General features: G+C 71.4%; 4 protein-coding genes (1 of these 4 running past the window's edge). All 4 read right to left on the bottom strand.

Translation table 11 applies throughout. The features are described 5' to 3' along the window. Positions 1-8,794, bottom strand: partial view of an SDR family NAD(P)-dependent oxidoreductase gene (locus ACZ4QV_RS30050; protein ID WP_467763648.1) — the 5' portion only. Its footprint begins 6,287 nt before the window's first position; 8,794 of the gene's 15,081 nt are visible here — the first part of the coding sequence; the start codon lies at positions 8,792-8,794; the stop codon falls past the left edge of the window. 79 nt (positions 8,795-8,873) lie between these two features. After that, positions 8,874-25,739, bottom strand: coding sequence for a type I polyketide synthase (locus ACZ4QV_RS30045; RefSeq protein WP_467763647.1), 16,866 nt, complete (start codon positions 25,737-25,739; stop codon positions 8,874-8,876). A 42-nt stretch (positions 25,740-25,781) separates the two neighbouring features. Further along, positions 25,782-49,634 carry a type I polyketide synthase gene (locus ACZ4QV_RS30040; RefSeq protein ID WP_467763646.1) on the bottom strand — a complete coding sequence of 7,951 codons (23,853 nt, stop codon included), beginning with the start codon at positions 49,632-49,634 and terminating at the stop codon, positions 25,782-25,784. Between the two features lie 105 nt (positions 49,635-49,739). Next, on the bottom strand, positions 49,740-57,671 hold a 7,932-nt coding region (locus tag ACZ4QV_RS30035), incomplete at its 5' end, for a type I polyketide synthase (protein ID WP_467763645.1).

Raw genomic sequence — 57,671 nt, 5'->3', positions numbered from 1 at the left:
ACAGCGTCTCGCCAGTCATCGCCGAGACCATCGGGACCCGGCCCCGGCGCGGGGAAATCCCGGCCAGGACGGTGGTGATCTCCTCCTCCAGCCGGTCCACCTGCGCCGAATGCGAGGCGTAATCCACCGCGACCAAACGGGCCCTAGCGCCCTCCGCTTCGAACTCCGCCCTCAGCTCCTCAAGGGCCTCCGGTTCACCCGAGACGACCGTGGCCGACGGCCCGTTGACCGCCGCCAGAGACAGCCGGTCCCCGAAACGGACCAGGCGCTCCTGGACCTCCGCCGCCGGACGGCTGACCGACAGCATGCCGCCCGCACCCGCCAGCACCTTCAGCGCACGCGACCGCAACGCCACCACACGCGCACCGTCCTCAAGCGACAGCATCCCCGCCACCGTCGCCGCAGCGATCTCACCCTGAGAGTGGCCCACCACGGCTTCCGGGACGACACCCGCGGCCTCCCAGACAGCGGCCAGCGACACCATCACCGCCCACAACGCAGGCTGGACGACATCCGCCGACTCCAACGCCGGAGCACCCTCCACACCCGCCAGAACATCGCTGAGCGACCAGTCCACGTACGGCGCCAACGCCGCCGCACACTCATCAAGACGCGCCGCGAACACCGGCGAAACCCCCGCCAGCTCCCGCCCCATCCCCACCCACTGCGAACCCTGACCAGCAAAAGCAAACACCGGACGAGCATCCGGTCGGGCCGTGCCCGCGACCAGCGAACCCGAGGGCGCACCGGACGCCAGGCCCGCAAGCCCCGCCAGCACCTGCTCACGGCATCCGCCCACGACCACCGCACGGTGCTCGAAGACCGACCGCGTGACCGCCAGCGACCAGGCCACATCAACCGGTTCCAACTCCGGACGGGCCGTCAGCCAGTCCCGCAGCCGGTCCGCCTGCGCGGCCAGACCCGCAGCCGAGCGGCCGGACACCAGCCAGGCGCTCACCGTCTCGGCAGCCTCGTCCGCCCCGGCCCTGGAGAGCACCGGTGCCGAAGTCGCTGTGCCGGCGTCGGCGGGGTCTCCGTTCCCGTGCGCGGGTTCCTCGGCGGGGGCCTCCTCCAAGAGCACGTGGGCGTTGGTGCCGCTGATGCCGAAGGAGGAGATGCCGGCGATGCGCGGCCGGTCGTTCGTCTGCCACGGCACCGGCTCGGTGAGCAGCCGCACCTCTCCCTCGGTCCAGTCGACGTGCGGGGAGGGCTCGTCCGCGTGCAGGGTGCGCGGCAGTTGTCCGTTCTGGAGGGCCAGCACCATCTTGATGACACCCGCAACACCGGCAGCAGCTTGGGTGTGCCCGATGTTGGACTTCACCGACCCCAGCCACAACGGCCGACCTTCGGGACGCTCCTGACCGTAAGTGGCCAGCAGCGCCTGCGCCTCGATCGGGTCACCCAACTTCGTACCGGTACCGTGCGCCTCCACCACGTCCACCTCGGACGCCGTCAGATGCGCACCGGCCAAGGCAGCCCGGATCACCCGCTGCTGCGACGGCCCGTTCGGCGCGGTCAGACCGTTGGACGCACCGTCCTGGTTGACCGCACTGCCCCGTACCACCGCCAACACCTTGTGCCCGTTGCGCCGGGCGTCCGAGAGGCGTTCCACGACCAGGACGCCGGTGCCCTCGGCGAAGCCCATGCCGTCCGCGTCGGCGGAGAACGCCTTGCAGCGGCCGTCCGGGGCCAGGCCACGCTGTCGGCTGAAGCCGACGATCCCGTCCGGGGTCGAGATGATCGTGGAACCTCCGGCGAGCGCCATGGAGCACTCCCCCGCTCGGATCGCCTGGCAAGCCAGGTGCAGAGCGACCAGGGACGAGGAGCACGCCGTGTCCACCGTCACGGCCGGGCCTTCCAGGCCGAGGGTGTAGGACACCCGACCGGACAGCACGCTGGTGGCGAAGCCGGTGGTCAGGTTCCCCTCCGCGCCCTCGTCGCCGGTCGCCACGCCGATGCCGTACGCCGAGGCGAAGCCGCCGACGAAGACACCGGTCTGGCTGCCGCGCAGCGCGGAAGGGTCGATGCCGGCCCGCTCCAGTGCCTCCCAGGAGGTCTCCAGGACCTGTCGCTGCTGCGGGTCCATGGCCAGCGCCTCGCGCGGGCTGATCCCGAAGAAGTCCGCGTCGAAACCGCCGGCGTCGCCGACGAAGCCGCCTTCCCTGGTGTAGGAGGTGCCGACGCTGTCGGGGTCCGGGTCGTAGAGCGCCTCCACGTCCCAGCCGCGGTCGTCCGGGAAGCGGGAGACCGCGTCGGTGCCGTCGGCGAGCAGCCGCCAGAACTCCTCGGGGTCGTTCACCCCGCCGGGGAATCGGCAGGCCAGGCCGACGATCGCGATCGGTTCCCCGGAGGTCTGCTGCGTCGTACCGGTCGGCAGTGGGTTCGCGTCCGGCCCGTCGCCGTTGCCGATGATCCTGGTCTTGAGGTGGCCGGCGAGCGCGGCCGGGTTGGGGTAGTCGAAGACCAGGGTGGCGGGCAGCCGCAGCCCGGTCGCGGTGCTCAGCCGGTTACGCAGTTCGACGGCCGTGAGCGAGTCGAAGCCCAGGTCGGTGAAGGCCCGGCCCGGCTCGACGGCCTCCGCCGAGGCATGCCCCAGGACGGCCGCCGCATGCGTACGGACCAGGTCGGTCAGCAGCCTGGTCCGCTCCTGCCCGGAGAGCCCGGACAGCCGCTGATGCAGCGAATCCGCACCCGCGTCACCGGCCCCGGCAGCGCTGCGCCGCCCGCTACCGGCACCGACCAGAGCCCGCCACAGCGGCGGAATCTCCGCACTCCGCGCCGCCTGGGCCCGCAGCCCGGCCAGGTCCAGCCGGGACGGCACCAGCAGCGCCTCATCACGGGCCAGACACAGGTCAAGCAGCGCCAAGCCCTCGTCGGCGCTGAGCGCCAACGCACCACCACGCGACAACCGAGAGCGGTCGGACTCGGCCAGCTGCCCGGTCAGCCCGGACACCTCGGCCCACAGCCCCCACCCCAACGAAACACCCGGAAGCCCCGACGCCCGCCGCTCAGCGGCCAGTGCGTCCAGGAAGGCGTTGGCCGCCACGTAATTGCCCTGGCCCGGCACCCCGAACGCCGCCGCCGAGGACGAGAACAGTACAAAGTCCTCCAGATCCGGAACCAGGCCCCGGGTCAGTTCGTGGAGGTTCCAGGCACCGTCCGCCTTCGGCCGCAGCACCCCGGCCACCCGCTGCACGGTCAGCGAACCAACCGTACCGTCATCCAACACACCAGCGGTATGCACCACAGTCCGCAACGGCGCCTGCGCCGGGATCGCCGCCATCACGACGGCCAGCTCCCGGCGGTCCGCGGCATCACACGCCGCCACCCGCACCGAAGCACCTGCCTGTGCCAACCGCGCGGCCAACGCCGCCGCACCGGCCGCACCAGGACCCGAACGACTGGTCAGCACCACATGCTCCGCCCGACCCGACACCACCAAATGCCCGGCCACCAGACCACCCAGCGTGCCCGTACCGCCCGTGATCAACGCCGAACGGGCACCGGACCGGGCCGATTCGGGCTGCTGCGTTGCGGAGAGGTGCGCGGGGATCGTCAGGACGATCTTGCCGGTGTGCCGGGCCTGCTGCATGAACCGGAACGCGTCCCGCGCCCGGCGCACCTCCCAGGCCCGCATCGGCAGCCGCCGCAGTTCGCCGGCGGACAGCAGTTCCACGATCCTGCCGAGCATGGTGCCCAACCCCTCGGGGCCTGCCTCGCCGAGGTCGAACGAGCGGTAGGTGACACCGGGTCGGTCCGCGGCCACTGCCTGGGCGTCGCGGACGTCGGTACGGCCCATCTCCACAAATGCCCCGCCCCGCGGCAGCAACCGCAGCGAAGCATCGGTCAACTCACCCGCCAGCGAATTCACCACGACGTCCACACCCGCGCCATCCGTGGCGGCCAGGAAATCCGCCTCGAATGCGGCAGTACGGGAGGACGAGACGTGCTCCGCATCCAGGCCCATCGACGCCAGCACCGGCCACTTCCCCGGACTGGCGGTCGCGAAGACCTCCAGCCCCAGGTACCGGGCGATCTGCACCGCCGCCATCCCAACCCCACCGGTCGCAGCGTGCACCAACACCCGCTGCCCCGGCTTCGCCCCGGCCAACTCCACCAACGCGTACCAAGCAGTCATGAACGCCGTCGGCACCGAGGCCGCCTCGGCGAACGACCAGCCGTCCGGAATCCGCACCAACTGCCGGGCGTCGGTGACAACCACCGGGCCGAACCCGCCCTCACCGATTCCCGTCACCCGGTCGCCCGGGACGAGGTGGTCCACCCCCGGCCCGGCTTCGAGCACCGTTCCGGCAATCTCGCTGCCCAGCACCCCGCCGCCCGGGTACATGCCCAACGCGATCAGTACGTCGCGGAAGTTCAGCCCGGCGGCACCAACGGCGATACGGACCCGCCCAGCCGCCAACGGTACATCCGCCTCCGGCGACGGCAGCAGCGACAGCCCCTCCAGCGAACCGCCCGCATCCGGTACCAGACGCCACCGGCCCTCCGGAACCGACAGCTCCCCAGAGGGCCGCACCAGCCGTCGTGCATGCACTCCACCATTCCGGAGCGCCAGCTCCGGCTCCCCGGTGGCAACGGCAACCGGCAGCTCGGTGACCTGCTCCGCAGTGCCGGTGGCCGGCAGGTCTACGAGGAGCAGCCGGTCCGGGTTCTCGGACTGGGCCGAGCGCACCAGGCCAGCGAGAGCTGCTGCCGACAGGTCAGCCACGCCCTCACCGGCTGAGACCGCTACCGCGCCCCGCGTGAGAACCACCAGACGGCTCTCCGCCAGCCGCTCCTCACCCAGCCAGCCCTGCACCAGAACCAGGGTCTCGCCAGTCACCCGGGCAGCGGCCCGCGCCGGGTCTTCCTCGCCCCGGGCGTCGCCACCGGCACAGACCAGGACGAACGCGGGCGTGCACTGCCGCGCCTCCACGGCAGCAGCGGCCTCTTCCAGCCCCGGGAAGCACTGAACCGTGATGCCGGACCTGCCCAGGGCCTCGGCGACACCGAAACGATCGGCGCCGACCAGCGCCCACACCCCGGCTACGGGGGCTATGGACTCAGTGCCGCTGACTGGCATCCAGGCGACGGTGAACAAGGCATCCGCAACCGGCGACACGGCACTGCCGAGCTGGCCGGTGTCCACCGGGCGGGTGATCAGCGAGGCCACGGAAATCACCGGCTGACCTGCGGCATCGGCGGCCGTCACCGTCAGCGTGCCCTGCGCGTCACGGCACAACCGGGCGCGCAGCACCGACGCACCACTGGCATGCAACTCCACACCCGTCCAGGCAAACGGCAACCGGATCTCGCCCGGCTCCCCCTCAGCATCGAGCAAGGCACTGGCATGCAGTACGGCGTCCAGCAGCGCCGGGTGCAGGCCGAAGGCGGCAGCGTCCTGCGCCACTTCCTCGGGCAGCGCCACCTCGGTGAAGACCTCCTCGCCACGGCGCCATACCGCCCGCAGCCCCTGGAACGCCGGACCGTAGCCGTAGGGGCCTTCGGCAGCGGACTGGTAGAGGCCGGAGACGTCCACTGTGGTGGCGTTACGGGGCGGCCACACCGCGAAGTCATCGTCGGCCTCGGCTGCCGGGCCGGCGGGGGCGAGCGTGCCGCGGGCGTGCTGCGTCCATCCTTGCGACTGACCAGCCGCATCGGACCGGGAGAAGACCTCGACGCTACGGCGGCCTTCGGCGTCCGCACCGGCCAGCACCACCTGGATCTGCACCGCAGCGCCGTCCTCGGGGAAGACCAGCGGGGCATGCAGCATCAGTTCTTCCAGGAGCCCGCAGCCGGCCTGATCCCCCGCGCACACCGCCAGCTCCACGAAGCCGGTACCCGGCAGCAGCACCACACCGCCCACAGCGTGATCGGCCAGCCACGGATGCGTACGCACCGACAACCGGCCCGTACACACCAGACCCGCACCACCCGCCAGCTCAACCGCCGCACCCAACAACGGATGACCCACCGCACCCAGGCCCAGCGATACCGGATCACCACCGGATACCGTGGCCGTCGCCTTCGGCCAGAACCGCTCGTGCTGGAAGGCATACGTAGGCAGCTCCACCCGCTTACCTACGGGGAGCAGCGCCTGCCAGTCCACCGACGCCCCACTGACGAAGGCTTCCGCCAGCGACGCCACCAGACGATCCGCACCGTCCTCGTCGCGGCGGAGCGTCCCGCAGACGGCCGCCGGCATGACGCCCGGGCCCGCTTCCTGAGCGAGGTCCTGGAGGGTGTCGTGCATGGCGCCGACCAGCACCGGATGCGGCGTGACCTCGACGAACATCTGATGGCCCTGACCGGCCAGCACGCGCACCGCACGGTCGTAATCCACCGTCGCCCGCAGGCTACGGAACCAGTACCCGGCGTCCAGCTCCGCGCCCGTCAGCGTCTCGCCAGTCATCGCCGACACCATCGGGACCCGGCCCCGGCGCGGGGAAATCCCAGCCAGAACAGAGGTGATCTCCACCTCCAGCCGGTCCACCTGCGCCGAATGCGAGGCGTAATCCACCGCCACCATGCGGGCCCGGGCGCCCTCCGCCTCGAACTCCGCCCTCAGCTCCTCCAACGCCTCCGGCTCACCGGACACCACCGTCGCCGACGGCCCGTTGACAGCCGCCAGAGACAGCCGCTCCCCGAACCGGGCCAGACGCTCCTCAACCTCCGCCGCCGGACGACTGACCGACAGCATGCCACCGGCACCCGCCAGCACCTTCAACGCACGCGACCGCAACGCCACCACGCGCGCGCCGTCTTCAAGCGACAGCATCCCGGCGACTGTCGCAGCGGCGATCTCCCCCTGCGAGTGACCGACCACGGCCTCCGGAGCGACACCCGCCGCCTCCCACACAGCGGCGAGCGACACCATCACTGCCCACAGCGCGGGTTGGACGACATCCGCCGCCTCCAGCGCAGGAGCCCCCTCCGCACCCGCCAGGACGTCGCTCAGCGACCAGTCCACATACGGCGCCAACGCCGCCGCGCACTCCGCCAACCGCCCCGCGAACACCGGTGATACCACCGCCAGCTCCCGGCCCATCCCGACCCACTGCGACCCCTGCCCGGCGAAGGCGAACACCGGGCGGGCATCCGGGCGGGCCATGCCCGCGACCAGCGCACCCGAGGGCGCGCCGGACACCAGGCCCCCAAGGCCCGCGCGTAGTTGCTCCCCGTCCCCGCCAACCACCACCGCCCGATGCTCGAAGACCGACCGAGTCGCCGCCAACGACCACGCCACATCAACCGGCCGGAGGGCCGGACGGGCCGACACCCACTCCCCCAGCCGCCCGGCCTGCGCCGACAACGCCCCAGCAGTCCGCCCAGACAACACCCAAGCACCAGCACCGGTCACCACCGGAACCACCGGCTCCCCGGACTCCTCAACAGCTTCAACGCCCTGCGCTGCGGGAGCCTCCTCCAGGATGACGTGCGCGTTGGTGCCGCTGAGGCCGAAGGAGGAGACACCGGCCCGCCGCACCCGGTCTCCGCTGGGCCACGGCACCGGCTCGGTCAGCAGCTTCACCTCGCCGGATGCCCAGTCGATGTGCGGGGAGGGCTCGTCCGCGTGCAGAGTGCGCGGCAGCTGTCCGTGCTGGAGGGCCAGCGCCATCTTGATGACACCCGCGACACCGGCAGCCTGCTGGGCGTGGCCAATGTTGGACTTCACCGAGCCCAGCCACAGCGGCCGCCCTTCGGGACGCTCCTGACCGTAAGTGGCCAGCAGCGCCTGCGCCTCGATCGGGTCACCCAACTTCGTACCAGTACCGTGCGCCTCCACCACATCCACGTCACCGGGCGTCATACGCGAGTTGGCCAGCGCGGCCCGGATCACCCGCTGCTGCGACGGCCCGTTCGGCGCGGTCAGACCATTGGACGCACCGTCCTGATTGACCGCACTGCCCCGCAGCACCGCCAACACCTTGTGTCCGTTGCGCCGGGCATCGGACAGCCGCTCCACCACGACCATGCCGGCACCCTCGCCCATACCCATGCCGTCCGCGTCGGCGGAGAACGCCTTGCAGCGGCCGTCCGCAGCCAGGCCGTCCTGCCGGGAGAACCCGCGGATCCCGATGGCCGAGGCCATCACCGTGGCACCGCCGGCCAGCGCCAGCGAGCACTCCCCCGCGCGCACGGCCTGCGCCGCCAGGTGGAGCGCCACCAGCGAGGAGGAACAGGCGGTGTCCACCGACACCGCCGGCCCCTGCAGGCCGAGCAGGTAGGAGATGCGCCCGGACATCACGCTGGTCGCGCCGCCGGTGATCAGGTGCCACTGCAGGTCGTCGGTGTGCAGGGCGGGGTTGGCGCCGTAGTCGGAGGGGCCGACGCCGACGAACACACCGGTCTGCGAGCCGCGGAGAGAGGCGGGTGCCACCCCGGCCCGCTCCAGCGCCTCCCAGGAGGTCTCCAGCAGCAGCCGCTGCTGAGGGTCCATGGCCAGCGCCTCGCGCGGGCTGATGCCGAAGAAGTCCGCGTCGAAGGCGGCCGCGTCCCGCAGGAATCCGCCCTCGGCCGCGGAGGAGCTGCCCGGCCGGCCGGGGTCGTCCAGGCCCTCGGTGTCCCAGCCACGGTCCGCGGGGACACCGGAGATGGCGTCGCCGCCGGTGGAGACCAGCTCCCACAACTGCTCCGGGGTGGTCACACCACCCGGGTACCGGCAGCTCATGCCCACGATCGCCAGCGGTTCCGAGGCCGCCGAGACGAGCTGCCGGTTCTGCTGCCGCAGCCGCTCGGTCTCCTTCACGGAGGCACGCAGCGCTTCAAGGAGCTTGTCGGCCTGTCCTGTCATCGCTGCCTCCACACATCGAGCATCACCATCGCCGTTCGCGGCACTGTCAGCACCGTCGTTCCGGGCGTCTTCCGGGGTGTCATTCCTTCTCGCCGCCCAGTGCGAGACGGATCAGGCTGTCGGCGTCCAGTTCGTCGATGTCTTCGCCCTGTTCGCCCTCTTCGGCGAGCAGGGCGTCGTCCTGGACGCCGGCGAGCCGCAGCAGCGCCTCCATCAGCCCGGCTTCCCGGAACCTGGACAGCGGTACGGTCGCGAGTGCCGTGCGGAGTTTCTCCTCCGCAGCGTCCGGCTCGCCATGTTCAACGATCTGAGGCAGCAGCTTTTCCTTCAGGAAGGAGGCCAGTTCGAGGGTGTTGGGGTAGTCGAAGACCAGGGTGGCGGGCAGCCGCAGCCCGGTCGCGGTGCTCAGCCGGTTACGCAGTTCGACGGCCGTGAGCGAGTCGAAGCCCAGGTCGGTGAAGGCCCGGCCCGGCTCGACGGCCTCCGCCGAGGCATGCCCCAGGACGGCCGCCGCATGCGTACGGACCAGGTCGGTCAGCAGCCTGGTCCGCTCCTGCCCGGAGAGCCCGGACAGCCGCTGATGCAGCGAATCCGCACCCGCGTCACCGGCCCCGGCAGCGCTGCGCCGCCCGCTACCGGCCGAGACCAAGGCCCGGAACAGCGGCGGGACCTCCGTGCTTCCGATGCTCTGCGCCCGCATCCCGGCCAGGTCGAGCTTGGCCGGCATCAGCAGCGCCTCGTCCCGGGCCAGCGCCAGGTCCAGCAACGCCAGGCCTTCGTCGGCGCTGAGCGCCATGACTCCGCCACGGTTGATGCGGGCCCGTTCGGACTCGCTGAGCTGCCCGGTCAGCGCGCTGGCGTCGGCCCACATGCCCCAGGCCAGCGAGGTGGCGGGCAGTCCGGCCGCCCGCCGCTTCGCGGCCAGTGCGTCCAGGAAGGCGTTGGCCGCCACGTAATTGCCCTGGCCAGGGCTGGAGAAGGTGGCTGCCGCGGAGGAGAACAGCACGAAGTGGTCCAGGTCCAGTCCCTGGGTCAGCTCGTGCAGGTTCCAGGCACCGTCCGCCTTCGGACGCAGCACCCCCGCCACCCGCTGCGCGGTCAGCGAACCGACCGTACCGTCATCCAGCACACCCGCGGTATGTACCACGGTTCGCAACGGCGCTTGCGCCGGGGCCGCCGCCAGTACGGCAGCCAGCTCCCTACGGTCGGCGGCGTCACACGCCACCACCGTCACCGAAGCACCCGAGTGCGCCACCCGCGCGGCCAACGCCGCCACACCGGCCGCACCAGGACCCGAACGACTGGTGAGCACCACATGCTCCGCCCGACCCGACACCACCAGATGCCCGGCCACCAAGCCACCCAACGTGCCCGTACCACCCGTGATCAACGCCGAGCCGACACCGGACGGTTCGGTGGACCGGGGTTCGGCGAGGTTCGACGGCAGGGTCAGGACGATTTTGCCGGTGTGCCGGGCCTGCTGCATGAACCGGAACGCGTCCCGCGCCCGGCGCACCTCCCACGCCCGCATCGGCAGCCGCCGCAGCTCGCCGACGGACAGCAGCTCCACGACCCGCTCCAGGATCGTGCCCAGTGCTGCCGGTCCCGCCTCACCGAGTTCGAACGGGCGGTAGGTGACACCGGGTTGCTCCGCCGCCACCGCCTGGGCGTCGCGGACATCGGTACGGCCCATCTCCACGAACGCCCCGCCCCGCGGCAGCAACCGCAGCGACGCATCGGTCAGCTCACCCGCCAACGAGTTCACCACGACGTCCACACCGGCACCGTCCGTGGCGGCCAGGAAATCCGCCTCGAACCCAGCAGTACGGGAAGACGAGATGTGCGCCCCATCCAGACCCATCGCCGCCAGCACCGGCCACTTCCCCGGACTGGCGGTCGCGAAGACCTCCAGCCCCAGGTACCGGGCAATCTGCACCGCCGCCATCCCAACCCCACCCGTGGCAGCATGCACCAGCACCCGCTGCCCCGGCTTCGCCCCCGCCAACTCCACCAGCGCATACCAAGCAGTCATGAACGCACTGGGGACGGAGGCGGCTTCGGCGTAGGACCAGTCGTCCGGAATCCGCACCAGCTGCCGGGCGTCGGTGACAACCACCGGGCCGAACCCGCCCTCACACAGCCCCATCACCCGGTCACCCGGGACGAGATGGTCCGCCCCCGGTCCGGCTTCGAGCACCGTCCCGGCAACCTCGCTGCCCAGCACTCCGCCACCCGGATACATACCCAACGCGATCAGTACGTCGCGGAAGTTCAAGCCGGTCGCCCGGACCGCCACCCGCACCTGCCCGGCCGTGAGGGGCTGGTCCACCTCCGGCGACGGGAGCAGTGACAATCCCTCCAGCGAACCACCCGCGTCCGGCTCCAGCCGCCACCGGCCCTCCGGAACCGGCAGCCCCCCGGAGGGCCGCACCAGGCGTCGTGCGTGCACTGCGCCGTTTCGGAGCGCCAGCTCCGGCTCCCCGGTGGCAACGGCAAGTGGGAGAACGTCAGTCTCACCGGCTGTGTTGGTGGCCGGCAGGTCCACCAGGAGGAGCCGGTCGGGGTTCTCCGACTGAGCCGAGCGCACCAGGCCCGCGAGGGCCGCTGCCGGCAGATCGGCCACCCCCTCACCGGCCGAGACCGCCACCGCACCCCGCGTGAGAACCACCAGCCGACTCTCCGCCAGCCGCTCCTCACCCAACCACTCCTGCACCAGGCCGAGCATCTCACCAGTCACCCGGGCCGCAGCCCGCGCCGGGTCGTTTGCGTCTTGGCTCTCGCCACCGGCACAGACCAGGACGAAAGCCGGGTCGATCTCCCGGTCCGCTGCGGCAGCGGCCAGCTCCTCCAGCCCCGGGAAACAGCGCACCGGCGTCCCAGCAGCCGCCAGTTGCCCGGCGACATCGAAACGGTCGGCACCGATCAGCGCCCACTCACCGACGGCCGCCTCGGCCTCGGCGACCACCGCCCATTCCACTCCGAACAGCGCATCGGCCATTCCGGTGTCGGCGGTGCGAAGCTGGCCGGTGTCCACCGGGCGAGTGACCAGCGAGGCCACCGAAATCACCGGCTGGCCCGCCGCATCAGCAGCCGACACCGTCAACGTGCCCTGCACATCACGACGCAACCGGGCGCGCAGCACCAACGCGCCACTGGCATGAAGCTCCACACCAGCCCAGGCGAACGGCAACCGGATCTCACCCGGCTCCCCCTCAACACCGAGCAAGGCACTGGCATGCAGTACGGCATCCAGCAGCGCCGGATGCACACCGAAGGCCGCAGCGTCCTCCGCCACCTCCTCCGGCAACGCCACCTCGGCGAAAACCTCCTCGCCCCGGCGCCACACCGCCCGCAACCCCTGAAACGCCGGACCATAGCCGTACGAATTCGCGCCCGCCGCCTGGTACAGGCCAGAGACGTCCACCGTCGTGGCGTCACGGGGCGGCCACACCGCGAAGTCCTCCTCAGCCGCAGCCGCCGGACCGGCGGGGGCGAGCACACCGCCGGCGTGCTGCGTCCACCCCTGCGACTGACCAGCCGCATCCAGCCGGGAGAAGACCTCAACGGCACGCCGCCCCTCGGCATCCGCCCCGGCCAGCACCACCTGGACCTGCACAGCAGCGCCGTCCTCAGGCAAGACCAGCGGCGCCTGAAGCGTCAGCTCCTCCAGCACACCACACTCCGCCTGATCCCCCGCACACACCGCCAGCTCCACAAAACCGGTACCCGGCAGCAGCACCACGCCACCCACAGCATGATCAGCCAGCCACGGATGCGTACGCACCGACAACCGGCCCGTACACACCACACCCGCACCACCGGCCAGCTCAACCGCCGCACCCAACAACGGATGACCCACCGCACCCAACCCCAACGACACCGCATCACCACCGAAAGCCACAGCGCTCACCTTCGGCCAGAACCGCTCATGCCGGAACGCATACGTCGGCAACTCCACCCGCTTCCCCCCGGGCAGCACCACCTGCCAGTCCACCGGCGCCCCGTTGACGAACGCCTCTGCCAACGAGGTCAGCAGGCGCTCGGCGCCGCCGTCATCGCGCCGCAGGGTTCCACACACCGCGGCGGGCTCCGTCCCCGGGCCTGTCTCCTGGGCAACCTCTTCCAGGGTGTCGTTCATCGCCCCCATCAGCACCGGATGCGGCGTCACCTCGATGAACACCTGATGGCCGTGACCCGCCAGCACGCGTACAGCGCGGTCGTAATGCACCGTCGCGCGCAGGCTGCGATACCAGTACCCGGCGTCCAGCTCCTCACCGGTGAGGGTTTCGCCGGTCATCGCGGAGACCATCGGAACCCGGCCCCGGCGCGGAGAGACCCTGGCCAGAACGGTGGTGATCTCCTCCTCCAACCGGTCCACCTGCGCCGAATGCGAGGCATAGTCCACCGCGACCATGCGGGCCCTAGCGCCCTCCGCTTCGAACTCCGCCCTCAGCTCCTCAAGGGCCTCCGGCTCGCCAGAGACAACCGTGGCCGACGGCCCGTTGACCGCCGCCAGAGACACCCGCTCCCCGAACCGGACCAGACGCTCCTCAACCTCCGGCGCCGGACGGCTGACCGACAGCATCCCACCCGCACCCGCCAGCACCTTCAGCGCACGCGACCGCAACGCCACCACACGCGCACCGTCCTCAAGCGACAGCATCCCCGCCACCGTCGCCGCAGCAATCTCCCCCTGCGAATGACCCACCACAGCATCCGGCACCACACCCGCCGCCTCCCACACAGCAGCAAGAGAGACCATCACCGCCCACAAAGCAGGCTGAACGACATCCGCCGACTCCAGAGCGGGGGCATCCCCCGTTCCCGCCAGGACATCGGTCAGCGACCAGTCCACGTACGGCGCCAACGCCGCCGCACACTCATCAAAACGCGCCGCGAACACCGGCGAAACCCCCGCCAGCTCCCGACCCATCCCCGCCCACTGCGAACCCTGCCCCGCGAAAGCGAACACCGGACGAGCATTGGAACGGGCCACACCGGACACCACCGAACCAGCCGGAACACCCGACGCCACGCTTTCCACGCCACCGAGCAACTCGGCACGCCCCGTACCCACCACGACAGCCCGGTGCTCAAAGACCGAACGCGTCGCCGCCAACGACCACGCCACATCAGCCGGCTCCAGCTCCGGGCGAGCCGTCAGCCAGTCCCGCAGCCGGTCCGCCTGCGCGGCCAGACCCGCAGCCGAGCGGCCGGACACCAGCCAAGCGGGTGCCACGCCGGGAACGAGTACCGTGCTCACGGCCCCGGTCCCCTCGGGGGCTCCGACCAGGCTGTCACCGTCCTGTGTGACGGCGGGTGCCGGGGCCTCCTCCAGGATCACGTGTGCGTTGGTACCGCTGAGGCCGAAGGAGGAGACGCCGGCCCGCCGCACCCGGCCCCCGCTGGGCCACGGCACCGGTTCCGTCAGCAGCTTCACCTCGCCAGCGGTCCAGTCCACGTGTGAGGACAGTTCGTCGACGTGCAGGGTGCGCGGCAGTTGTCCGTGCTGGAGGGCCAGCACCATCTTGATGACACCCGCAACACCGGCAGCAGCTTGGGTGTGCCCGATGTTGGACTTCACCGACCCCAGCCACAACGGCCGACCTTCGGGACGCTCCTGACCGTAAGTGGCCAGCAGCGCCTGCGCCTCGATCGGGTCACCCAACTTCGTACCGGTACCGTGCGCCTCCACCACATCCACGTCACCGGGCGCCAGACGGGCGTTGGCCAGCGCGGCCCGGATCACCCGCTGCTGCGACGGCCCGTTGGGCGCGGTCAACCCGTTGGACGCACCGTCCTGGTTGGTCGCACTGCCCCGCAGCACCGCCAGCACCGGGTGCCCGTTGCGCCGCGCATCCGAAAGCCGTTCGATGACGAGCACGCCGGCGCCCTCAGCCATGCCCATGCCGTCGGCCTGGTCGGAGAACGCCTTGCAGCGGCCGTCCTTGGCGAGGCCGCTCTGCTCGCTGAAGCCGATGAAGCCTTCGGGCGTCACCATCAGGGTGACGCCGCCGGCCAGTGCCATCGAGCACTCCCCGGAGCGCAGAGCCTGGGCCGCCATGTGCAGGGCCACCAGTGAGGACGAGCAGGCGGTGTCCACCGTCACGGCCGGGCCTTCCAGGCCGAGGGTGTAGGACACCCGGCCGGAGAGCACGCTGGTCGCGGTGCCGGTGATGAGGTGGGCCGCGCCCTCGAAGTCGGCGCCGTAACCGTAGCCGGACGCGTAACCGCCGATGAACAGGCCGGTCGCGGTGGACCGCAGGGAGGTCGGGGCGATGCCGCTGCGCTCCAGTGCCTCCCAGGAGGTCTCCAGCAGCAGTCGCTGCTGGGGATCCATGGCCAGGGCCTCGCGCGGGCTGATCCCGAAGAAGCCGGCGTCGAAGCCGCCGATGTCCTCGATGAAGCCGCCGTGCCGGACGTACGAGGGGCCGTCCAGCGCCTCCAGGTCCCAGCCACGGTCGTCGGGGAACCCGGAGATGCCGTCGCCTGCGGAGGTGAGCAGTTGCCACAGGTCGTCGGGTCCGGCCACGCCTCCGGCGTAGCGGCAGGCCATGCCGATGATCGCGATCGGTTCGTCCGTCACGAGGGTGGCCGGCAGCGCGGCCGGTGTGGCGGGTGTCTGCGGCCCGGTGCCCAGGAGTTCGGTCTCCAGGTAGCCGGTGAGAGCGGCCGGGGTGGGGTGGTCGAACAGCAGGGTCGCGGGGAGCCTGAGACCCGTTGCGGCACTGAGGTCGTTCCGGAGTTCGACGGAGGTCAGCGAGTCGAAGCCGAGGTCGCTGAAGGCGCTCCGGTCCTGGACCGCGTCGGGCGAGGTATGGCCGAGCACCCGGGCGGCCCCGGCCCGCACCAGGTCGCTCAGCACCCGGCGCTGTGCGGGGCGGCCCAGTCCGGCCAGCCGTTCCGCCAGGGCCGGCTCGGCCGGTGCCTGCGGGGTCTCGGCCAGCAGCGCGGCCAGCCGGTGGACCTCCGGCAGGTCCCGCATCACGGCGGCTCGCAGCAGACCGGCCGAGGACTGCGGCTGGGCGAGGATCGCCGACCAGTCGATGTTCATCACTGTCAGTACGGTGTCGCCGCCGTCCAGCGCCTCGCCCAGGGCCCGTACCGCCAGGTCCGGGTCCATCACCTCTTCCCACTGGTTGCGGGCCAGCCGCTGCCGTGCCGCTGCGGAGCCCTGTGCCACGCCGACCGCCCACGGTCCCCAGGCCACGGCGAGTGCGGGCAGGCCGCGACTGCGTCGGTGCTGGGCTAGGGCGTCCAGGTAGGCGTTGGCCGCACCGTAGTTGGCTTGTCCGGGGGCTCCGGTGGTGGCGACCACGGAGGAGAACAGGACGAAAGCGTCCAGGTCCAGGTCGGCGGTCAGCTCGTCCAGGTGGGCGGCGCCGGCGGCCTTGGCGGCGAGCGCGGTCTCCAGCCGGGCCGGCGAGAGGGCGTCCACCACGCCGTCGTCCAGTACCGCCGCGGTGTGCACGACGGTGGTGAGCCGGGGGCCGTCGGTGCCGATCCGGCCGATCACCGCGCCCAGTTGGGAACGCTCGGCCGTGTCGCAGGCCAGTACGTCCACACGGGTGCCGCGCGCGGCCAGTGCGGCGGCCTGCGCTGCGGCTCCGGCGGCTGCGGGGCCGGAGCGGCTGGTCAGTACCAGCCGCTCGGTGTCGCGTGCGGCCAGCCAGGTTGCCACGTGGCCGCCGAGTGCGCCGGTGCCGCCGGTGATCAGCGCGGTTCCCGTCGCCGACTGCGAGGTAGCGGCCGCCGGGGACTGCGGAGCGTGGGCGAGTCTGCGACCCAGGGCCCCGGACGGCCGAAGGGCGACCTGGTTCTCCACGGAGCCGGCGAGTGCGGTCGCCAACTGCCAGCCGGTGCGTTCGTCCAGGACGGTGGGAAGGTCGATCAGCCCGCCCCAACGGTCAGGGTGTTCCAGCCCGGCGATCCGGCCGAAACCCCAGACCTGGGCCTGCAGCGGGCTGGTCGGCGCCTCGTCGGGGCCGGTGGCGACGGCGCCGCGGGTGGCCACCCACAACGGCGCTGTGATGCCGGTGTCGCCGAGCGCCTGCACCAGTGCGAGGGTGGCGGCCAGGCCCGCCGTCACCACCGGGTGGTCCGGCAGTGGCGTCTCGTCCAGCGCCAGCAGCGAGAGCACTCCGGATGCCGGCTCGGCGTCCTGCTGTGTCCGGTCGAGCAGCGCGGCGATCGCGTCCCGCTGAACGGTGCCTTCCGGCACCTGGACCGGCACGGTCTCGGCACCGCGGGCGGTGAGCGCCGCACGGCACTGCCGGGCCGCCTCGCCGTCGGCTTCCTGGGCCGGTACGAGCAGCAGCCAGCGGCCGGCCAGCCGGGCCGGTACCGGGTCGGCCACCGGCGCCCAGATGATCCGATAGCGCCAGCTCTCGGTGGCCGAACGTTCCTGCTCGCGGCGCCGCCAGGATGCCAGCGCGGGCAGCAGACCGTCGAGTTGGTGCTCGTTCTCGATGGCCAGTGCCCGGGCGAGCCCGGTACGGTCGCCGCCTTCGACGGCGGCCCAGAACCGCGCCTCGGCGGCCGAGGACCCGCCAGCGGCGACCGCGGCGGCGGCTGCTGTGGCGGTGGCGGAGGGCTCCAGCCAGTAACGGCGGTGCTGGAAGGCGTAGGTGGGAAGCTCCACCACCTCACCGGCCGGCAGGACCTTGCGCCAGTCCACCGGCAGCCCCGCCACGTGGGCGTGTGCGAGGGCGCGCAGCAGACCGGCCGCGCCCGCATCGGTCTGCGACAGGGTGCCGATGCTCAGCACCGGGGTGGTGCCCGCGTCCGTGTCCTGGGCGGTTTCGGTCACCGCAGCCGTCAGCACCGGATGCGGCGAGATTTCGACGAACGCCCCGTAACCGGATTCCAGCAGCGTGCGCACGGCGTCCTCGAAGCGCACCATCTGCCGCAGGTTCGCGAACCAGTACCCGGCATCCACCTCCTGCCCGGCCAGCCACTCCCCCGTAACGGTCGAGACCAACGGAACGCGGCCCGCCTGCGGGGCAATACCCGACAGCTCCACTTCAAGCTGGGCGGCAAGCGGCTCCACCGCCGCCGAATGCGCCACGAAGTCCGTCGCCGGGATACGCCAGCGCAGCACCTTACGCGCCGCCAGCTCCCGCTCGAAGACGGCCAGCGCCTCCGCTTCTCCGGAGACCACCACCGACGCCGGGCCGTTGACCGCAGCCACCGACAACCGGCCGTCGAAGCCAGCCACCAACTCACGCACCGCGTCAGCCGGCATCACCACCGACACCATCGCCCCGGCCACATCCAGCGACGACAACGCACGCGAACGCACCGCCACCACCCGCGCCGCATCCTCCAGCGACAGCATCCCCGCCACCGTCGCCGCAGCAATCTCCCCCTGCGAATGCCCCACCACCGCATCCGGCACCACACCCGCCGCCTCCCACACCGCGGCCAACGACACCATCACCGCCCACAACGCAGGCTGAACAATCTCAGCCGCCTCCAGCGCGGGAGCACCCTCCACACCCGCCAGGACATCGCCGAGCGACCAGTCCACATACGGCGCCAGCGCCGCCTCGCACTCCGCCAACCGCGCCGCGAACAACGGCGACGAGACCAACAGCTCCCGGCCCATACCGACCCACTGCGCACCCTGCCCGGCGAACACGAACACCGTACGACCCGTGGCCCGAGCAACCCCCGACACCACACCCGGCGACAACTCACCGGCCGCCAGACCCCGCACCCCGTCCAACAGCCCCGTCCGGTCACCAGCCACGACCACACCCCGGTGCTCCAACACCGCCCGCGTAGCCGCCAACGACCACGCCACATCAACCGGACGCAACGCAGCACGCCCAGCCGCCCACTCCCCCAACCGACCCGCCTGCGCAGCAAGACCCTCCGCAGACCGACCCGACACCAACCACGCCGACGCCCCACCCGCCGCAAGAACGGCAGGCGCGGCCTCAGTCGGTTCGGGCGTTTCGCCAGTGTCGGCCGGATCGGCCGGGGCCTCCTCCAGAATCACGTGTACGTTGGTGCCGCTCATCCCGAAACCGGAGACACCCGCCCTGCGCACCCGCTCGCCACTGGGCCACGGCACCGGCTCGGACAGCAGCCTGACCTCACCCGCCGACCAGTCCACGTGCGGCGTCGGCTCATCCACATGCAGCGTGCGCGGCAACCGCTCATGCTGAAGAGCCAGCACCGTCTTGATGACACCGGCGACGCCGGCGGCTGCCTGCGTGTGACCGATGTTGGACTTCACCGACCCCAGCCACAACGGCCGGCCCTCCGGCCGCTCCTGACCGTAAGTGGCCAGCAGCGCCTGCGCCTCGATCGGATCGCCCAGCTTCGTCGCCGAGCCGTGCGCCTCCACCACGTCCACGTCACCGGGAGTGAGACGGGCGTTGGCCAGCGCAGCACGGATCACCCGCTGCTGCGACGGACCGTTGGGCGCGGTCAGACCGTTGGACGCACCGTCCTGGTTGACCGCACTCCCCCGTACGACAGCCAAGACCTTGTGCCCATGGCGACGCGCGTCGGAAAGCCGCTCGACCACCAGCAACCCCACGCCCTCGGCGAAGCCGGAGCCGTCGGCCGAGGCCGCGAATGACCGGCAGCGGCCGTCCAGAGACACCCCGCCCGCGGTGGCGAAGGTGACGAACACGTCCGGGGTGGCGGTGACCGTGACGCCGCCCGCGAGAGCGAGTGAGCACTCGCCCGCGCGCAGGGCCTGGGCGGCCATGTGCAGCGCCACCAGGGAGGAGGAGCACGCGGTGTCCACCGTCACCGCCGGGCCCTCCAGGCCGAAGACGTAGGAGAGCCGGCCGGAGAGCACGCTGGTCGCGTTGCCCGTCGCCAGGTGTGCCTCGGCGACGCCGGTGCCCTCCAGCGACGCGTCGTGGGCGTACCGGGAGGAGTAGCCGCCGATGAAGGCACCGGTCTGGCTGCCGCGCACCGAGGCCGGGTCGATGCCCGCGCGCTCGAACGCCTCCCAGGAAGTCTCCAGGAGCAGCCGCTGCTGGGGGTCCATGGCCAGCGCCTCGCGCGGGCTGATCCCGAAGAAGCCGGCGTCGAAGGAGGCGGCGTCCGGTACGAATCCGCCGACCTGCTGGTAGGAGACGCCGGTGCGCTCCGCGTCCGGGTCCTGGAGCCGGTCCAGGTCCCAGCCACGGTCGCGGGGGAACGGGCCGATCGCGTCCGCGCCGGAGTCCAGCAGGTGCCACAGCTGCTCCGGGCCGGTCGCACCGCCCGGGAAACGGCAGGCCATGCCGACGATCGCGATGGGTTCGTCGGCGCCCACTGCAACCGGTGCGGGGGGAGCGGCGGTGGCGGGCAGGTCCCCGGCCAGTTCGCCACGGAGCATCGCGGCCAGCGCGGCCGGGGTGGGATGGTCGAACACCAGCGTCGCCGGCAGCCGTAGTCCGGTCTGTGCTTTCAGCCGGTTGCGCAGTTCCACCGCGGTCAGCGAGTCGAAGCCGACGTCGGTGAAGGCACGGCCGGCGTCGATCGCGTCCGGGGAGTCGTGCCCCAGTACGGCGGCGGCGTGCGCGCACACCAGCTCCAGCAGGAGCCGGTCCCGCTCGGTGCCACCGACCGAGGCCAGCCTGCGGCGCAGTGCCTCACCGGCCTCCGCACCGGAGCCGGTGGCGGTCCCGGAGGCGACGGTGCGCCGGGCGGACGGTCCCGCCAGTGCCCGCCACAGCGGCGGCACCTCGCCGCCGGCCGCGGTCTGTGCGCGCAACGCCGCGGTGTCCGGCCTGGCGGGCATCAGCACTGCTTCGTCCCTGGTCAGCGCCGTGTCCAGGACGACCAGTCCCTCGTCGGCGGTCAGCGGTACGAAGCCCCGGTCGATGCGGGCGAGGGAGGTGGCGTCCAGGTTGCGGCCGATGCCGGCCTCGTGAGCCCACGGGCCGAGCTGCAGCGACGTGCCCGTGAGGCCGGTGGCCCTGCGGTGCGCGGCCACGGCGTCCAGGAACGCGTTGGCCGCCACATAGCTGCCCTGGCCTGCCGAGCCGAAGACGGCGGCGGCGGACGAGAACAGCACGAACCGGTCCAGTTGGAGTCCGGCCGTCAGCTCGTGAAGGTGCCAGGCGGCATCGGCCTTCGGCCGCAGCACCGCGGACAGCCGCTCCGGCGTCAGCGACATGATCACACCGTCGTCGACGACGCCCGCGGCGTGCACGACGGAGCCCAGCGGGTTCGCGGCCGGGATCTGCTCCAGCACGGCGGCCAGGGCGTCCCGGTCGGCTGCGTCGCAGGCGACGATGCGTACCTGTACGCCGAGCTGGGCCAGTTCGGCGGCCTGGGCGGCCGCACCGGTGGCGACCGGGCCGGAACGGCTGGTCAGTACCACGCAGCCTGCCCGGCCGGTGGCCGCCAGGTGCCGGGCCACCAGCCCGCCCAGGGTTCCGGTGCCGCCGGTGACCAGCAGCGAGCGGGCTGCCGGGTCGGCCTGGATGCCGGACGGCCACTGGATCCGCGTCACCTCCCCCGTGGGACGGGTCAGGCGCCTGCCGTACTGGGCCTGACCGCGGATCGCCACCTCCGGCTCCCCGCTGCCCAGCGCCGTGGGCAGCAGCGCCGCCTCGTGCGGGGCGTCGGCGTGCGCGGGGAGGTCGGCCAGGAACAGCCGGTCCGGGTTCTCCGACTGCGCCGACCGCAGCAGGCCGCGGGCGACCGCAGCGGCCGGGTCCACCACGTCCTCGTCGGTGACCGCGTCCGCCCCCCGGGTGACGACCACCAACTGGGCGTCTTCCAAGGCTGGTTCGGTCAGCCACTGCTGAACGAAGTGGAGCGCGGCGGCGCCGGCCCGGTGTGCCGCACCCGGGAGGTGGCGCGCCGCGCCGACCGGTTGCGGGAAGCCGGGGGCCGCCGGTATCTCCTTGCCCGCCGACGTCGCATCGTCAGCCGGTGCCTCGGCGTCCTCGGCGGACACGTTGTCGCCAGGCAGGGCGTCCACGTCGGACAGGGCGTCGGCACCGGTCAGGATGTCCACGTCGGACAGGACGTCGGCGCAGACCACAACGGTTCGCGGGGCACCGGTGCCGGTCTGCGCCGCGGCGACCAGCTCGGGGAGGCCGGGGAAGGAGCGCAGTTTCACGCCTGCCGTCTCCAGCCCGTCGGCCAGCCCGTAACGGTCGGCGCCGAGCAGAGCCCACTCGCCGGTCGGGGCGTCACCGCCGGGCAGCTCGGCCCATTCCTGGACGAACAGCGAGTCGGCCAACTCGTCCTGTGCGGCGTGCAGTTGTTCCGCCGATACCGGGCGCCGTACCAGCGAACCCACGGTGACCACCGGGGCTCCGGTGGTGTCGGCAGCCGCCAGCGAGAGCCCGCCCTGTGCGTCCTGGCGCAGCCGTACCCGCAGCACTGTGGCGCCGCCGGCGTGCAGTGCCACGTCGGTCCAGGCGAACGGCATGGTGACCTGCCCGGTCTCCTGCGCGGCGGCCGGTTGGGCCAGGAACGAGGCGTGCAGCGCCGCGTCCAGCAGCGCCGGGTGCAGACCGAAGGTGCCCGCCTGCTGCGCGACCTCCTCGGGCAGCACCACCTCGGCGAAGACCTCCGTGCCGCGCCGCCAGGCCGCACGCAGCCCGTGGAAGGCGGGGCCGTAGACCTCCGCCAGCCGCACCGGGTAGACGTCCGAGACGTCGGCCGGCACCGCGTCCTGCGGGGGCCACACCGCGAAGTCCCGGTCGGCCGGTGCGGGCGGCGCGGTTGGGCCGAGCGTCCCGCCGGCGTGCAGCGTCCATGCCTGCCGGTCGGCGGCGTCCTCGGGGCGGGAGAAGACCCGGACTCCGCGATGTCCCTCCGTGTCCGGTGCGGCCACCGCGACCTGGAGCTGCACCCCGCTGCCGTCGGCGGGCAGCACCAGCGGAGCGTGCAGCGTCAATTCCTCCAGGAGCCCGCAGCCGACCTGGTCGCCGGCGCGCACCGCCAGCTCCACGAAGCAGGTGCCGGGCAACAGCACCACACCGCCGACGGCGTGGTCGGCCAACCAGGCATGGGTGCGCAGTGAGAGCCGTCCCAGGCACACCACCCCGTCGCCCCCGGCCAGTTCGACGGCAGCGCCGAGCAGTGGGTGGCCGACCGCGCCGAGGCCCAGCGCCAGTGCGTCGCCGCCGTCCTGGCGCAGCCCCACCATCGGGCCCTTGGGCCAGTACCGGTGGTGCTGGAAGACGTAGGTGGGCAGCTCGACCCGCTCACCGGCGGGCAGCACCGACGCCCAGTCCACCGGCGCGCCGTTGACGAACGCCTCGGCGAGCGAGGTGACCAGCCGTTCCGCGCCACCGTCGTCCCGGCGGAGCGTCCCGCACAGGGCGGCGGGCACGACGCCCGGGCCCGCCTCCTGCGCGGCCTCCTCCAGCGAGTCCGTCATGGCGCTCGACAGCACCGGATGCGGCGACACCTCGATGAAGACCCGCTGCCCCTGGCCGGCCAGGGAGCGCACCGCCCGTTCGAAATGTACGGTGGTGCGCAGGCTGCGATACCAGTAGCCGGCGTCCAACTCTTCGCCGGTGAGGGTCTCACCGGTCATCGCGGACACCATCGGGACGCGGCCCTGGCGCGGGGAGATTCCGGCCAGGACGGTGGTGATCTCCTCCTTCAGCCGGTCCACCTGCGCCGAATGCGAGGCGTAATCGACCGCGACCATGCGGGCCCGGGCGCCTTCCGCTTCGAACTCCGCCTTCAGCTCTTCAAGGGCCTTCGGTTCGCCCGAGACGACGGTGGCCGAGGGGCCGTTGACCGCCGCCAGGGACAGCCGGTCGCCGAACCGGGCCAGGCGTTCCTCGACCTCCGCCGCCGGACGACTGACGGACAGCATGCCGCCCGCACCCGCCAGCACCTTCAGCGCACGCGACCGCAACGCCACCACGCGCGCGCCATCCTCAAGCGACAGCATCCCCGCGACCGTAGCCGCAGCGATCTCCCCCTGCGAGTGGCCGACCACCGCATCCGGAGCGACACCGGCCGCCTCCCAGACATCAGCCAGCGACACCATCACCGCCCACAACGCAGGCTGAACGACATCCGCCGCCTCCAGCGCAGGGGCGTCCCCCGTTCCCGCCAGGACATCGGTCAGCGACCAGTCAACGTACGGCGCCAACGCCGCCGCACACTCCGCCAACCGCCCCGCGAACACCGGCGAGGTACGCACCAGCTCCTGTCCCATACCCAGCCACTGCGACCCCTGACCGGGGAAGACGAACACCGGCCGGAGGCCGGGGCGGGCCGTTCCGGACACCACCGAACCGTTCGGCGTTCCGGCGGCGAGATTTTCCAAGCTCGTCAGCAGCGCGGCGCGGTCGTCACTGCCGACGATGACGGCACGATGCTCGAAGGCGGTCCGCACGGTCGCCAGCGACCAGGCGACATCGGCCGGTCGCAGCTCCGGACGGGCCGTCAGCCAGCCGTGCAACCGGTCCGCCTGCGCCGCCGGTGCTGCCGCCGACCGGCCCGAGACCTGCCAGGCCCGGACCGCACCGGCACCTTCCCCGGACAGCACCCGCGCAGCCGGCCCATCCGGTTCCGTCTCTGGTTCCTTGGGCTCCTCGGCGGCTTCGGCCTCCTGCGCTGCGGGAGCCTCTTCCAGGATGAGGTGAGCGTTGGTACCGCTCATGCCGAACGCAGAAACAGCGGCCCGCCGCACCCGGTCTCCGTCGGCCGGCCAGGGCGCCGGTTCGGTGAGCAGCCGCACCTCACCCGCCGACCAGTCCACATGCGAGGACGGCACCTCGGCGTACAGCGTCTGCGGCAGCCGCTCATGCTGGAGCGCCAGCACCATCTTGATGACACCCGCAACGCCCGCAGCGGCTTGGGTGTGGCCGATGTTGGACTTCACCGACCCCAGCCACAGCGGCTCGCCCTCGCCACGGTCCCGGCCATACGTCGCCAGCAGCGCCTGCGCCTCGATCGGGTCACCGAGTGTGGTACCGGTGCCATGGGCCTCGACCACGTCCACGTCCCCCGGAGCCAACCGGGCGTTGACCAGGGCCGCACGGATCACCCGCTGCTGCGACGGCCCGTTGGGCGCGGTCAGACCGTTGGACGCACCGTCCTGATTGACCGCACTGCCCCGCAACAGCGCCAGCACCTTGTGGCCATTACGGCGGGCATCGGACAGCCGCTCCACCACAACCATGCCGGCACCCTCAGCCCAGCCCGTACCATCCGCATCCTCCGAAAACGCCCGGCACCGGCCATCAGCCGACAACCCCTGCTGACGGGAGAAGTCGATGAACGTCCCCGGCGTCGCCATCACCGTCGCCCCACCCGCCAGCGCCAGCGAACACTCCCCCGACCGCACCGACTGCGCCGCCAGATGAAGCGCCACCAACGACGACGAACAGGCGGTGTCCACCGTCACCGCCGGACCCTCAAGACCCAGCACATACGACACCCGCCCGGACAGGACACTGGTCGCATTGCCGGTCAGCACGTGACCCTCAGCGCCGGAGTCGTCCTGGCTCATGGATATGCCGAGCCCGTAACCGGAGGTGAAGCCACCGGCAAACACACCGGTGGCGCTCTCCTTCAGGGACGCCGGGTCGATGCCGGCACGTTCCAGCGCCTCCCAGGACGTCTCCAGCAACAGCCGTTGCTGCGGGTCCATCGCGAGAGCTTCGCGCGGGCTGATTCCGAAGAATTCCGCGTCGAACTCGGCCGCTTCCCGCAGGAACGCGCCCTGGGCGACGTACGAGGTGCCTTCGCGCTCACCGTCCGGATCGTACACACTCTCCAGGTCCCAGCCGCGGTCGGTCGGGAAACCGTCCACGCCGTCGCCACCGGAAGCAAGGAACTCCCAGAACTCCTCCGGACTGCCCACGCCACCGGGGAACCGGCACGCCATCCCCACGATCGCCAGCGGCTCCTGCTCGGCGGCCTCCAACCGGTGCAGACGCTTACGCGTTTCCTGGAGCTGGGCCGCGGTCTTCTTGAGGTAGTCGAAGAGTTTCTCTTGGTTGTCCACCAGGATCCCTTACCAAAATGTTCCGTCAGTGAGCGCGAAGTACTAGTCGGACAGACCAAGTTCCCTGTCGAGAAACTCGAACATCTCGTCGGGTGTGGCCGACTCGATTTCCACCCCGCCGCTGCCGGAATCCGACCGGCCCTGCTTTTCGATCCAGTTGGAGAGAATGCCTTGCAGCCGCCTTGTGATCCGTTCGTTCGTGTCCTGGTCGGGTGCCGCGCTCAACAGACCGGCTTCGAGCCGGTCGAGGTCGTCGAGTACCGGCAGCGCAGTCGGCTCGTCCGGGGCGAGCTCGGTACGCAACCAGGCGGCCACCGCCACCGGGGTGGGGTGGTCGAAAATCAATGTAACCGGGACTCGCAGTCCGGTCGCAGTGTTCAACCGGTTACGCAGTTCGACTGCTGTCAGTGAATCGAATCCGAGGTCCTTGAATGCCTGCTGGTCCTGCACCGCCTCGGCCGAGGGGTGGCCCAGTACCACGGCGGCCTCGGCCCGCACCAGATCGGTGAGGGTCCGCTCCTGCCCGGCCCGGTCCAGTTCGGCCAGCCGGCGTGCCAGCTCGCCCTCCGCGGAGGCGGGCTGCTCGGCGACCCGGTTGCCGACCGTAGCCAGTCGGCGCACCGCCGACAGGCCCCGCACCAGCGGCACCTCCGTCAGGTTGGCCGCGCTCTGCGCCAGCACGGCCCAGTCGACGTCCATCACCGTCACCACGGCGTCCGGGCCGTGCAGCGACTCGCCCAGCGCCCGGACCGCCGACCGCGGATCCATCGCGGCCAGCGGGAGTTTCTTCATCCGTTCCCGGATCGCCTCCTTGGAGTCGGCCATTCCGCCGCCGCCCCACTGGCCCCAGGCCACCGACAGACCAGTCAGTCCGCGGGCCCGCCGGTTCTCCGCCAGCGCGTCCAGGTAGGAGTTGGCGGCCGCGTAGTTGCCCTGACCTGCGGAGCCGAGGGTGGATGCGGCGGAGGAGAACAGTACGAAGGCGTCCAGGTCCAGTCCGGCCGTCAGCTCGTCCAGGTGGGCGGCGCCCACAGCCTTGGCCGCCAGCACCGTCTGCAACCGCTCGGCGGAGAGCCGGTCCACCACCCCGTCGTCCAGCACCGCGGCCGTGTGCAGCACGGTGGACAGCGCCGGTCCGCTCGTCCCGATCCAGGACACCAGCCCGGCCAACGCGGAGCGGTCACTCACGTCACACGCCACCACGTCCACCCGGGTTCCCCTGGCGGCCAGTTCGGCGGCGGTCGCCGCGACACCGCCGGCGGCGGGTCCGCTGCGTCCGGTCAGCACCACACGGGCCGCGTCGGCCTCGGCCAGCCACCGGGCCACGTGCCCGCCGACGGCGCCGGTGCCACCGGTGATCAGCGCACTGCCGCGCGGCGTCCAGTTCCCCTCGTCGGGGCCGGCGTCGGCGGCGTGGTGCATCCGGCGGCCGAGTATCCCGGTGGCCCGGACAGCCACCTGGTCCTCACCGCAGCCGCCCAGCACCGCGGCCAGCCGTGCGGCCGCCCGCTGGTCCAGTTCCTCGGGCAGGTCTACCAGCCCGCCCCAGCGGTCCGGGTGTTCCATGCCGATGACGCGGCCCAGGCCCCAGACCTGCGCCTGCACCGTGCCTGCCGGCACCTCGTCGGGGACGGCCGCCACGGCACCGCAGGTCACCGGCCACAGCGGTGCCTGGATGTCGGCGTCGCCGAGGGCCTGTACGAGAGCCAGGGTGGCGGCCAGTCCGGCGGGCACCGCCGAGTGGTCCGGCAGCGGCGTCTCGTCCAGCGCCAGCAACGACAGCACACCGGAGACGGCCGACGGGTCCGCCGCCTTGCTCAGCAACGCGGCCAGCTCGGCCCGGTCCACCGACCCGATCGGTACCTCGACAACCGCGACCTCGGCACCTCGGGCGCTCAGCGCCTCGGTGCAGCTCTGCGCCAGCTTCGCAGCGGCAGGCTGCGCGGGGACGGCGACCAGCCAGGTGCCGGTCAGCGCACCCGGGTCGGGTTCGGCGATCGGCTCCCAGACCATCCGATAGCGCCAGCCGGCGGTGGTCGAACGCTCCAGGTCACGCCGCCGCCACTGGGTCAGTGCGGGCAGCACCTGGTGGAAGGGGCGGTCGCCGTCCACCGCCAGGGTGTCCGCGAGCTGGTCCAGGTCACCGTTCTCCACAGCCGACCAGAACGCCGACTCCGCCGCGCTGCCAGCCCCGTCCCGGCCGGTGGCCGAGGCTCCGGCCGACAGTGCCGCCGGAGCCTCCGGCCAGAACCGCTGGTGCCGGAAAGCGTACGTGGGCAGCTCGACGTGTTCACCGGCGGGCAGCACACGCGTCCAGTCCACCGGCACACCGCTGACGAAGGCGCGAGCCAGGCCGGTCAGCAGGCCCGTGGCACTTTCGTCGTCACGCCGCTGGAGCGGGAGGAAGGCGGGCTCGGCCCCGTCCACCTCTACGACCGCATCCGGGCCGAGCGAGGAGAGTGAGCCGTCCGGGCCCACTTCGAGGAAGACGGAGATGCCTTCCGCCGCGAGGGTAGCTATCGCGTCGGCGAAGCGGACAGTCTGGCGGGTCTGGGCGGGCCAGTAGCCGGACTGCGGCTCGGACACCAGGTCACCGGTGAGGGCACCGGCCCACATCACCTCCGGACGACGGAACTCCAGCCCTTCCACGACGGTTCGGAGCTCATCCAGGACTGGGTCCATGGCCGGGGAGTGGAAGGCGTGCGAAACCCGCAGGCGCCGCACCCGGCAGCCCCGATCCCGCCACAGCTCCACCACCGCGTCGACCGCATCGGCCGCACCGGAGATGACCACGGATTCCGGGCCGTTGACCGCCGCTACGGCCACCTCACCCGACACCTCGTCAAACGAGGCGATGACCTCCGCTTCGGCGGCGTTGACCGCCGCCATCGCCCCACCCGACGGCAGCTCCTGCATCAACCGAGCACGAGCCGCCACCAGCGCACAGGCATCCGGCAACGACAACACACCAGCCACATGAGCCGCAGCCACCTCGCCCACCGAATGACCCACCACCGCATCAGCCACCACACCAGCAGCCTTGAGAACCTCCGCCAGGGCTACCTCGAAGGCAAACAGGCCGGCCTGCGCATACAGCGTCTGGTCCGCCAGCCCAGCAGCCGCATCGTCGCTGTTCAGAACGACGTCCCGGAGACGCACCTCGGTCCCCAGTTCCAGCTCCAGCAGTCCGCACACCCGGTCAAAGACCTCGGCGAACACCGCACTGCCCGCATACAGAGCACGGCCCATACCCGCCCATTGCGCACCCTGACCGGCGAAGACCAGACCCACCCGGACGTCGGGCCGGGCCACGCCCGACACCACCACAGGCGAGGACGAACCGGCCGCCAGGCTGTGCACGCCATCGAGAAGGGCACCACGCTCCGTACCGAGCACCACCGCGCGGTGCTCGAACGCCGACCGCGTCGCCGCCAGCGACCAGGCCACATCGGCCGGTCGCAGTTCCGGACGGGCCGTCAGCCACTCCCGCAGCCGCCCGGCCTGCGCCGACAGCGCCTCAGCCGTACGCCCGGAAACCACCCACGCACCAGCACCCTCAAGAGCCGCGACCGGCACCTGACCGGCGCTTTCGCTCCGCGCATCGATCGCGGGGGCCTCCTCCAGAATCACGTGGGCGTTGGTACCGCTGATACCGAACGCCGAGATCCCCGCCCGGCGCGGGCGGTCGCCCACCGGCCACGGCACCGACTCCGTCAGCAGCCGCACCGCACCCGCCGACCAGTCCACATGCGACGACGCCATATCAGCATGCAACGTCCGCGGCAACTGACCATGCTGCAACGCCAGCACCATCTTGATCACACCCGCAACACCCGCAGCAGCCTGGGTGTGACCGATGTTGGACTTCACCGACCCCAGCCACAGCGCGTCCCGGTCACCACGATCCCGGCCATACGTCGCCAGCAGCGCCTGCGCCTCGATCGGGTCACCAAGCTTCGTGCCGGTACCGTGCGCCTCCACCACATCCACCTCGGCCGCCGAGAGACCCGCACTGGCCAACGCCGCCCGGATGACGCGCTGCTGGGAGGGGCCGTTGGGGGCGGTCAGGCCGTTGGACGCCCCGTCCTGGTTGACCGCACTGCCCCGCAGCACCGCCAGCACCTTGTGGCCATTGGCCCGCGCGTCCGACAGCCGCTCCACCACCAGCATGCCCGCGCCCTCGGCCCAGCCCGTACCGTCCGCGTCATCCGAAAACGCCCGGCACCGGCCATCCGCCGACAGACCCTGCTGACGGGAGAAGTCGATGAACGTACCCGGCGTCGCCATCACCGTGACGCCACCGGCCAGAGCCATCGAGCACTCGCCGGACCGCACCGCCTGGGCCGCCAGGTTGAGCGCCACCAGCGACGACGAACACGCCGTGTCCACCGTCACTGCCGGACCTTCCAAACCGAGCACGTACGACACCCGGCCGGACAGGACACTGGTCGCGTTGCCGGTCATCAGGTGGCCCTCGACACCGGAGCCGCCCTCACCGGCCGCTGCGGAAACCCCAAGGCCATAACCAGAGGCAAAACCGCCGGCGAACACACCGGTCGAACTGCCGCGCAGGGACGACGGGTCGATACCGGCCCGTTCCAACGCCTCCCAGGACGTCTCCAGCATCAGCCGCTGCTGCGGATCCATCGCCAGCGCCTCACGCGGGCTGATTCCGAAGAAACCCGCATCGAACTCGGCCGCTCCCCGCAAGAACGCGCCTTGGGCGACGTACGAGGTGTTCTCGCGCTCACCGTCCGGGTCGTAAATGCCCTCCAGGTCCCAGCCACGGTCGGTCGGGAAACCACCCACCGCGTCACCACCGGAAGCCAACAGCTCCCAGAACCCCTCGGGCGTGCTCGCGCCACCGGGGAAACGGCAGGCCATGCCGACAATCGCCAGCGGCTCGTCCGCAGCGGGGGCAGCGGGGACCGGCGCCGCAGCTACGGCCTCCGGCACCTGCCCGGTCAGTTCGCCGCGCAGGAAGGTGGCGAGCGCGGTCGGGGTGGGGTGGTCGAAGACCAGGGTGGCAGGCAGTCGCAGCCCGGTCGCCGCATTGAGACGGTTACGCAACTCGACCGAGGTCAGCGAATCGAATCCCAGGTCCTTGAAGGCCTGCCGCGCCTGCACCCCGTCCGAAGAGGCATGTCCCAGTACGGCGGCGGCCTCAGCGCGGACCACGCCGGTCAGCACCCGGTCCTGCTCCGAGCGGGACAACCCCACTACCCGAGCGGCCAGTTCGCCCTCCACTGGCGCCAGCACCGGAGGACGGCCGGAGGCCGCGGACAGCTCCCGGACCTCGGGCAGGTCCCGCACCAACGGCCGGACCCGCATATCAGCAGCACCCGCACCGGACGCCAGCTGCGCCCAGTCCACCTCCATCACCGTCACCACGGCATCCGGACCGTCCAACGCCTCACCCAACGCCCGCACAGCCAACTGCGGGTCCATCGGCGGCATCGGCATCCGACGCATCCGGGACCGGATGACCTCACTGGACTCACCCAGACCGCCACCACCCCACAGACCCCAGGCCACCGCCAGACCGGCCAGCCCGCGGGCGCGCCGATTCTCCGCCAGCGCATCCAGGAAAGCATTGGCCGCCGCGTAGTTACCCTGCCCCGGGCCGCCGACGGTGGAGGCGGCCGAGGAGAACAGCACGAACGCGTCCAAATCCATGTTCGCGGTCAGCTCATCCAGCAGCACCGCACCGTGCGCCTTCACCCCCAGCACACTCTCCAGCCGCGCCGTGTCGAGGCGGTCCACCACACCGTCATCCAGCACACCCGCGGTATGCATCACCGAGGACAGCCCCGGACCGCTGCTGCCGATCCAGCTCAGCAGGTTGGTCAGCGGGCCGCGTTCGCTGACGTCGCAGGAGATGACGTTCACGTGGACGCCAGCGGTGGCCAGCTCTGCGGCCCGTGCCGCGACATCGGCTGCTGCCGGACCGGAACGGCCCGCCAACACCAGACGCTCGGCACCCCGGCCAACCAGCCACCGCGAGACGTGCCCGGCAATCGCACCGGTCCCACCGGTGACCAGTACAGTCCCTCGCGGCGACCAGCTCTCTCCCACACCACGGCCCGAGACGTGCGCGAGCCTGCGACCCAGGATTCCGGCCGCCCGGATGGCGACCTCGTTCTCCTTGCAGCCGGCCAGTACCGCCACCAACCGCGCACCGGACCGCTCATCGAGCGTCTCCGGCAGATCGACCAGACCACCCCAACGCTCCGGGTGCTCCAGGCCGACGACCCGGCCCAGACCCCAGACCTGCGCCTGCACCGGATGCGACAGCAGCTCGCCGCGGCCGGCAGCGACTGCACCGGAGGTCGCCACCCACAGCGGCGCCTCGATCGCGGCATCACCAAGAGCCTGCACCAGGCCCAAGGTGGCAGCCAGCCCAGCGTTCACGACCGGACGGTCCGGCAGCGCAGCCCCGTCCAGGGCCAGCAGCGACAGCACACCGGAGACGGCCGACGAGTCCGCCGCGCCAGTCAGCGCTGCCGCCAGCTCGGCCCGGTCCACCGTCCCAGTCGGAACCTCGACCACCGCGACCTCTGCACCACGGGCCGTCAGCGCCGCCACACACCGGTGCCGCAGCTCCTCCGCGCAACCAGCCGGCGCAAGCAGCATCCAAGTCGCCGTCAGCACACGAGCGTCAGGCTCGGCAACAGGCGACCAGACGGTCCGGTAGCGCCAGTCAGCAGTAGCCGAACGGTCCAGCTCACGACGCCGCCACGACGCCAACGCCGGCAACACCAAATCCAGCTGCCCCGCATCCTCCAAAGCCAGCGTCTCCGCAACCCGCGCCAGATCACCGTCCTCAACCGCCGCCCAGAACCCGGCCTCCGCCTCGGTGCCAGCCCCGGCCACGGTGGTTGCGGAACCGGGCATCGGCAGGACCAGCATGCCCTCCGGCCAGAACCGACGACGCCGGAACGCGTACGTCGGCAACTCAACCTGCTCACCAGCAGGCAGCACCGCCTGCCAGTCCACCGGCGCCCCGTTGACGAACGCCTCTGCCAACGAGGTCAGCAGGCGCTCGGCGCCGCCGTCATCGCGCCGCAGGGTTCCACACACCGCGGCGGGCTCCGTCCCCGGGCCTGTCTCCTGGGCGACCTCTTCCAGGGTGTCGTTCATCGCCCCCATCAGCACCGGATGCGGCGTCACCTCGACAAACAGTTGATGCCCACGACCCGCCAGCACCCGCACCGCACGGTCGTAATGCACCGTGGCCCGCAGGCTGCGATACCAGTACCCGGCGTCCAGCTCCTCACCGGTGAGGGTTTCGCCGGTCATCGCGGAGACCATCGGAACCCGGCCCCGGCGCGGGGAAACCCCGGCCAGGACGGTGGTGATCTCCTCCTCCAGCCGGTCCACCTGCGCCGAATGCGAGGCATAGTCCACCGCGACCATACGGGCCCTAGCGCCCTCCGCTTCGAACTCCGCCCTCAGCTCCTCAAGGGCCTCCGGTTCGCCCGAGATCACGGTGGCCGAGGGGCCGTTGACCGCCGCCAGGGACAGCCGGTCCCCGAAACGGACCAGACGTTCCTGGACCTCCGTCGCCGGGCGGCTGACCGAGAGCATGCCGCCCGCGCCCGCCAGCACCTTCAGCGCGCGCGACCGCAACGCCACCACACGGGCACCGTCCTCAAGCGACAGCATCCCCGCCACCGTCGCCGCAGCAATCTCCCCCTGCGAATGACCCACCACAGCATCCGGGACGACACCAGACGCCTCCCACACAGCGGCCAGCGACACCATCACCGCCCACAACGCAGGCTGGACGACATCCGCCACCTCCAACGCGGGGACATCCCCCGTTCCCGCCAGGACATCGGTCAGCGACCAGTCCACATACGGCGCCAACGCCGCAGCACACTCCGCCAACCGCGCCGCGAACACCGGCGAAACCCCCGCCAGCTCCCGACCCATCCCCAGCCACTGGGAGCCCTGACCGGCGAAGGCGAACACCGGACGGACGTTGGAACGGGCCACGCCGGACACCACCGAACCAGCCGGAACACCCGACGCCAGGCCCCCAAGCCCCGCCAGCACCTGCTCCCGGCCCCCGCCCACGACCACCGCACGGTGCTCGAAAACCGACCGCGTCACCGCCAACGACCACGCCACATCAACCGGTGCCAGTTCCGGACGCATCGCCGTCCACTCCCGCAGCCGCCCCGCCTGCGCCGTCAGCGCATCAGCAGTCCGACCGGACAGCACCCATGCACCGACACCGGCGTCCGCAGCCAGCGCTGCCGCCTCCGGCATTGTCGGGTCGTCCTCAAGGCCGTCGACCGTCTCGATGTCCTCCGAGGCGGGAGCCTCCTCCAGAATGAGGTGGGCGTTGGTGCCGCTCATCCCGAACGCCGAGACAGCGGCCCGTCGCACCCGATCACCATCAGACGGCCAGGCCACCTGCTCATTCAGCAGCCGCACCGCACCCGCCGACCAGTCCACGTGCGAGGACGGCACCTCGGCGTACAAGGTCTGCGGCAACCGCTCATACTGCAGGGCCAGCACCATCTTGATGACACCCGCAACGCCCGCAGCGGCCTGGGTGTGGCCGATGTTGGACTTCACCGACCCCAGCCACACCGGCCGGCCCTCCGCACGATCCCGGCCGTAGGTCGCCAGTACCGCCTGGGCCTCGATGGGGTCACCGAGTGTGGTGCCGGTGCCATGGGCCTCGACCACGTCGATGTCGGCGGTGGTCAGGCCGGAGTTGGCCAGCGCGGCACGGATCACGCGCTGCTGCGAGGGCCCGTTGGGCGCGGTCAGCCCGTTGGACGCACCGTCCTGATTGACCGCACTGCCCCGCAGCACCGCCAGCACCTTGTGGCCATTACGGCGGGCGTCCGACAGCCGCTCCACCACAACCATGCCGGCGCCCTCGGCCCAGCCCGTACCATCCGCCTCCTCGGAGAAAGCCCGGCACCGGCCATCGGCCGACAGCCCCTGCTGCCGGGAGAAGTCGATGAACGTCCCCGGCGTCGCCATCACCGTCGCCCCACCCGCCAGCGCCAGCGAACATTCCCCCGACCGCACCGCCTGCGCCGCCAGATGAAGCGCCACCAACGACGACGAACACGCCGTATCCACCGTCACCGCCGGACCCTCCAGACCCAGCACGTAGGACACCCGCCCGGACAGAACACTGGTCGCATTGCCCGTCAGCGAATGGCCCTCGGCACCAGAATCCCCCTGATTGGCAAGCGACAGCCCAAGCCCATACCCCGAGGTGAAACCGCCGGCAAAGACACCGGTGGCGCTCTCCTTCAGGGACGACGGATCGATGCCGGCACGCTCCAGCGCCTCCCAGGACGTCTCCAGCAACAGCCGCTGCTGCGGATCCATCGCCAGCGCCTCACGCGGACTGATCCCGAAAAACCCCGCATCGAACTCAGCAGCCTCCCTCAGGAACGCACCCTGCGCGACATACGAGGTCCCCTCCCGCGCACCCTCCGGGTCAATGAGACCGTCCAGATCCCAGCCGCGGTCGGACGGGAAGTCACCGACCGCGTCGCCACCGGAGGCCAGCAGCTCCCAGAACTCCTGCGGGCTGCCCACCCCGCCCGGGAAGCGGCACGCCATCCCGACGATCGCCAGCGGCTCGTCCGCAGGCGCCGCCACCACAGTGAGTGCCGCAGCACCAGCGGTGTCAGGCTCCCCACCGGTCAGCTCACCGCGCAGGAAAGCGGCCAGCGCCAGCGGGGTGGGGTAATCGAAGACCAAGGTCGACGGCAACCGCAAACCGGTCACCGCATTGAGACGGTTACGCAACTCGACCGAGGTCAGCGAGTCGAAACCCAGGTCCTTGAACGCCCGACGGTCCTCCACCGCATCGGGCGAGCCATGGCCCAACACAGCAGCGGCTTCCGCCCGTACCACCTCCGTCAGCAACCGCTCCTGCTCCGCGCGGTCCAGCCCGGCCAGCTGACGGGCCAGCTCACCTTCCGCAGGCGCCACAGTGACCGTGTTCCCGGCCGCCGCGAGCAGCTGACGGATCTCAGGCAGGTCCCGCACCAACGGCCGCTTCAACATCCCCGTGGCACCGGCATCGGATGCCAACTGCGCCCAGTCCACACCCATGACAGCCACGGCGGCATCCGGCCCCCGCAACGCCTCGGCCAGCGCACGGACCGCAAGCCGCGGGTCCATCGGCGGCATCGCACCTTGCTCAACCCGCGCCCGCACCGCACCACTCGACGCAGCCATACCACCACCGGCCCACGGCCCCCACGCCACCGCCAGCGCGTGCAACCCACGGGCCCGCCGGTTCTCCGCCAACGCGTCCAAGAAGGCATTGGCCGCCGCATAGTTACCCTGACCCGAACCCCCCAGAGTCGCCGCCGCAGCCGAGAACAACACGAACGCATCCAGGTCCAGCTCCGCGGTCAGCTCATCCAGCAGCACCGCGCCGTGCGCCTTCACCCCCAGCACGCTCTCCAGCCGCGGGGTGGTGAGGCGGTCCACCACACCGTCATCCAGCACACCCGCGGTATGCATCACCGACGACAGCCGGGGGCCGCTACGGCCGATCCAGGCCACCAAGCCTGACAGCGGCGCCCGTTCACTCACATCGCACGCCACCACCTCAACCGCGCTGCCCGCCTCCGCAAGCTCCGCAGCCAGCGCGGCCACACCCTCCGCCGTCGGACCCGAGCGGCTCGTAAGCACCAGCCGCTCAGCGCCCTCACCACAGAGCCAGCGCGCCACATGTCCCGCGATCGCGCCCGTCCCTCCGGTGATCAGCACAGTGCCGCGCGGCGACCAGTTCTCCCCGGAACCGTGTCGCGTGACACGCGCGAGCCGGCAGCCCAGAATTCCGGACGGCCGCAGGGCCACTTCGTTTTCACCGCAACCGGCCAGTACCGCCACCAGCCGTGCAGCGGACCGCTCATCGAGCGTCTCCGGCAGATCGACCAGACCACCCCAACGCTCCGGGTGCTCCAGCGCAACCACCCGACCCAGGCCCCAGACCTGCGCCTGCACCGGACGGGCCAGGGCTTCTTCCGCACCGGCCGCCACCGCGCCGGACGTAGCCACCCACAGCGGCACCTCGATCCCGGCGTCACCGAGAGCCTGTACGAGAGCCAGGGTGGCGGCCAGCCCGGCGGGCACCGCCGGGTGGTCCGGCAGCGGCGTCTCGTCCAGCGCCAGCAGCGACAGCACACCAGAGACGGCGGAGTCATCCACCGCGCCAATCAGCAACGCGGCCAGTTCGGTCCGGTCCATCGTTCCGGCCGGAATCTCGACCACCACGGCCTCGGCACCACGGGCGCTCAGCGACTCGATACAGTCCTGCGCCAGGTCTGCCGCAGCCGACTCCGCAGGAACGGCGACCAACCACGTACCGGACAGCACATGGGCGTCAAGCTCTGCAACGGGCGACCAGACGGTTCGGTAGCGCCAGTCGGCGGTAGCCGAACGGTCCAGCTCGCGACGGTGCCAGGACGCCAGTGCGGGCAGCACCTGGTGGAAGGGACGGTCGCCGTCCACCGCCAGAGTGTCCGCCAGCTGTTCCAGGTCACCGCTCTCCACAGCCGACCAGAACGCCGACTCGGCCGCGCTGCCAGCCCCGTCCCGGCCGGTGGCCGAGGCTCCGGCCGACAGTGCCGCCGGAGCCTCCGGCCAGAACCGCTGGTGCCGGAAAGCGTACGTGGGCAGCTCGACGTGTTCACCGGCGGGCAGCACACGCGTCCAGTCCACCGGCACACCGCTGACGAAGGCGCGAGCCAGGCCGGTCAGCAGGCCCGTGGCGCCTTCGTCGTCACGCCGCTGGAGCGGGAGGAAGGCGGGCTCGGCCCCGTCCACCTCTACGACCGCATCCGGGCCGAGCGAGGAGAGTGAGCCGTCCGGGCCCACTTCGAGGAAGACGGAGATGCCTTCCGCCGCGAGGGTAGCTATCGCGTCGGCGAAGCGGACAGTCTGGCGGGTCTGGGCGGGCCAGTAGCCGGACTGCGGATCGGACACCAGGTCACCGGTGAGGGCACCGGCCCACATCACCTCCGGACGACGGAACTCCAGCCCCTCCGCGACGGTTCGGAGCTCATCCAGGACCGGGTCCATGGCCGGGGAGTGGAAGGCGTGCGAAACCCGCAGGCGCCGCACCCGGCGACCCCGGTCCCGCCACAACTCCACCACCGCATCAACCGCTTCGACCGCACCAGAAATGACTACCGACTCGGGACCATTGACCGCCGCGACAGCCACTTCACCCGACGCCTCAGCCGACACCTCGTCGAACGAAGCAATGACGGCCGATTCATCGGCGTTGATCGCTGCCATCGCCCCACCCGACGGCAGCTCCTGCATCAACCGAGCACGAGCCGCCACCAGCGCACACGCATCCGGCAACGACAACACACCAGCCACATGAGCCGCAGCCACCTCGCCGACTGAGTGGCCCACCACCGCATCAGCCACCACACCGGCGGCCTTCAGGACAGCCGCCAGGGCCACCTCGAAGGCAAACAGGCCCGCCTGCGCATACAGCGTCTGATCGGCAAGCTCAGCAGCTTCCCCGTCACCCTCCAGGATCACGTCCCGCAGATGTACCTCGGTGCCCAGTTCCAGCTCCAGCAGCCCACACGCCCGGTCAAAGACCTCGGCAAACACCGCACTGCCCGCATACAGACCACGGCCCATACCCGCCCACTGCGCACCCTGACCCGCAAACACCAGACCCACCCGGACATCAGACCGGGCCACACCCGACACCACTTCGGGCGAGGAGGTTCCGGCGGCCAGCTTGTGCAGGTCGGACAGCAGCCCATCACGTTCGGTGCCGAGCACCACGGCACGGTGCTCGAACGCCGACCGCGTCGCCGCCAGCGACCACGCCACATCAGCCGCGCCCAACCCCGGACGCGCCGACACCCACTCCCGCAACCGACCGGCCTGCGCCGACAACGCCTCAGCCGTACGACCCGACACCACCCACGCACCAGCATCCACCAGCACCGGCGCCGCACCCACCGACCCGACCGTCCCGGAACCGGCCTCGGCAGACCCGCCAACCTCGCCGGACTCCACCGGCGGAGCCTCCTCCAGAACTACATGGGCGTTGGTGCCGCTGATACCGAACGCCGACACCCCCGCCCGGCGCGGACGCTCACCCGCCGGCCACGGCACCGACTCCGTCAGCAACCGCACCGCACCCGCCGACCAGTCCACATGCGACGACGCCACATCCGCATGCAACGTCCGCGGCAACCGCCCATGCTGCAACGCCAGCACCATCTTGATCACACCCGCAACACCCGCAGCAGCCTGGGTGTGGCCGATGTTGGACTTCACCGACCCCAGCCACAGCGGATCGCCCTCACCGCGGTCCCTGCCATAGGTCGCCAACAGGGCCTGAGCCTCGATGGGGTCACCGAGTGTGGTGCCGGTGCCATGCGCCTCGACCACGTCCACCTCGGCAGCAGACAGCCGGGCGTTGGCCAGCGCCGCTCGGATCACCCGCTGCTGCGAAGGCCCGTTGGGCGCCGAAAGACCATTCGACGCACCATCCTGATTCACCGCCGCGCCACGGACGACAGCCAGCACCCGATGCCCGTTACGCCGCGCATCCGAAAGCCGCTCCACCACCAGAACACCGGCACCCTCGGCCCAGCCCGTACCGTCCGCATCCTCCGAGAACGCCCGGCACCGGCCATCCGCCGACAGACCCTGCTGACGGGAGAACTCCACGAAGGAGGAAGGCGTAGCCATCACGGTCACACCACCGGCCAGAGCCATAGAGCACTCCCCGGACCGTACCGACTGCGCGGCCAGGTTGAGCGCCACCAACGACGACGAACACGCCGTGTCCACCGTCACCGCCGGCCCCTCCAGGCCGAGCACGTACGACACCCGGCCGGACAGGACACTGGTCGCGTTCCCAGTCATCAGGTGGCCCTCGACACCGGAGCCGCCCTCACCGGCCGCTGCGGAAACCCCAAGGCCGTACCCGGTAGTGAAGCCGCCGGCGAACACACCGGTCGAACTGCCGCGCAGGGACCACGGGTCGATGCCGGCGCGCTCCAGGGCCTCCCAGGACGTCTCCAGCATCAGCCGCTGCTGCGGGTCCATGGCGAGGGCTTCGCGCGGGCTGATCCCGAAGAACCCGGCATCGAACTCGGCTGCCCCGTGCAGGAAGGCGCCCTGGGCGACGTACGAGGTGTTCTCTCGCTCACCGTCCGGGTCGTAAATGCCCTCCAGGTCCCAGCCACGGTCGGTCGGGAAACCACCCACCGCGTCACCACCGGAGGCCAACAGCTCCCAGAACTCCTCCGGACTGCTCGCGCCACCGGGGAAACGGCAGGCCATGCCGACGATCGCCAGCGGCTCGTCCGCAGCGGGGGTCGTGCCGTCCACCGCAGTCTGCATAGCGGAAGTTCCGCTGTCGGCGGCGTCCGGGTGGTCGCCGATCATTTCGCCGCGCAGGAAGGCGGCCAGCGCGACCGGAGTCGGGTGGTCGAAGACCAGGGTCGCCGGCAGCCGCAGCCCGGTCGCCGCGTTGAGGCGGTTACGCAACTCGACCGAGGTCAGCGAATCGAACCCCAGATCCTTGAACGCATGCCGCGCCTGCACCCCGTCCGCCGAGTCGTGCCCGAGCACAACAGCGGCCTCGGCACGGACCATGCCGGTCAGCACCCGGTCCTGCTCCGAGCGGGACAACCCCGCTACCCGAGCGGCCAGTTCGCCCTCGACTGGCGCCAGGGCAGGCGCACGGCCGGGGGCCGCGGACAGCTCCCGGATCTCGGGCAGGTCCCGCACCAACGGCCGCTTCAGCATCCCCGTGACGCCGGCATCGGATGCCAGCTGCGCCCAGTCCACCTCCATCACCGTCACCACGGCATCCGGACCGTCCAACGCCTCACCCAACGCCCGCACAGCCAACTGCGGCTCCATCGGCGGCATCGGCATCCGACGCATCCGGGACCGAATGACCTCGCTCGACTCGCCGAGGCCACCACCGCCCCACAGACCCCAGGCCACCGCCAGACCGGCCAGCCCACGACCGCGCCGGTTTTCCGCCAGCGCGTCCAGGAAAGCATTGGCCGCCGCATAGTTACCCTGCCCCGGGCCACCGAGGGTGGAAGCGGCCGAGGAGAACAGCACGAACGCATCCAGGTCCAGCCCGGCGGTCAGCTCGTCCAGCAGCACCGCGCCGTGCGCCTTCACGCCCAGCACACTCTCCAGCCGCCCGGTGTCGAGGCGGTCCACCACACCGTCATCCAGCACACCCGCGGTATGCATCACCGAAGAGAGCCGGGGACCGCTCGCATCGATCCAGTCCAGCAGCCCGGCCAGACCCGCACGCTCGCTGACATCGCAAGCCACGATCTCCACGGCGGAACCGGCTGCCGCGAGTTCGGCCGCCAGCGCTGCCGCGCCCACAGCCGCCGGACCCGAACGGCTCGTCAGCACCAGACGCCCGGCACCCCGGCCCGCCAGCCACCGCGAAACATGCCCGGCAATGGCACCGGTGCCACCGGTGACCAGTACAGTCCCCCGCGGCACCCAGCTCTTCCGCGCACCACGGCCCGATACGTGCGCGAGCCTGCGGCCCAGGATCCCGGCCGCCCGGATGGCCACCTCGTTCTCACCACAGCCAGCCAGCACCGCCACCAACCGCGCACCAGCCCGCTCATCGAACGTCTCCGGCAGGTCAACCAGACCACCCCAACGCTCCGGATGCTCCAGCGCAACGACCCGGCCCAGACCCCACACCTGCGCCTGCACCGGACGGGCCAACACCTCGCCCCGCCCGACCGCCACCGCACCACACGTGGCCACCCACAGCGGCGCCTCAACCCCAGCGTCACCAAGAGCCTGCACCAAGCCCAAGGTGGCAGCCAGGCCCACGGGCACCACCAAATGCCCAGGCGTTGACGTCTCGTCCAGGGCCAGCAACGACAGCACACCCGAGATGGCTGACGGGTCCGCCGCGCCGGTCAGCAACGCCGCCAGCCCGGCACGGTCCACCGTCCCAGCCGGAACCTCGACCACCACGGCCTCAGCACCACGGGCGCTCAGCGCCCCGACGCAGTCCTGCGCCAGCTCCACCACGGCAGACTCCGCAGGGACAGCGACCAACCACGTACCGGACAGCAGCCGAACATCCGGCTCGGCGATGACCGACCACCCAGTGCAATAACGCCAACCAGCCGTGGTCGAACGGTCCCGCTCACGCCGCCGCCACGACGCCAACACCGGCAGCACCTCATTGAACGGACGCCCACCCTCCAGGGCCAGCGCGTCCCCCAGCCCGGACAGGTCTCCATCCTCAACGGCCGCCCAGAATGCCGTCTCAGCGTCAGTGGTGGCACCGCCTCCGGCGGACGTGGAACCGGCAGTCGCGGAACCGGGCATCGGCAGGACCAGCTTGCCCTCCGGCCAGAACCGACGACGCCGGAACGCGTACGTCGGCAACTCAACCTGCTCACCAGCAGGCAGCACCGCCTGCCAGTCCACCGGTGCGCCATTGACGAACGCCTCCGCCAGGGAAGTCAGCAGGCGCTCAGCACCACCGTCGTCCCGGCGGAGCGTTCCGCATACGACGGCGGGCTCTCCACCAGCGTCCTGGGCGAGGTCCACGAGGGTGTCGTTCATCGCCCCCATCAGCACCGGATGCGGCGTCACCTCAACAAACACCTGATGCCCACGACCCGCCAGCACCCGCACCGCACGGTCGTAATGCACCGTCGCCCGCAGACTGCGATACCAGTACCCGGCATCCAGCTCCTCACCCGTCAGCATCTCGCCGGTCATCGCCGAGACCATCGGAACCCGGCCCCGACGCGGGGAAACCCCGGCCAGGACGGTGGTGATCTCCTCCTCCAGCCGGTCCACCTGCGCCGAATGCGAGGCATAGTCCACCGCGACCATACGGGCCCGGGCACCCTCACTCTCGAACTCCGCCCTCAGCTCCTCCAGCGCGGCCGGTTCACCCGAGACCACAGTGGCCGAGGGGCCGTTGACCGCCGCCAGAGACAGCCGCTCCCCGAACCGGACCAGGCGCTCCTCAACCTCCGCCGCCGGACGGCTGACCGACAACATCCCACCCGCACCCGCCAGCACCTTCAACGCACGCGACCGCAACGCCACCACACGGGCACCGTCCTCAAGCGAGATCATCCCCGCCACCGTGGCAGCGGCAATCTCCCCCTGCGAATGGCCCACCACCGCATCCGGAGCGACACCAGCCGCCTCCCACACCGCAGCCAGCGACACCATCACCGCCCACAACGCAGGCTGGACAACATCCGCCACCTCCAACGCAGGAGCACCCTCCGCACCCGCCAGGACATCGGTCAGCGACCAGTCCACATACGGCGCCAACGCCGCAGCACACTCCGCCAGCCGCCCCGCGAACACCGGCGAAACCTCCGCCAGCTCCCGTCCCATACCCACCCACTGCGAACCCTGACCAGCGAAGACAAACACCGGGCGGGCATGGGAGCGGGCCACGCCCGAAACGAGCGAGCCCGAGGACACAGCGGACGCCAGGCCCCCGAGCCCCGCGAGCACCTGCTCCCGGTCTCCGCCCACCACCACCGCCCGGTGCTCGAAGACCGACCGAGTCGCCGCCAACGACCACGCCACATCAACCGGCCGAAGAGCCGGACGAAGCGAAACCCACTCCCGCAACCGCCCCGCCTGCGCCGACAACGCCCCAGCAGTCCGCCCAGACAGCACCCAAGCACCAGCACCGGTCACCACCGGAACCACCGGCTTTTTGGGCTCCTCGGCGGCTTCGGCCTCCTGCGCCGCAGGCGCCTCTTCCAGAATGAGGTGAGCATTGGTCCCGCTCATACCGAACGCCGAAACAGCAGCCCGCCTTACCCGGTCTCCGTCGGCCGGCCAGGGAGCCGGTTCGGTGAGCAGCCGCACCTCACCCGCCGACCAGTCCACATGCGAGGACGGCACCTCGGCGTACAGCGTCTGCGGCAGCCGCTCATGCTGGAGCGCCAGCACCATCTTGATGACACCGGCGATACCCGCGGCGGCCTGGGTGTGACCGATGTTGGACTTCACCGACCCCAGCCACAGAGCATCCCGCTCACCACGATCCCGGCCATACGTCGCCAGCAGCGCCTGTGCCTCGATGGGGTCACCGAGTGTGGTGCCGGTGCCATGCGCCTCGACCACGTCCACCTCGGCAGCAGACAGCCGGGCGTTGGCCAGCGCGGCACGGATCACCCGCTGCTGCGACGGCCCGTTGGGGGCAGTCAGACCGTTCGACGCACCGTCCTGGTTGACCGCACTGCCCCGCAGCACCGCCAGCACCTTGTGGCCATTACGGCGGGCATCGGACAGCCGCTCCACCACAACCATGCCGGCGCCCTCGGCCCAGCCCGTACCATCCGCCTCCTCGGAGAAGGCCCGGCACCGGCCGTCCGCCGACAGACCCTGCTGACGGGAGAAGTCGATGAACGTACCCGGCGTCGCCATCACCGTCGCCCCACCGGCCAACGCCAGCGAGCACTCGCCCGACCGCACCGCCTGCGCCGCCAGATGAAGCGCCACCAACGAGGACGAACAGGCAGTGTCCACCGTCACCGCCGGCCCCTCCAGGCCGAGCACATAAGACACCCGCCCGGACAGGACACTGGTCGCATTGCCCGTCAGCGAATGGCCCTCGGCACCAGAATCCCCCTGATTGGCAAGCGACAGCCCAAGCCCATACCCCGAGGTGAAACCGCCGGCAAAGACACCGGTGGCGCTCTCCTTCAGGGACGACGGATCGATGCCGGCACGCTCCAGCGCCTCCCAGGACGTCTCCAGCAACAGCCGCTGCTGCGGATCCATCGCCAGCGCCTCACGCGGACTGATCCCGAAAAACCCCGCATCGAACTCAGCCGCCTCCCGCAGGAACGCACCCTGCGCGACATACGAAGTGCCCTCCCGCTCCCCCTCCGGGTCGTAAACACTCTCCAAGTCCCAGCCACGGTCGGCCGGGAAATCGCCCACGCCATCGCCACCGGAAGCCAGGAACTCCCAGAACTCCTCCGGACTCCCCACCCCACCGGGGAAGCGGCACGCCATCCCGACGATCGCCAGCGGCTCGTCCGCAGGCGCCGCCACCACGGTGATTACCGGAGCGGCCGTGCCCTTCTGCTGCCCGGTCAGCTCGTCACGCAGGAAAGCCGCCAGGGCCAGCGGGGTGGGGTAATCGAAGACCAGGGTCGACGGCAGCCTCAGCCCAGTCGCCGCGTTGAGACGGTTACGCAGCTCGACCGCGGTCAGCGAATCAAAACCCAGATCCTTGAACGCCCGACGGCCCTCCACCGCATCAGCCGATGCGTACCCCAGCACCACCGCAGCCTCGCCACACACCACGTCGGCGAGCATCCGCTCCTGCTCCGCGCGGTCCAGCCCGGCCAGCTGACGGGCCAGCTCACCTTCCGCAGGCGCCACAGTGACCGTGTTTCCGGCCGCCGCGAGCAGCTGATGGATCTCAGGCAGGTCCCGCACCAACGGCCGCTTCAGCATCCCCGTGGCACTGGCGTCGGATGCCAGCTGCGCCCAGTCCACATCCATGACGGCAACGGCGGCATCCGGCCCCCGCAACGCCTCGGCCAGCGCGCGGACCGCGAGCCGCGGGTCCATCGGCGGCATGGGCATCTTCCGCATCCTGGAGCGGACCGCCTCGTTGGAGTCGGCCATGCCTCCGCCGGCCCACGGGCCCCAGGCCACCGCCAACGCGTTCAGCCCACGGGCGCGCCTGTTCTCCGCCAGCGCGTCCAGGAAGGCATTGGCCGCCGCATAGTTGCCCTGCCCCGGACCGCCCAGGGTGGCAGCCGCAGCGGAGAACAGTACGAACGCGTCCAGGCCCAGGTCCGCGGTCAGCTCATCCAGCAGCACCGCACCGTGGACCTTGACCGCCAGCACCGACTGCAGACGGGAGACCGACAGCCGGTCCAGCACACCGTCGTCGAGCACACCCGCGGTGTGCATCACCGAGGACAGCTCCGGGCCACTACGGCCGATCCGGCCCAGCAGGTTGGTCACCGGGCCGCGTTCGCTGATGTCACAGGAGATGACGTCCACGTGGGCGCCAGAAGCAGCCAACTCCGCGGCCTGTGTCGCGACATCGGCTGTTGCCGGACCCGATCGGCTGGTCAGCACCAGACGCTCGGCGCCCCGGCCCGCCAGCCACCGCGAGACATGTCCGGCAATGGCGCCGGTACCGCCGGTGACCAGGACGGTTCCCCGCGGCGTCCAGCTCTCCCGCACACCACGCCCCGAGACATGCGCGAGCCTGCGTCCCAGGATTCCGGACGACCGCAGGGCCACCTCGTTCTCGCCACAGCCGGCCAGTACCGCCACCAGCCGCGCACCAGCACGCTCATCGAGCGTCTCCGGCAGATCGACCAGACCACCCCAACGCTCCGGATGCTCCAGACCGACCACCCGGCCCAGACCCCACACCTGCGCCTGCACCGGACGGGTCAGCGTCTCCTGCGCACCGGCCGCCACCGCACCACGCGTAGCGACCCACAGCGGTGCCTCAACCCCGGCGTCACCCAGAGCCTGGACAAGGCCCAGGGTGACAGCCAGACCGGCATTCACCACCGGATGGTCCGGCAGCGGCGTCTCATCCAGCGCCAGCAACGACAGCACACCAAACACCACCGACGTACCCACCGCGTCGGTCAGCAACGCGGCCAGCTCCACCCGGTCCACCGACCCGGCCGGGACCTCGACCACCACGACCTCAGCACCACGGGCGCTCAGCGCCTCGGCGCAGCCCTGCGCCAGCTCCGCCACAGCCGACTCCGCGGGGACAGCAACCAGCCACGTACCCGACAGCACACGAGCGTCCGGCTCGGCAACGGGTGCCCAGGTGGTGCGGTAGCGCCAGTCGGCAGTCAGGGAGCGCTCCAGATCGCGTCGCCGCCAAGAGGCCAGCGCCGGCAGCACCTCGCTGAACGGACGGTCGCCGCCCACGTCCAGCGTCTCGGCGAGCCGGGTGAGATCCTCCCCCTCGACGGCCGCCCAGAACTCCGCCTCCGCCTCGGTGCCCGCGGTGATCCGGTTCGCACCGCCGGCCGTCGGGGGCATCAGCGAGACGATCCCCTCGGGCCAGTAGCGCTGGTGCCGGAAGGCATACGTAGGCAGCTCCACCTGCTCACCGGCAGGCAGCACACGCGTCCAGTCCACCGGGACACCGTGGACGAAGGCACGGGCCAGACCGGTCTCCAGGTCGGTGGCGCCGTCCTCGGTGCGCCGCTGAAGGGGGACGAAGGCCGCCTCCGCACCCTCCACACCGGCCACCGCATCCGGGCCCAGCGAGGAGAGCGAACCGTCCGGACCCACCTCAAGGAAGACCGAGACACCCTCCCGCGCAAGGGTGGCCACCGCATCCGCGAACCGCACGGCCTGCCGGGTCTGCGCAGGCCAGTAACCGGCCTGCGGCTCGGACACCAGGTCACCGGTGAGCGCACCCGCCCACATCACCTCAGGCCGGTGATACACCAGCCCCTGCGCCACACCATCGAGCTCATCCAGGACCGGGTCCATGGCCGGGGAGTGGAAGGCGTGCGAAACCCGCAGGCGCCGCACCCGGCAGCCCCGATCCCGCCACAGCTCCACCACCGCGTCGACCGCATCGGCCGCACCGGAGATGACCACGGATTCCGGGCCGTTGACCGCCGCTACGGCCACCTCACCCGACACCTCGTCAAACGAGGCGATGACCTCCGCTTCGGCGGCGTTGACCGCCGCCATCGCCCCACCCGACGGCAGCTCCTGCATCAACCGAGCACGAGCCGCCACCAGCGCACAGGCATCCGGCAACGACAACACACCAGCCACATGAGCCGCAGCCACCTCGCCCACCGAATGACCCACCACCGCATCCGCCACCACACCAGCAGCCTTGAGAACCTCCGCCAGGGCTACCTCGAAGGCAAACAGGCCCGCCTGCGCATACAGCGTCTGATCCGCCAGGCCAGCGTCCACCCCCTCCGCACCCAACACCACATCCCGCAGACACACGCCGGCCCCGAGTTCCAGCTCCAGCAGCCCGCACACCCGGTCAAAGACCTCGGCGAACACCGCACTGCCCGCATACAGCCCACGACCCATGCCCGCCCACTGCGCGCCCTGACCCGCAAACACCAGCCCCACCCGGACATCCGCCCGGGCCACCCCCGACACCACCACAGGCGAGGACGTACCAGCAGCCAGGCTGTGCACGCCATCGAGCAGGGCACCACGCTCCGTACCAAGCACCACCGCGCGATGCTCGAACGCCGACCGCGTCGCCGCCAACGACCAGCCCACATCAGCCGCACCCAGCCCCGGGCGCGCCGACACCCACTCCCGCAGCCGACCGGCCTGCGCCGGCAACGCCTCAGCCGTACGACCCGACACCACCCACGCACCAGCACCCGCCAGCACCGGCGCCGCATCCGCCACCGGCCCGGCCGACCCGGCCGACCCGGCCGTCCCGGAACCGGCCTCGGCAGGCTCGCCGGCCTCGCCGGACTCCACCGGCGGAGCCTCCTCCAGAATCACATGCGCATTGGTGCCGCTGATACCGAACGCCGACACCCCCGCCCGGCGCGGACGCTCACCCGCCGGCCACGGCACCGACTCCGTCAGCAACCGCACCGCACCCGCCGACCAGTCCACATGCGACGACGCCACATCCGCATGCAACGTCCGCGGCAGCTGGCCGTGCTGGAGCGCCAGCACCATCTTGATCACACCCGCAACACCGGCCGCAGCCTGGGTGTGGCCGATGTTCGACTTCACCGACCCCAACCACAACGGGCGCCCTTCCGGGCGGCCCTGGCCGTACGTGGCCAGCAGGGCCTGGGCCTCGATGGGGTCGCCGAGCGTGGTGCCGGTGCCGTGTGCCTCCACCACGTCCACCTCGGCCGCCGAAAGGCCCGCACTGGCCAACGCCGCGCGGATGACGCGCTGCTGGGACGGGCCGTTGGGCGCCGAGAGGCCGTTCGACGCACCGTCCTGGTTGACCGCACTGCCCCGCAGCACCGCCAGCACCTTGTGGCCATTGCGCCGTGCGTCCGACAGCCGCTCCACCACCAGCATGCCGACGCCCTCGGCCCAGCCCGTACCGTCCGCGTCCTCGGAGAAGGCCCGGCATCGGCCATCCGCCGACAGACCCTGCTGCCGGGAGAATTCCACGAACGTCCCCGGGGATACCAGCACCGTGACACCACCGGCCAGGGCCAGCGAGCACTCTCCCAGCCGCAGGGCCTGAACAGCCAGGTGGAGTGCCACCAACGACGAGGAGCAGGCGGTGTCCACCGTGACCGCCGGGCCCTCCAGGCCCAGGGCGTACGACAGCCGGCCGGAGAGCACGCTGGTCGCGTTGCCGGTCATCAGGTGGCCCTCGACACCGGAGCCGCCCTCACCGGCTGCCCAGGAGAGCCCGATGCCGTATCCGGAGGCGAAGCCGCCGGCGAAGACACCGGTGGCGCTCTCCTTCAGGGACGCCGGGTCGATGCCGGCACGCTCCAGCGCTTCCCAGGCCGACTCCAGCAGCAGGCGCTGCTGCGGGTCCATGGCCAGCGCCTCACGCGGACTGATCCCGAAGAACCCCGCATCGAACTCGGCCGCCCCGTGCAGGAACGCGCCCTGGGCAACGTACGAGGTGTTCTCGCGCTCCCCCTCCGGGTCGTAGATGCCCTCCAGGTCCCAGCCACGGTCGGTCGGGAAGCCGCCCACCGCGTCACCACCGGAAGCCAGCAGCTTCCAGAACTCCTCAGGGCTGCCCGCGCCACCGGGGAAGCGGCACCCCATGCCCACGATCGCCACCGGCTCCGCCGCCTGCTCCTGCACCTCGCGCAGCCGGGCGCGGGCGTCCTGCGCGTCCGCGATGGCTCGCTTGAGGTAGCTACGAAGCTTGTTTTCGTCGGACACGGTCGGCTCCTTGCAATGATGTTTCAGCAGAGTCAGGGGTGGTCCGCCCCGCGCGGGGCGGGGCGGACCGGTTCGGGCCGGGGGGCCGTCAGGGCCGGGCGGGTGTCATTCGAGTCCGTCGACGAGGGCGAACAGCTCTTCGTCGGTGGCGGCGTCGATGTCGGCTTGCTGTTGCTTCCTGCCCTGGTCGGCGGCCTGTTCGCCGATGGTCTCCAGCAGTCGGCGCAGTCGGCTGGTGGCCTCCTCCCGCACCGGGTCGTCCACCGGCCCGGAGCGCAGGGCGGCCTCCAGCCGGTCGAGTTCGGCGAGGAGCGGTACTGCTGGCGCCTCTTGGGGGGCGAGTTCGGTGCGCAGCCAGCCGGCGAGCGCGGTCGGGGTGGGGTGGTCGAAGACCAGGGTGGCCGGCAGCCGCAGTCCTGTCGCCGCGTTGAGGCGGTTGCGCAGTTCGACGGCGGTGAGTGAGTCGAAGCCCAGGTCCTTGAAGGCCTGTCGGGCCTGTACCCCGTCCGCCGAGTCGTGCCCCAGTACGGCGGCGGCCTCGGCGCGGACCACGTCGGTCAGTATCCGGTCCTGCTCCGAGCGGCCCGCCCCGGCCAGCCGGGTGGCGAGTTCGCCCTTGCTGTCGCTGCGGGACACGCTGCCTGCGGCGGCCCGCTCCGCGGCCAGTCGGCGGATCTCCGGAATGTCCCGGACCAGCGGCAGATCCAGCTCGTCCGCCGAGCCCGGTGCCGAGCCCAGCTGCTGCCAGTCGAAGTCCATCACCGTCACCGTCGGCTCCGGACCGTCCAGCGACTCACCCAGCGCCCGGACGGCGAGCTGGGGGTCCATCGGCGGCATCGGGAGCCGTCGCATCCGGGAGCGGATGGCTTCGTTGGATTCACCCAGGCCGCCACCGCCCCACAGGCCCCAGGCCACCGCCAAGCCGGCCAGTCCGCGACCGCGCCGGTTCTCCGCCAGCGCGTCCAGGAAGGCATTGGCCGCCGCGTAGTTGCCCTGACCCGGACCGCCCAGGGTCGAGGCGGCCGAGGAGAACAGTACGAAAGCGTCCAGATCCAGGTCCGCAGTCAGCTCATCCAGCAGCACCGCACCGTGCGCCTTCACACCCAGCACGCTCTCCAGCCGCGGGGTGGTGAGGCGGTCCAGCACACCGTCGTCGAGCACGCCCGCGGTGTGCAGCACCGAGGACAGCTTCGGACCGCTACGGCCGATCCAGGTCAGCAGGTCGGTCAGGGGGCCTCGTTCGCTGACGTCGCAGGAGATCACGTCCACGTGGGCGCCAGCGGCGGCCAACTCCGCGGCCCGCGCCGCGACATCGGCGGCTGCCGGGCCGGAACGGCCCGCCAACACCAGACGCTCGGCGCCCCGGCCCGCCAGCCACCGCGAAACATGCCCGGCAATGGCACCGGTGCCACCGGTGACCAGTACGGTCCCCCGCGACGTCCAGGGTGCGCGGGGGCTGCGTCGCGGCACCCGCGACATCCGCCGCCCCAGGGTTCCGGCCGCACGGATGGCGACCTCGTTCTCCTTGCAGCCGGCCAGTACACCGACCAGCCGTGCACCGGACCGCTCGTCGAGTGTCTCCGGCAGGTCAACCAGACCGCCCCAGCGCTCGGGGTGCTCCAGCGCGACCACGCGGCCCAGGCCCCAGACCTGCGCCTGCACCGGACGGGCCAGTACCTCGCTGCGGCCGACCGCGACCGCACCGCGCGTGGCGATCCACAGCGGCGCCTCGATCCCGGCGTCGCCCAGAGCCTGGACCAGGCCCAGGGTGGCGGCCAGACCGGCGTTCACCACCGGGTGATCCGGCAGCGGCGTCTCATCCAGCGCCAGCAACGACAGCACCCCGGACACCGCCGACGCATCCGCCGCACCAGTCAGCAACGCGGTCAGCTCGGCCCGGGTCACCGTCCCGGCCGGGACCTCGACCGTTACGGTCTCGGCTCCGCGGGCACTGAGCGCGGCCGCGCACTGCTGCGCCGCATCGCCGTCCACCCCAGCCGCGACCACCACCAGCCACGTGCCGGACAGCAGTCCGGCATCCGGCTCGGCAATGGCCGACCAGCCCGTGCGGTAGCGCCAACCGGCAGTGGTCGAACGATCCCGTTCGCGGCGACGCCAGGACGCCAGCGCCGGCAGCACCTCGTTGAACGGGCGCCCGCCCTCCAAAGCCAGCACATCACCCAGCCCGGACAGGTCACCGTCCTCGACAGCCGCCCAGAACGCCGACTCCGCATCAGTACTAGCCCCGGCTCCAGCCCCGGCCCCGGTCCCGGTCCCGGTCCCGGCGGTTGCGGAACCAGGCACCGGCAGCACCAGCATGCCCTCCGGCCAGAACCGGCGACGACGGAACGCGTACGTCGGCAGCTCAACCTGTTCGCCCACGGGCAGCACCGACGCCCAGTCCACCGACGCGCCGCTGACAAACGCCTCCGCCAGCGAGGTCAGCAGGCGCTCGGCACCACCGTCATCACGACGGAGCGTCCCGCACACCGCAGCAGGTTCCCCACCCGTCTCCTGGGCGAGGTCCACGAGGGTGTCGTTCATCGCCCCCATCAGCACCGGATGCGGCGTCGCCTCAACAAACAGTTGATGACCACGGCCCGCCAGCACCCGCACCGCGCGGTCGTAATGCACCGTCGCGCGCAGGCTGCGATACCAGTACCCGGCGTCCAGCTCCTCACCGGTGAGGGTTTCGCCGGTCATCGCGGAGACCATCGGGACCCGGCCCCGGCGCGGGGAGAGCCTGGCCAGAACGATGGTGATCTCCTCCTCCAGCCGGTCCACCTGCGCCGAATGCGAGGCATAGTCCACCGCGACCATGCGGGCCCGGGCACCGTCCGCTTCGAACTCGGACTTCAGCTCCTCCAGCGCGGCCGGTTCACCCGAGATCACGGTGGCCGAGGGGCCGTTGACCGCCGCCAGGGACAGCCGGTCCCCGAACTGGACCAGACGTTCCTGGACCTCCGGCGCCGGGCGGCTGACCGACAGCATGCCGCCCGCACCCGCCAGCACCTTCAGCGCGCGCGACCGCAACGCCACCACGCGGGCGCCGTCCTCAAGCGACAGCATCCCCGCCACCGTCGCCGCAGCGATCTCCCCCTGCGAATGGCCCACCACGGCTTCCGGGACGACACCCGCGGCCTCCCAAACAGCAGCAAGAGAGACCATCACCGCCCACAACGCGGGCTGGACGACATCCGCCGCCTCCAACGCCGGAGCACCCTCCACACCCGCCAACACCTCAGTCAGCGACCAGTCCACGTACGGCGCCAACGCCGCCGCACACTCATCGAGCCGCGCCGCGAACACCGGCGAAACCCCCGCCAGCTCCCGGCCCATCCCCAGCCACTGCGAACCCTGACCAGCGAAGGCAAACACCGGACGGACGCTGGAGCGGGCCACGCCGGACACCACCACGCCGGATGGAACACCCGACGCCACGCTTTCCACGCCGCCGAGCAACTCGGCACGCCCCGTACCCACCACGACAGCCCGGTGCTCGAAGACGGAACGCGTCGCCGCCAGCGACCAGGCCACATCAGCCGGCTCCAGCTCCGGACGCATCGCCGTCCACTCCCGCAGCCGCCCCGCCTGCGCCGTCAGCGCATCAACGGTCCGACCGGACAGCACCCAGGCGCCGGCACCGGTGACGACCGGGGCCTCCGGTTCCCCGGATTCCTCGACGGCTTCGGCGTCCTGCGCTGCGGGGGCCTCTTCCAGGATGACGTGCGCGTTGGTGCCGCTCATCCCGAACGCCGAGACAGCAGCCCGCCGCACCCGATCACCGGTGGAGGGCCACGACGCCGATTCGGTGAGCAGCCGCACCGCACCCGCCGACCAGTCCACGTGTGAGGACGGCACCTCGGCATGGAGGGTCCGCGGCAACCGCTCGTACTGCAGGGCCAGCACCATCTTGATCACACCCGCCACACCGGCCGCGGCCTGGGTGTGACCAATGTTGGACTTCACCGACCCCAGCCACAGCGGGTCACCCTCGCCACGGTCCTGACCATAGGTGGCCAGCAGCGCCTGCGCCTCGATCGGGTCACCCAATGTCGTCCCGGTGCCGTGGGCCTCGACCACATCCACCTCAGCAGGAGACAGCCGGGCATTCGCCAACGCCGCGCGGATCACGCGCTGCTGCGAGGGCCCGTTGGGCGCGGTCAGCCCGTTGGACGCACCGTCCTGATTGACCGCACTGCCCCGCAGCACCGCCAGCACCTTGTGGCCATTACGGCGGGCATCGGACAGCCGCTCCACCACAACCATGCCGGCGCCCTCGGCCCAGCCCGTACCATCCGCCTCCTCGGAGAAAGCCCGGCACCGGCCATCGGCCGACAGCCCCTGCTGACGGGAGAAGTCGATGAACGTACCCGGCGTCGCCATCACCGTCGCCCCACCGGCCAGCGCCAGCGAACACTCCCCCGACCGCACCGCCTGCGCCGCCAGATGAAGCGCCACCAACGACGACGAACACGCCGTGTCCACCGTCACCGCCGGACCCTCCAGACCCAGCACGTAGGACACCCGGCCGGACAGGACACTGGTCGCATTGCCCGTCAGCACATGGCCCTCGGCACCGGAGTCATCCTGACTCATGGAAATGCCGAGCCCGTAGCCGGAGGTGAAGCCGCCGGCGAAGACACCAGTGGCACTCTCCCTCAGCGAGGCCGGGTCGATGCCGGCCCGCTCCAGCGCCTCCCAGGACGTCTCCAGCATCAGCCGCTGCTGCGGATCCATCGCCAGCGCCTCACGCGGACTGATCCCGAAGAACCCCGCATCGAACTCGGCCGCCTCCCGCAGGAACGCACCCTGCGCGACATACGAGGTGCCCTCGCGCTCACCCTCCGGGTCGTAAACACTCTCCAGGTCCCAGCCACGGTCGGTCGGGAAGTCACCCACGCCGTCACCACCGGAAGCAAGGAACTCCCAGAACTCCTCCGGACTGCCCGCTCCGCCGGGGAAGCGGCACGCCATCCCGACGATCGCCAGCGGCTCGTCCGCAGGCGCCGCCACCACGGTGATTACCGGAGCGGCCGTGCCCTCTTGCTGCCCGGTCAGCTCGTCGCGCAGGAAGGCAGCCAGCGCCAGCGGGGTGGGGTAATCGAAGACCAAGGTCGACGGCAACCGCAAACCGGTCACCGCATTGAGACGGTTACGCAGCTCGACCGCAGTCAGCGAATCAAAACCCAGATCCTTGAACGCCCGACGGTCCTCCACCGCATCGGCCGAGCCATAGCCCAACACCACCGCAGCCTCGCCGCGTACCACGTCGGTGAGCATCCGCTCCTGCTCCGATCGGCCCAGCCCAGCCAGCTGACGGGCCAGCTCACCCTCCGCAGGCGCCACGGTGACCGCGTTCCCCGCCGTCGCCAGCAGCTGACGGACCTCGGGCAGATCCCGCACCAACGGCCGCTTCAGCATCCCCGTGGCACCGGCATCGGATGCCAGCTGCGGCCAGTCCACGTCCATGACGGCGACGGCGGCATCCGGACCCTGCAACGCCTCGGCCAGCGCACGCACCGCAAGCCGCGGATCCATCGGCGGCATCGCCCCACGCTCAACCCGCGCCCGCACCACACCACTCGACGCAGCCATACCACCGCCCGACCACGGACCCCAAGCCACCGCCAGGCCGGCCAGCCCACGGGTCCGGCGGTTTTCCGCCAGCGCGTCCAGGAAGGCATTGGCCGCCGCATAGTTACCCTGACCCGAACCCCCCAGAGTCGCCGCCGCAGCCGAGAACAGTACGAACGCGTCCAGGCCCAGGTCCGCGGTCAGCTCATCCAACAGCACCGCACCATGCGCCTTCACCCCCAGCACGCTCTCCAGCCGCGCAGCGGAGAGACGGTCCACCACACCGTCATCCAGCACACCCGCGGTATGCAACACCGACGACAGCCGAGGGCCGCTCGCACCGATTCGGCCCAGCAGCCCGCTCAGACAGGACCGTTCGCTGACGTCACAGGCGACGACCTCCACAGCCGAGCCGGCCACGGCCAGTTCGGCCGCCAGCGCTGCCGCGCCCACAGCCCCCGGACCCGATCGGCTGGTCAGCACCAGGCGCTCGGCACCCCGGCCCGCCAGCCACCGCGAGACATGTCCGGCAATGGCGCCGGTGCCACCGGTGACCAGTACAGTGCCGCGCGGTGCCCAGCTCTCCCGCACACCACGCCCCGAGACATGCGCAAGCCGACGACCCAATACCCCGGCCGCCCGGATCGCGACCTCGCTCTCGCCGCAGCCGGCCAGCACCGCCACCAACCGCGCACCGGACCGCTCATCGAGCGTCTCCGGCAGATCGACCAGACCACCCCAACGCTCGGGGTGCTCCAGCGCGACCACCCGGCCCAGACCCCACACCTGCGCCTGCACCGGACGGGCCAGTACCTCGCTGCGGCCGGCCGCGACCGCACCGCGCGTGGCGATCCACAGCGGCGCCTCGATCCCGGCATCACCCAGAGCCTGCACCAGGCCCAAGGTGGCAGCCAGACCGGCATTCACCACCGGGTGATCCGGCAGCGGCGCCTCGTCCAGCGCCAGCAACGACAACACACCGGACACCGCCGACGCATCCACCGCGCCGGACAGCAACGCGGCCAGCTCCGCCCGGCCCACCGCCCCGGCCGGGACCTCGACCACCACGACCTCAGCACCACGGGCCGCCAGCGCCGCCACACACCGGTGCCGCAGCTCCTCCGCACAACCAGCCGGCGCAAGCAGCACCCAAGCACCGGTCAGCACACAAGCATCAGACTCGGCAACAGGCGACCAAACAGTCCGGTAACGCCAGTCGGCAGTAGCCGAACGGTCCAGCTCACGACGCCGCCACGACGCCAACGCCGGCAACACCGCACCCAGCTGACTCTCATCCTCCAAAGCCAGCGCCTCCGCAAGCTGCTCCAGATCACCACCCTCCACAGCCGCCCAGAAACCAGCCTCCGCCTCGCTGCCAGCCCCGGCCTCGATAGCAACCGCTGATGGCATGAGCGGGAGAACGCCCTCGGGCCAGTAGCGCTGGTGGCGGAAGGCATACGTGGGCAGCTCCACCTGCTCACCGGCGGGCAGCACCGACGCCCAGTTGACCGAAGCACCGTTGACGAAAGCACGGGCCAAACCCGCCAGCAGACCAGTGGACCCTTGGTCGTCACGCCGCTGAAGCGCGACGAACGCCGCCTCGGCGCCGTCCACGCCGGCGACCGCGTCGGGGCCCAGGGAGGAGAGTGAGCCGTCCGGGCCCACTTCGAGGAAGACCGAGACGCCTTCCGCTGCGAGGGTGGCTACTGCGTCGGCGAACCGTACGGTCCCGCGGGTCTGCGCAGGCCAGTAGCCGGCCTGCGGCTCAGACACCAGCTCACCGGTGAGGGCGCCGGCCCACATCACCTCCGGGCGACGGAACTCCAGCCCCTCCGCAACGCTACGAAGCTCGCCCAGCACCGGGTCCATGGCTGAGGAGTGGAAGGCGTGGGAAACCCGCAGCCGCCGCACCCGGCAACCCCGGCCCCGCCACAACTCCACCACCGCATCAACCGCCTCGGCAGCGCCGGAAATCACCACCGACTCCGGGCCATTGACCGCGGCAATGGCCACCTCACCCGGCACCTCGCCGAACGAGGCGATCACTGCCGTCTCTGAGGCGTTGACCGCCGCCATCGCGCCACCCGACGGCAGTTCCTGCATCAGCCGGGCCCGGGCGGCTACCAGAGCGCAGGCGTCCGGCAGCGACAGCACCCCCGCCACATAGGCCGCGGCCACCTCGCCCACCGAATGACCCACCACCGCGTCCGCCACCACACCAGCGGCCTTCAACACCGCAGCCAGGGCCACCTCGAAAGCGAACAGCCCCGCCTGCGCATGCAGCGTCTGATCCGCCAGGCCAGCGTCCACCTCCTCCACGCCCAACACCACGTCCCGCAGGCACACCGCAGTCCCCAGTTCCAGTTCCAGCAGCCCGCACACCCGGTCGAAGACCTCGGCGAACACCGCACTGCCCGCATACAGGCCCCGGCCCATGCCCGCCCACTGCGCACCCTGCCC

Source organism: Streptomyces sp. NPDC026394 (assembly GCF_055567735.1).
This window is presented reverse-complemented; position numbering and strand designations above follow the sequence as displayed.